General features: G+C 42.7%; 43 protein-coding genes. 11 read left to right on the top strand and 32 right to left on the bottom strand.

Annotated elements, in window-relative coordinates:
* Positions 1-148: 148 nt before the first annotated feature.
* The gene (locus WA325_RS20060; RefSeq protein WP_024121266.1) at positions 149-415 is read right to left on the bottom strand and encodes a UPF0223 family protein; all 267 of its coding nucleotides are present in this window, start codon (positions 413-415) and stop codon (positions 149-151) included.
* Between the two features lie 185 nt (positions 416-600).
* Here WA325_RS20060 and speA point away from each other — a divergent pair, with 185 nt between their 5' ends.
* The gene (speA, locus tag WA325_RS20055; RefSeq protein WP_202852489.1) at positions 601-2,073 is read left to right on the top strand and encodes an arginine decarboxylase; all 1,473 of its coding nucleotides are present in this window, start codon (positions 601-603) and stop codon (positions 2,071-2,073) included.
* A gap of 36 nt (positions 2,074-2,109) precedes the next feature.
* On the opposite strand, the gene WA325_RS20050 is transcribed toward speA, so the two are convergent.
* A complete protein-coding gene (locus WA325_RS20050) occupies positions 2,110-2,229 on the bottom strand; it encodes a GapA-binding peptide SR1P (protein WP_010334106.1) in 120 nt (39 codons plus the stop codon).
* Between the two features lie 432 nt (positions 2,230-2,661).
* On the opposite strand from WA325_RS20050, the gene slp reads away from it, so the two are divergent.
* On the top strand, positions 2,662-3,036 hold the full coding sequence (gene slp, locus WA325_RS20045; RefSeq protein WP_024121264.1) for a peptidoglycan-associated lipoprotein Slp: 375 nt from the start codon (positions 2,662-2,664) through the stop codon (positions 3,034-3,036).
* A gap of 44 nt (positions 3,037-3,080) precedes the next feature.
* Here the strand turns inward: slp and lpdA are convergent, their stop codons facing one another.
* From lpdA to WA325_RS20020, 5 genes are all read right to left on the bottom strand, one after another.
* On the bottom strand, positions 3,081-4,493 hold the full coding sequence (gene lpdA / locus WA325_RS20040) for a dihydrolipoyl dehydrogenase (RefSeq protein WP_105954163.1): 1,413 nt from the start codon (positions 4,491-4,493) through the stop codon (positions 3,081-3,083).
* A 4-nt stretch (positions 4,494-4,497) separates the two neighbouring features.
* Positions 4,498-5,826, bottom strand: a complete 1,329-nt coding sequence (gene pdhC, locus WA325_RS20035) for a pyruvate dehydrogenase complex dihydrolipoyllysine-residue acetyltransferase (protein ID WP_024121262.1) — start codon at positions 5,824-5,826, stop codon at positions 4,498-4,500.
* Positions 5,827-5,940: 114 nt separating this feature from the next.
* Complete coding sequence (gene pdhB / locus WA325_RS20030; RefSeq protein ID WP_014113660.1) at positions 5,941-6,918, bottom strand: pyruvate dehydrogenase complex E1 component subunit beta; 978 nt, start codon at positions 6,916-6,918, stop codon at positions 5,941-5,943.
* A gap of 3 nt (positions 6,919-6,921) precedes the next feature.
* Positions 6,922-8,037, bottom strand: a complete 1,116-nt coding sequence (gene pdhA / locus WA325_RS20025; RefSeq protein WP_024121261.1) for a pyruvate dehydrogenase (acetyl-transferring) E1 component subunit alpha — start codon at positions 8,035-8,037, stop codon at positions 6,922-6,924.
* 408 nt (positions 8,038-8,445) lie between these two features.
* Entirely contained in the window at positions 8,446-9,117 is a 672-nt protein-coding gene (locus WA325_RS20020; RefSeq protein ID WP_202852487.1) for a YkyA family protein, read from the bottom strand.
* A 217-nt stretch (positions 9,118-9,334) separates the two neighbouring features.
* Here WA325_RS20020 and WA325_RS20015 point away from each other — a divergent pair, with 217 nt between their 5' ends.
* Positions 9,335-9,490, top strand: a complete 156-nt coding sequence (locus tag WA325_RS20015; RefSeq protein WP_024121259.1) for a YjcZ family sporulation protein — start codon at positions 9,335-9,337, stop codon at positions 9,488-9,490.
* Positions 9,491-9,598: 108 nt separating this feature from the next.
* Positions 9,599-10,153, top strand: a complete 555-nt coding sequence (def, locus tag WA325_RS20010) for a peptide deformylase (protein ID WP_044156028.1) — start codon at positions 9,599-9,601, stop codon at positions 10,151-10,153.
* Positions 10,154-10,194: 41 nt separating this feature from the next.
* Here def and WA325_RS20005 read toward each other — a convergent pair whose 3' ends face one another.
* On the bottom strand, positions 10,195-10,968 hold the full coding sequence (locus tag WA325_RS20005; RefSeq protein WP_099042909.1) for a Cof-type HAD-IIB family hydrolase: 774 nt from the start codon (positions 10,966-10,968) through the stop codon (positions 10,195-10,197).
* A 381-nt stretch (positions 10,969-11,349) separates the two neighbouring features.
* Between WA325_RS20005 and rnpZA the strand changes: the two genes are divergently transcribed.
* Positions 11,350-11,559: an RNA polymerase subunit omega 1 gene (gene rnpZA / locus WA325_RS20000; protein WP_010334097.1), complete on the top strand. Its 210-nt coding sequence runs from the start codon at positions 11,350-11,352 to the stop codon at positions 11,557-11,559.
* A gap of 5 nt (positions 11,560-11,564) precedes the next feature.
* Positions 11,565-13,232, top strand: a complete 1,668-nt coding sequence (gene rnjA, locus WA325_RS19995; RefSeq protein ID WP_010334096.1) for a ribonuclease J1 — start codon at positions 11,565-11,567, stop codon at positions 13,230-13,232.
* 33 nt (positions 13,233-13,265) lie between these two features.
* Here the strand turns inward: rnjA and ade are convergent, their stop codons facing one another.
* The 5 genes from ade to abhA form a co-directional block, all read right to left on the bottom strand.
* Positions 13,266-14,999, bottom strand: a complete 1,734-nt coding sequence (gene ade / locus WA325_RS19990) for an adenine deaminase (RefSeq protein WP_336184113.1) — start codon at positions 14,997-14,999, stop codon at positions 13,266-13,268.
* Between the two features lie 156 nt (positions 15,000-15,155).
* Positions 15,156-15,821 carry a Ktr system potassium transporter KtrC gene (gene ktrC / locus WA325_RS19985; protein WP_010334094.1) on the bottom strand — a complete coding sequence of 222 codons (666 nt, stop codon included), beginning with the start codon at positions 15,819-15,821 and terminating at the stop codon, positions 15,156-15,158.
* Between the two features lie 71 nt (positions 15,822-15,892).
* The gene (locus WA325_RS19980) at positions 15,893-16,720 is read right to left on the bottom strand and encodes a gamma-glutamylcyclotransferase (RefSeq protein ID WP_336184112.1); all 828 of its coding nucleotides are present in this window, start codon (positions 16,718-16,720) and stop codon (positions 15,893-15,895) included.
* A 15-nt stretch (positions 16,721-16,735) separates the two neighbouring features.
* On the bottom strand, positions 16,736-18,022 hold the full coding sequence (kinC, locus tag WA325_RS19975) for a two-component sensor histidine kinase KinC (RefSeq protein WP_185847999.1): 1,287 nt from the start codon (positions 18,020-18,022) through the stop codon (positions 16,736-16,738).
* A gap of 190 nt (positions 18,023-18,212) precedes the next feature.
* On the bottom strand, positions 18,213-18,491 hold the full coding sequence (abhA, locus tag WA325_RS19970; RefSeq protein WP_024121253.1) for a transcriptional regulator AbhA: 279 nt from the start codon (positions 18,489-18,491) through the stop codon (positions 18,213-18,215).
* 281 nt (positions 18,492-18,772) lie between these two features.
* Here abhA and mreBH point away from each other — a divergent pair, with 281 nt between their 5' ends.
* From mreBH to WA325_RS19955, 3 genes are all read left to right on the top strand, one after another.
* Positions 18,773-19,780 (top strand): cell shape-determining protein MreBH, encoded by a 1,008-nt coding sequence (mreBH, locus tag WA325_RS19965; RefSeq protein WP_024121252.1) that lies wholly within the window; start codon positions 18,773-18,775, stop codon positions 19,778-19,780.
* A gap of 102 nt (positions 19,781-19,882) precedes the next feature.
* A complete protein-coding gene (locus WA325_RS19960; protein WP_105954157.1) occupies positions 19,883-20,014 on the top strand; it encodes a protein YkpC in 132 nt (43 codons plus the stop codon).
* A gap of 113 nt (positions 20,015-20,127) precedes the next feature.
* Complete coding sequence (locus tag WA325_RS19955; RefSeq protein WP_044156760.1) at positions 20,128-21,360, top strand: aminopeptidase; 1,233 nt, start codon at positions 20,128-20,130, stop codon at positions 21,358-21,360.
* 27 nt (positions 21,361-21,387) lie between these two features.
* Here WA325_RS19955 and WA325_RS19950 read toward each other — a convergent pair whose 3' ends face one another.
* Positions 21,388-22,299 (bottom strand): ketopantoate reductase family protein, encoded by a 912-nt coding sequence (locus tag WA325_RS19950; protein WP_101865186.1) that lies wholly within the window; start codon positions 22,297-22,299, stop codon positions 21,388-21,390.
* Between the two features lie 60 nt (positions 22,300-22,359).
* Positions 22,360-23,979 (bottom strand): ABC-F family ATP-binding cassette domain-containing protein, encoded by a 1,620-nt coding sequence (locus tag WA325_RS19945; protein WP_024121248.1) that lies wholly within the window; start codon positions 23,977-23,979, stop codon positions 22,360-22,362.
* A gap of 184 nt (positions 23,980-24,163) precedes the next feature.
* Between WA325_RS19945 and WA325_RS19940 the strand changes: the two genes are divergently transcribed.
* A complete protein-coding gene (locus tag WA325_RS19940) occupies positions 24,164-24,433 on the top strand; it encodes a hypothetical protein (protein WP_010334087.1) in 270 nt (89 codons plus the stop codon).
* Between the two features lie 35 nt (positions 24,434-24,468).
* Here WA325_RS19940 and sipT read toward each other — a convergent pair whose 3' ends face one another.
* The 16 genes from sipT to WA325_RS19860 form a co-directional block, all read right to left on the bottom strand.
* Positions 24,469-25,050, bottom strand: coding sequence for a signal peptidase I sipT (gene sipT, locus WA325_RS19935; protein WP_044156035.1), 582 nt, complete (start codon positions 25,048-25,050; stop codon positions 24,469-24,471).
* Between the two features lie 142 nt (positions 25,051-25,192).
* Positions 25,193-27,094, bottom strand: a complete 1,902-nt coding sequence (locus WA325_RS19930; RefSeq protein WP_336184111.1) for a PTS fructose transporter subunit IIABC — start codon at positions 27,092-27,094, stop codon at positions 25,193-25,195.
* Between the two features lie 14 nt (positions 27,095-27,108).
* Positions 27,109-28,020: a 1-phosphofructokinase gene (gene pfkB / locus WA325_RS19925; RefSeq protein WP_227598126.1), complete on the bottom strand. Its 912-nt coding sequence runs from the start codon at positions 28,018-28,020 to the stop codon at positions 27,109-27,111.
* Positions 28,017-28,772 (bottom strand): DeoR/GlpR family DNA-binding transcription regulator, encoded by a 756-nt coding sequence (locus WA325_RS19920; protein WP_044156039.1) that lies wholly within the window; start codon positions 28,770-28,772, stop codon positions 28,017-28,019. Before WA325_RS19920 ends, pfkB begins: the two co-directional genes overlap by 4 nt.
* Before the next feature lie 278 nt (positions 28,773-29,050).
* The gene (locus tag WA325_RS19915) at positions 29,051-30,244 is read right to left on the bottom strand and encodes an ABC transporter permease (protein WP_336184110.1); all 1,194 of its coding nucleotides are present in this window, start codon (positions 30,242-30,244) and stop codon (positions 29,051-29,053) included.
* Positions 30,241-30,933 carry an ABC transporter ATP-binding protein YknY gene (yknY, locus tag WA325_RS19910; RefSeq protein WP_101860675.1) on the bottom strand — a complete coding sequence of 231 codons (693 nt, stop codon included), beginning with the start codon at positions 30,931-30,933 and terminating at the stop codon, positions 30,241-30,243. The genes WA325_RS19915 and yknY overlap by 4 nt, the downstream gene beginning before the upstream one ends.
* A complete protein-coding gene (locus WA325_RS19905) occupies positions 30,934-32,070 on the bottom strand; it encodes an efflux RND transporter periplasmic adaptor subunit (RefSeq protein WP_202852482.1) in 1,137 nt (378 codons plus the stop codon).
* A gap of 4 nt (positions 32,071-32,074) precedes the next feature.
* Positions 32,075-32,770, bottom strand: a complete 696-nt coding sequence (gene yknW, locus WA325_RS19900; protein WP_336184109.1) for a toxin SDP protection protein YknW — start codon at positions 32,768-32,770, stop codon at positions 32,075-32,077.
* A gap of 121 nt (positions 32,771-32,891) precedes the next feature.
* Positions 32,892-34,706: an ABC transporter ATP-binding protein gene (locus WA325_RS19895; protein ID WP_305934000.1), complete on the bottom strand. Its 1,815-nt coding sequence runs from the start codon at positions 34,704-34,706 to the stop codon at positions 32,892-32,894.
* A 10-nt stretch (positions 34,707-34,716) separates the two neighbouring features.
* The gene (locus WA325_RS19890; protein WP_336184108.1) at positions 34,717-36,474 is read right to left on the bottom strand and encodes an ABC transporter ATP-binding protein; all 1,758 of its coding nucleotides are present in this window, start codon (positions 36,472-36,474) and stop codon (positions 34,717-34,719) included.
* A gap of 238 nt (positions 36,475-36,712) precedes the next feature.
* Positions 36,713-36,946 carry a molybdopterin converting factor subunit 1 gene (gene moaD / locus WA325_RS19885; RefSeq protein ID WP_105990735.1) on the bottom strand — a complete coding sequence of 78 codons (234 nt, stop codon included), beginning with the start codon at positions 36,944-36,946 and terminating at the stop codon, positions 36,713-36,715.
* Positions 36,939-37,412: a molybdenum cofactor biosynthesis protein MoaE gene (locus WA325_RS19880; RefSeq protein ID WP_105954146.1), complete on the bottom strand. Its 474-nt coding sequence runs from the start codon at positions 37,410-37,412 to the stop codon at positions 36,939-36,941. The genes moaD and WA325_RS19880 overlap by 8 nt, the downstream gene beginning before the upstream one ends.
* Entirely contained in the window at positions 37,412-37,930 is a 519-nt protein-coding gene (gene mobB, locus WA325_RS19875; RefSeq protein WP_227598133.1) for a molybdopterin-guanine dinucleotide biosynthesis protein B, read from the bottom strand. Before mobB ends, WA325_RS19880 begins: the two co-directional genes overlap by 1 nt.
* A complete protein-coding gene (locus tag WA325_RS19870) occupies positions 37,894-39,183 on the bottom strand; it encodes a molybdopterin molybdotransferase MoeA (RefSeq protein WP_227598134.1) in 1,290 nt (429 codons plus the stop codon). The genes mobB and WA325_RS19870 overlap by 37 nt, the downstream gene beginning before the upstream one ends.
* 17 nt (positions 39,184-39,200) lie before the next feature.
* Complete coding sequence (locus WA325_RS19865; protein WP_024121233.1) at positions 39,201-40,220, bottom strand: MoeB/ThiF family adenylyltransferase; 1,020 nt, start codon at positions 40,218-40,220, stop codon at positions 39,201-39,203.
* A 51-nt stretch (positions 40,221-40,271) separates the two neighbouring features.
* Entirely contained in the window at positions 40,272-40,871 is a 600-nt protein-coding gene (locus WA325_RS19860) for a molybdenum cofactor guanylyltransferase (RefSeq protein ID WP_105990730.1), read from the bottom strand.
* A gap of 132 nt (positions 40,872-41,003) precedes the next feature.
* On the opposite strand from WA325_RS19860, the gene WA325_RS19855 reads away from it, so the two are divergent.
* The gene (locus tag WA325_RS19855; RefSeq protein WP_227598135.1) at positions 41,004-41,969 is read left to right on the top strand and encodes a sporulation protein; all 966 of its coding nucleotides are present in this window, start codon (positions 41,004-41,006) and stop codon (positions 41,967-41,969) included.
* A gap of 41 nt (positions 41,970-42,010) precedes the next feature.
* On the opposite strand, the gene rok is transcribed toward WA325_RS19855, so the two are convergent.
* Positions 42,011-42,586, bottom strand: coding sequence for a transcriptional regulator Rok (gene rok / locus WA325_RS19850; protein WP_105954142.1), 576 nt, complete (start codon positions 42,584-42,586; stop codon positions 42,011-42,013).
* Between the last annotated feature and the right edge of the window lie 558 nt (positions 42,587-43,144).

Below are 43,144 nucleotides of genomic sequence, written 5' to 3'. Positions count from 1 at the left end.
CTTCAACCGGATAACTCACTCTTGTCCCCATAGAAAAAACACCTCCAAGTCTAATTTCGGCTAACAATCATCCGTTTTCAAACTTGAAGGTGTTTTTTATTTGTCTCATCTTATGGGGTCAGTCCCCTTTCATCCGGCTCTTTTCCTTTTACATCTTAATCTTTGCCTGGTCAGATTCCTTCGCCTGCTTGACCGTACGATAAGGAGAGTATGTACTTTGTTCCTCAAACTCGCCGCACAGCTTTTTTTCTTCAGCTTTTCCCGGCACAATTTCTTTGAATCGCCGATACGTCTTTAGCAGCTCTTCACGGTCGGCTCCCTTTTCATAAGCCAGCTCAACCTGCTGGAAAAATGCAATCACATCCACTGCTTCTTCGGTTGTCCAATCTTCATTCATCGGATATTGGTATTCCATTTTCTTCACTCCTTATAGATTCGCTTTCCTTTTACAAAAAGCATCTTCATTTGATCATAAATTGTTCTTTACATTCTTTCAAGTTCATAATATAATTCATTTGTTTTACGTCTAAAAAACGGTTGAGAAACTGATTTTAATACACACTAATATGCATAGGTATTACTACAAAGGTGGGAAAACAATTGTCGCAACATGAAACACCCTTATACACAGGCCTGAAAAAGCACGCAAGCAGACAGCCTGTTCAATTCCACATTCCCGGCCATAAAAAAGGGGCAGGAATGGATCCAGAGTTCAGACAATTTATCGGTGAAAACGCGTTAAGTATAGATTTGATTAATATTGAACCATTAGATGACCTGCATGCGCCTAAAGGCATTATTAAAGAAGCGCAGGATTTGGCGGCCGAAGCTTTCGGCGCGGATCATACCTTTTTTTCTGTTCAGGGAACAAGCGGCGCAATCATGACAATGGTGATGGCTGTCTGCGGACCTGGAGATAAAATCATCATTCCAAGAAATGTGCACAAATCCATTATGTCAGCTATTGTATTTTCCGGAGCTGTCCCAATCTTTATTCATCCTGAAATTGACAATGAACTAGGCATCTCTCACGGCATTACACTTGAATCCGCTAAACGGGCGCTGCATGAACATCCTGATGCCAAAGGGCTTCTTGTGATCAACCCGACATATTTCGGAGTAGCTGCTGATTTAAAAAGCATAGTAGAACTAGCCCACTCCTTTGATGTGCCGGTTCTGGTCGATGAAGCACACGGCGTTCATATTCATTTTCACGACCAATTTCCGCTTTCAGCGATGCAGGCAGGTGCAGACATGGCTGCGACAAGTGTGCATAAGCTAGGCGGATCACTGACACAAAGCTCTATTCTAAACATGAAAGAAGGCCTTGTTTCTAAAGACAGAGTGCAATCGATACTCAGCATGCTGACAACCACGTCTACTTCTTATTTGCTTCTAGCCTCTTTGGACGTCGCCAGAAAACGGCTTGCGACAGAAGGCTATCAGCTTGCTGAAGAAACGTTGAAGCTTGCTAATCAGACGAGAGAACGTCTGAACCAAATTGACGGCATTTACTGTGTCGGTTCTGAAATTCTCGGTTCTAAAGCGGCTTACAATTATGATCCGACAAAATTAATTATTTCAGTTAAAAACCTCGGGCTCACAGGACATGATGTCGAGAAGTGGCTGCGGGAATCCTTTAATATCGAAGTAGAGCTTTCAGATCTGTACAACATTTTGTGTATCTTCACACCTGGTGACAGCCAGAACGATGCAGATCGCCTTGTGGAAGCTCTACAAGAGATAGCGCGTCAAATGTCAGCAAATGATGTTACGCATAAACAGACAAAGGTACTGCTTCCAGAAATCCCGTTACTGGCGATGACGCCGCGTGACGCATTCTATGCAAATACAGAAATTGTTCCATTAAAAGAAGCAGCAGGACGGATTATCGCTGAATTTGTGATGGTGTATCCTCCTGGAATTCCTATCTTTATCCCGGGCGAGATTATTACAGAAGAAAACATCAGCTACATCTTCAAAAACATTGATGCCGGACTTCCAGTTCAAGGACCGGAGGATTCTACTTTGAGCATGATTCGAGTCATAAAAGAGCAAAAAGCTATTCAATAAATACAAAAAGCATGCGGCTAAGCCGCATGCTTTTTCTTACTCTTCATCAAGAGGACACTGACATTGTCCGCAGCATGTTCCGTATAACGTTGTAACCTTCTCATCCTCGAAGTAATGAATGGCTTCGTTACAATCTTGGCAAACAATCGTACCCATCTCTCATTCCCCATTTCTTTTAATTTTGAAAACGCTTAATTTCTTTTGTTGGTATTATATTAATATGTCACATTTAAAATGTCAACAACAAACTGTATAACACATTTATTTCAAAAACTTTTAATGTAACATGTTTTTTGTTTTCGGTTACATGAATTATCATCTTCTTAACAAACGCTTTCATTCGATACTTATGCTGAAAAGACATTGTGATTTCATGTTTTCGCGAACTTTTTTTGAATAGTGTAACGAAATTGCAAATGATTCGCGATGAATAATGTGTGCGTTCAAAGTATTGGGTTTTAAAGAGATGTTATCTCTCTTTAAAAACGGTTTCAATTATATAACAATTAGGTAACAAGAAGCAGATGACGCGGTTACTCGTGATAAACTAAAACTAGTTTACTATGGTTTATACAGAGGAGAAGATAGATGCGATATCGCGCGGTATTTCCCATACTGATGATAGTATTTGCTTTATCGGGCTGCACCCTTTCCACAATCAATCCAATAAAAAAAAGCCGAATTGACAGCATTCATCATACTCAAATCCTATTTTTTTCTGATGAAAATCAAATTGATCAAGAGGCGTCATATTATGATGCTCTGCTTGATTTAGAAAAGGATTATCCTGATCAAATAGATAAAATGAAGGTATACGATAACAGAAAAGGCTGGGAAGATGAAATCGAAACCGTCCCTACTCTCATGGTAGTTGATCAGCGGCATGTCGTTGTGAAAATAGAGGGATGTGTGAAAAAGAAAGAAGACATCATTAAACCATTACAGCATGTACTGTCTAAATAAAACAGCCCTCGCTTACAGCGGGGCTGTTTTTTATGTCATCTCTATTATTTTACGATGTGAATCGGGCTTCCGATTGCCACTTCAGCAGCTTCCATTGTGATTTCACCCAATGTTGGATGCGCATGAATTGTCATAGCGATATCTTCAGCAGTCATTCCGCCTTCGATAGCTAAACTTAATTCAGAAATCATGTCAGAAGCGCTTGCGCCGGCGATTTGCGCACCGATTACAAGGCCGTCCTCTTTACGAGTGATCAGCTTCATGAAGCCGTCTGTTTCGTTAAGTGAAAGCGCGCGGCCGTTTGCTGCAAATGGGAATTTAGCAGCAACAATGTCAAGGCCTTCTTCTTTCGCTTGTGCTTCAGTGTAACCGACTGATGCAAGCTCAGGCTCAGAGAAGACAACCGCAGGAATACCAAGGTAATCGATTTCTGCAGGCTCTCCAGCGATCGCTTCTGCAGCAATCTTACCTTCGTAAGATGCTTTGTGAGCAAGCGGCGGTCCTTCAATGATATCACCGATTGCATAGATGTTAGATACGTTCGTGCGGCACTGTTTGTCAGTTTTGATAACACCGCGGTCAGTCATTTCAATACCGACTTGCTCAAGACCAAGTTCATCAGTATTTGGACGGCGTCCGACAGTAATCAGTACGTAATCAGCATCAACGGTTTTTTCTTCACCTTTTACTTCGAAAGTGACTGTTACGCCGTCAGCTTTTTCTTCAACGCCTTTAGCCATCGCGTTTGTATGGATTTCAACGTTGCCTTTTTTCTTCAGTCTGCGAGTTACAAGGGAACTCATTTGTTTTTCGAAGCCTGGAAGAATTTCATCTCCGCCTTCAAGAATAACAAGCTCAGTGCCGAAGTTTGCATACGCAGTTCCAAGCTCAGTTCCGATGTATCCGCCGCCGATAACAACAAGCTTTTTAGGAATTTCTTTAAGAGCCAAAGCACCTGTTGAATTTAGGACACGCTCAGTATATTTGAAGTTTGGCAATTCGATAGGACGAGAACCAGTCGCAATGATTGCGTTTTTGAACGTGTATGTTTGAGCAGAATTCTCATCCATTACACGAACTGAATTGCTGTCTACAAAGTAAGCTTCGCCTTTTACTACATCTACTTTGTTGCCTTTAAGAAGACCTGCTACACCGCCAGTAAGCTTGTTAACAACAGAAGTTTTCCACTCTTGAACTTTTGTGAAATCAACTGTTACGTTCTCAGCAGTGATTCCCATGTCATCAGAATGCTTAGCATTCTCATAACGGTGGCCAGCATTGATCAGCGCTTTTGAAGGGATACATCCAACGTTTAGACAAACGCCTCCAAGAGTTGCTTTTTCAACGACTGTTACTTTTTGTCCAAGCTGTGCAGCGCGGATGGCAGCTACATAGCCGCCAGGTCCCGCACCAATTACAAGAGTATCTGTTTCAATAGGGAAATCTCCTACTACCATAACATTACGCCTCCATTAAAATTAATTGTGGATCGTTCAGTAAACGCTTGATGTGATTTAGTGCATTTTGCGCAGTCGCTCCGTCGATCATACGGTGGTCAAAGCTGAGAGAAAGAGCTAAGACTGGAGCTGCTACGATTTCGCCATCACGAACAATCGCTTTTTCTGCAATGCGTCCGATACCAAGAATCGCAACTTCTGGATGGTTGATAACCGGAGTGAACCATTGTCCGCCGGCTGAACCGATGTTTGTAATTGTGCAAGATGCGCCTTTCATTTCAGCCGGAGCAAGCTTGCCTTCACGAGCTTTTGTTGCAAGGCTGTTGATCTCATCAGAAATTTCAAAGATCGCTTTACGGTCTGCATTTTTTACAACTGGCACAAGCAAGCCTTTTTCAGTGTCAGCAGCAATACCGATGTTGAAGTAATGTTTTTGGATTACTTCATCTGTTTTATCGTCAATTGACGTGTTTAAAACAGGGAATTTTTTCAGTGCAGATGTAAGAGCTTTTACAACGTAAGGCAAGTATGTCAGCTTGATGCCTTGATCAGCAGCAACCTGTTTGAACTGTTTACGATGTGCAACAAGGTTTGTTACGTCCACTTCGTCCATTAGTGTTACGTGAGGAGCAGTATGTTTAGAGTTAACCATCGCTTTTGCAATTGCTTTACGGATACCGCTCATTTTTTCGCGAGTTTCTGGGAATTCACCCTCTGGAGCCGGTGCAGCAGCCGGTTTAGCAGCTGTTTCTTGAGGTGCAGCCGTTTCTTGCGGCGCAGCTTCTTGCGCTCCTCCGTTTACAAAGCTGTCGATATCTTCTTTCACAACACGTCCGTTGTTGCCTGAACCTGTTACTTTACGGATATCTACGCCTTTTTCACGAGCGTATTTACGTACAGAAGGCATAGCGATCACGCGTTTGTTCGGGTCAACTTCAGCTTGATCCTGCTGTCCTGCGCCAGTTTCTTTAGCAGGCTCTTCAGCACGCTCTTCTTTCGCAACATCTTGTCCAGCTTCACCAGTAGACTGAACTTGTGCTTCAGTTTTTGCGTCGCCAGACTCATCGCTGCCTTTAAATTGAAGGTCTTCGTAACCAGGTGCATCAAACGTAATGATCGTTTGTCCAACAGTTGCAACCGTTCCCTCTTCAACTTTTAATTCTAATACTTTTCCTTTAACAGGTGAAGGAATTTCTACTACTGCTTTATCATTTTGGACTTCCGCCAGTACATCATCTTCGTCAACCTCATCGTTAGGCTTGACAAACCATTTTACGATTTCGCCTTCGTGGATACCTTCCCCGATATCTGGAAGTTTAAATTCAAATGCCACAGTTCTCGACCTCCTAGTTTGATTAAGCAATTTTAAAGTTTACATCGTAAGCATTGAAAACAGATATATAATAGAGGGAAAACGTTCATCTTCCCTCTCGATTATGCAGTTTGATTAAAATTCAAGTACTTTTCTTGCTGTTTCAAGAACATCTTTATGGTTTGGAAGCCATACACTCTCCGCTTGAGAGAAAGGAAATACTGTATCAGGCGCAGCCACGCGAAGTACAGGTGCTTCCAAGCTCAAGATCGCACGGTCATTAATTTCTGCTACTACGTTTGCAGCAATACCGGCTTGTTTTTGTGCCTCTTGAACAACAATCGCGCGTCCTGTTTTTTCTACAGATGCGATGATTGTATCAATGTCAAGCGGGCTTACAGTGCGAAGGTCGACAACTTCAGCAGAAATGCCGTCTTTTTCAAGCTCCTCGGCAGCTTTTAATGATTCATGAACCATTGCGCCGTAAGTGATGATTGAAAGGTCAGTACCTTCACGTTTTACGTCAGCTTTGCCAAGCTCAATTGTGTATTCTTCTTCAGGAACTTCCTGACGGAAAGAACGGTAAAGCTTCATGTGCTCTAAGAAAACAACAGGATCGTTGTCTCTGATCGCAGAAATCAAAAGTCCTTTGGCATCGTAAGGAGTTGATGGAATAACAACTTTGATACCAGGCTGTTGTGCAACAAGACCTTCTAAGCTGTCAGCGTGAAGCTCAGGAGTATGAACACCGCCGCCGAACGGAGAACGAATGGTTACAGGTGAAGTCCAGCGTCCGCCAGAACGGTAACGCATACGAGCCATTTGGCCAGAAACTGAATCCATTACTTCGTAAACAAATCCAAAGAATTGGATTTCCATTACCGGACGGAAGCCGTTTAAGCCTAAACCAAGGGCAAGACCGCCGATACCAGATTCAGCAAGTGGCGTGTCAAACACACGGTCTTCACCGAATTCTTTTTGCAATCCTTCTGTCGCACGGAATACGCCGCCGTTAACACCAACGTCTTCTCCGAAAACTAAGACATTTTCGTCATTTTTCAGTTCTGTGCGTAACGCATCCGTGATTGCTTGAATCATTGTCATTTGCGCCATGGCTTACTTCGACTCCTTCTGTGTATAAATTTCAAATTGCTCCTCAAGGTTATGAGGCATTTTTTCGAACATGATTTTCATTAAATCAGTTACTTTTTGCTTAGGCTCAGCATCCGCTTTTTTGATCGCCTGCTTAATTTCTTCTTTTGCATCCTCGATTACTTTTGTTTCTTCTTCTTCAGACCATAGGCCTTTGTTTTCAAGGAACGCACGGAAGCGTACAAGCGGATCTTTTTGCTCCCACTCGTTTTCGATTTCTTTTGTGCGATATTTAGTCGGATCGTCACCAGCCATTGTGTGCGGGCCATAACGGAATGTCAGTGTTTCAATCAGTGTCGGGCCTTCACCGTTAATCGCCCGTTCGCGTGCTTCAGCAGTTGCAGCGTATACAGCAAGCGGATCCATTCCGTCTACTTGCACACCCACAATACCGGCAGCTACTGCTTTTTGTGCAATTGTGCCTGCTGCAGATTGTTTTTCAACTGGAGTTGAAATCGCGTAACGGTTATTTTGTACAACGAAGATCGCAGGTGCTTTATAAGCGCCGGCAAAGTTAATTCCTTCGTAGAAGTCCCCTTGTGAAGCTCCGCCGTCACCAGTATAAGTGATTGCGACAGCTTTCTTACCGCGTTTTTTAAGACCTAGCGCAACACCGGCCGTTTGAATGTATTGAGCACCGATAATGATTTGTGGAGAAAGGGCATTCACATCATCAGGCATTTGGTTTCCTCGGAAATGTCCGCGAGAGAACAGGAACGCTTGATATAATGGAAGGCCGTGCCAGATTAACTGAGGCACATCACGGTATCCGGGAAGAACGAAGTCTTCTTTTTCAAGCGCGAAATGTGTAGCAATCTGAGAAGCTTCTTGGCCCGCAGTAGGAGCGTAGAATCCGAGACGTCCTTGACGGTTTAATGAGATAGAGCGCTGATCAAGCACACGCGTAAATACCATGCGGCGCATAAGCTCTTTCAATTGATCATCAGTTAAATCAGGCATCGCCGCTTCATTCACGACTTCTCCCTTTTCATTTAAAATTTGGAACGTTTCGAACTGCTTTTTAATGGCATCAAATTGCTTCTTACTATCAACGATTACTTTTTTCGTTTTTGCAGCCATACTAAAGTCACCTCTTCCTTTCTTTTAAACAGTCATTAGACGTGCATTCCTTTTATACATACAAACTTAGGGTACCCTAAAGTATCAGCAGTAAGTCGTATATATTTTAGCCGATCCCCAGTTTGCCGAAACCATTTATGTAGGATAGTTACACTCTGCTTTGAACTGTATTATTTCGAAGTTGTAAAAAACTAATACAACACCGCTTAACATGGATTAGTTTACACCATATAAAGAAGAACCGTCAATCGTTTTCATCGCTGATTTTCAATAAATGTATTCGCTTTACATTTTCTATAAAAAAACAGATGCAGCCTGCACCTCAAACTGTACTAGTATAACCTATCACACTGTACTACAATAGAAATTTAAATTTTGAATAGAATTTTAAAAAAGAGCTGATCATAGTCAGCTCTTTTTTATATGATAGCCTGCGGCGTCATATAAATCTTCGCGGGCTTTATTATATTTCTCCGTTTGCACATCAAATTCGCCGCTTTGCTTAAGGATTTTTTTATAAGATGCATTCGCTTTTTCAATCTGCTGATCAAGCTTATCCAGCGTCAAGTCTTTGTCTTTCAGCAGCTTATACAGTTTTTGATCAAGTTTAATGGCTTTTTCATATTCTTCAGACATAGAGCTGTATGCAGCATATCTTTTTTTCATATGATCTGCCGCAGTCTCGGCCTTTGCCTTGATGTGTTTATCCTTAATATTTTCTGCGGATTTTTTGGCTTCCTCAAATTCTGATTCGGATTTTTCGATGCTCTCATTTTCAAGCTTCAGATGTTCTTCGCGTTTATTTACATTCTCTAGCGCTTCCTCTGATAATGAAACGATTTTTTTATAATCATCCATATTGAGCTTGATGACATCATTGTAGAGAGCATGTTCTTTTTTCTCTAATTCCTCGAGCGTTTTCTGTTCTTCTTGAAACGGTTTTTCTAGATCAGCGACTTTTTCTAATGAGTCATGAAGTGAATCCAGCGGATCCTGTCCCACGCACCCTGTTAATAGTAAAGTCACAGCGCAAAAGGCTCCGATTTTCACACCGTGGCGCCGTTTTATTCCGTCTTTCACGTTAAATCCCCCAATCTTGACAATTTCTACTATAGAATCCATAGAGATATTTGACAATAGCCAGATGGTTATCGCATGGCTTTCTGAGTAAAAAATAAGATCTAATCGTGAAAAATCAGGACAGATGACCATACAACTTTTTTGTTTTTACATAGGTTATTGTAGACGCTATGCCTACTACAAGGCTCTGGCGTAATTAAAAGAGGAGGTTATGTTCATGTACGGTTATGGATATGGTTACGGCGGAGGCTGCTGCAGTTATGGTTACGGATATGGCGGAGCAGGATATGGCCGCACATTTGCGTTAATCGTTGTTTTATTCATTCTGTTAATCATTGTTGGAGCTGCTTATTTAGGCGGAGGCTGTTGCTAATTACACAGTAAAACACTGACCAGCCTTTACGGCTGGTCATTCGTTTCGTTGCACCTTTACGAAGAAATCCGATATAATTTACATATTAAGCTTTAGGAGTGAAGTTTCTTGATTACTATGGAAAACATCGTGCGCGACGGCCACCCTGCCTTAAGAGAGACAGCAGAGCCTGTCGGGCTGCCTGCCACAGAAGAAGAAAAACAGCAGCTGGCAGATATGATTGAATTCGTAAAAAACAGCCAAAATCCGGAATTAGCTGAAAAATACAATCTGCGCCCCGGCGTAGGACTTGCGGCACCTCAAATTAATATTAATAAACGGATGATTGCAGTCCATGCAGAAGATGCTTCCGGGAAGTTATACAGCTATGCATTGTTTAACCCGAAGATCGTCAGCCATTCCGTTGAACGAAGCTATTTAACAAGCGGTGAAGGCTGCCTGTCAGTTGATGAGGCAATTCCCGGCTATGTTCCGCGCTACGCTCGTATCAGAGTGAAAGGAACAACACTGGAGGGAGAACAAATAGACATTCGTTTAAAAGGATTTCCGGCGATTGTATTTCAGCATGAAATCGACCATTTAAATGGCGTTATGTTTTATGATCATATCGATAAAGAAAATCCATTTAAAGAACCTGAAAACGCGATGGCGATTGACCGCTAAAAGAAAATATGCGGCTGACACTATAAGTGCCAGCCGCTTTTTTATTTTAGCAGGCCTAATTCTTTGACAGCATAAGCAATTCCATCCTCGTCTACAGGCTTTGTTACAAAATCCGCAACTTCTTTTAATTCAGTAACGGCATTCCCCATGGCAACGCCTGTTCCGACAAACTGAATCATTTGCAGATCATTTAATCCGTCACCGAAGGCATATGTATCGCTGATATCAAACGGAAGGCGCTCGATTACTTTTTTAATCCCTTCCGCCTTCGATCCGCCGCGCGGCAGAACATCAGTCGAAAGCTCATGCCAGCGCACAAGATCGAATTCTGGAAAAGCCCCATAAACTTTTTCTTCTTCATCCTGGCAAAACAACAGAAGCTGAAAAATTTCTTTTCCTTCATAGAAGAGGTCATCGGTTTCAGGATAGTCGGTTTTCAGGCTTCCGATTCCCTCTAAGACATGAGGATGGTCAGCAACAGTCGCTTTCATTGTATCTTCAGCCATAAACACAACCGGGTGGCTCCCTTCTCCCGCCTGTTTTAACAATCTTCTGATTGCCTCTTCAGGCAGCGGATTCTTATAAATCACTTCATTTTCAAAGACGACATACTGACCGTTGTATGAAATAAATGAGTGAATGCCTAACTCCTCTAAAATCGGCTTCACAAGAAACGGGGACCGCCCGCTTGCGATAAACACATGGTGTCCCTGCCTCTGAAGCTCCGCTACCGTTTTTCTTGTGCTTTCCGGTATCTTTTTGTCGTGATCATATATCGTGCCGTCAATATCGAAAAAAATTAATTTTGAGTCCATCGTTATTCCCCTTTATCGTCTAAATCTGCAATTCCCACACTCATCATACAAAAAGATTTCGGTTCAGCAAACTATTTCCCTCAAAAACAAAATAAAATTCCATTAATATCCACGAAAAGTCCGTGCTAAACTCCGCATACTATTTGTATAAAACAGCCTTGGACAAGTATCAATCGAAGGAGGGACCGCATTATGCTTCGGAAATTAAAAAAGAAACTCAGAAGACAATGGAACGGAATGCTCCGCAGGAGAGCCATTGCCTGATAAGGAATCTGTCACTTTTTGAAAGGTCCTTATTTTGCTCAAGACTTTCCTTATATTCCGTTTTCGAATATAATAGAATAAGCGAGTCTAACATACGGCATTTAAGGAGAGATTTGGATGATTTATAAGGTATTTTATCAAAAAAAAGCTGAGGAAGTACCTGTTCGGGAAAAAACAGATTCACTTTATATTGAAGGCGTATCAGAGCGTGACGTCAGAACGAAACTGAAAGACAAGAAATTTAATATTGAATTTATCACACCTGTTGACGGTGCTTTTTTAGAATATGAGCAACAGAGTGAAAATTTTAAAGTATTGGAGTTATGAGCGGTATGAAATTTGTAAAAAACGATCAGACTGCTGTTTTCGCCCTCGGAGGACTGGGTGAAATCGGTAAAAATACGTATGCGGTGCAGTTTCAGGATGAAATTGTGCTGATTGATGCGGGGATCAAGTTTCCCGAGGACGAACTGCTCGGTATTGATTACGTCATTCCCGATTACACGTATTTAGTTAAAAACGAAGATAAAATTAAAGGGCTTTTTATCACTCACGGGCACGAAGACCATATCGGCGGCATCCCGTACCTGCTTAGACAAGTCAATATTCCCGTTTACGGCGGTAAACTCGCGATCGGCTTACTTCGGAATAAACTTGAAGAGCACGGATTATTAAGACAGACTAAGCTTAACATCATCGGTGAGGATGATATCGTAAAATTTCGCAAAACGGCTGTGTCATTCTTTAGAACAACACACAGTATTCCGGATTCCTACGGTATTGTTGTAAAAACGCCGCCCGGAAACATCGTACATACTGGAGATTTCAAATTCGACTTTACTCCAGTCGGCGAGCCGGCAAACTTAACGAAAATGGCCGAAATCGGCAAAGAAGGCGTTCTGTGCCTCCTTTCAGACAGCACAAACAGTGAAAACCCGGAGTTCACTATGTCTGAACGCCGTGTCGGAGAAAGCATTCATGACATTTTCCGCAAGGTGGACGGCCGAGTTATCTTCGCTACATTTGCGTCGAATATTCACCGCTTGCAGCAGGTAATTGAGGCTGCTGTATTAAATGGAAGAAAAGTTGCCGTATTTGGACGCAGTATGGAATCGGCTATCGAAATCGGACAAACTCTCGGCTATATTAACTGTCCTAAAAATACGTTTATTGAACATAACGAAATCAATCGCATTCCTGCCAATAAAGTAACAATCCTGTGTACAGGAAGCCAAGGGGAACCAATGGCAGCTTTATCCAGAATTGCAAACGGCACACACCGGCAGATTTCAATCAATCCTGGAGATACAGTCGTATTTTCTTCATCCCCTATCCCGGGCAACACAATCAGCGTGAGCCGCACAATTAACCAGCTGTATCGCGCGGGGGCCGAAGTTATTCACGGACCTCTTAATGATATCCATACATCCGGTCACGGCGGACAGGAAGAACAAAAGCTGATGCTTCGTTTAATCAAGCCTAAATTCTTCATGCCGATTCACGGTGAGTACAGAATGCAAAAGATGCATGTCAAGCTTGCGACAGATTGCGGCATCCCTGAAGAAAACTGCTTTATCATGGATAACGGTGAAGTATTGGCGCTTAAAGGCGATGAAGCTTCAGTTGCCGGTAAAATCCCATCCGGTTCAGTATACATCGACGGTAGCGGTATCGGTGATATTGGAAATATCGTGCTTCGCGACCGCAGAATTCTTTCTGAAGAAGGTCTTGTGATCGTCGTTGTCAGCATAGATATGGATGACTTTAAGATTTCAGCGGGCCCTGACTTGATTTCCAGAGGGTTTGTTTACATGAGAGAATCAGGTGATTTGATCAATGACGCCCAGGAGCTCATTTCAAACCACTTGCAAAAAGTCATGGAACGAAAAACCACTCAATGGTCAGAAATCAAAAATGAGATCACGGACACGCTTGCTCCGTTCTTATATGAAAAAACGAAACGCCGCCCAATGATCCTTCCGATCATTATGGAGGTTTAAAAAAAGATGCACTCACTTAGGAGTGCATCTTTTTTATTGCAGTGCTATATGCTGAAATGACTTTACATCAAACAACCCTGTTGTCGTCATTTTGATGTCAGGAATGACAGGCAAAGCCAAAAATGAAAGCGTCAAAAATGGGTTAAACCGGTCTTTGAAACCGATGAATGAGAGCTTTTCATGAAGCGTCATTAAGCTTTGATTCACTAATTCTGCAGATTGGTCGGATAATAACCCCGCAATCGGCAGAGGAACCGAGTGAAGTTCTTCCCCATCTTTTATAACTGTTAATCCGCCGCCAATTTCCTGCAGCTTATTAACTGCGGCTGCGATATCGGTGTCATTTGTCCCCACGGCAATGATATTATGCGAATCATGTGAAATCGTTGTGGCAATCGCCCCGCTTTTCAAACCAAATCCTTTCACAATACCAAGTCCCGTTTCTTTTAATCCCTTATGCCGTTCCACGACTGCAATCTTTAACAAGTCAAGATCGATATCAGGCTGAAAAATGGGTGCTTCCGGAGCCGGAACACTCATCAGGCGTGTTTCAAGCTGATTTGGTATGATTTGAATGACATTCATCTGCTGCTGGGGATCAATTGGCATATGAAAATCCTGTTCGGAAAGAGGAGCAGCAAGGTTAACGGAATGAAGCAGCGCCGGGTCTGGTGTTAGCGTATGAGCTTGCGCCTGACAGACTGCTTTATTATCTTCAGCAACAGTTTGTCCTTTTACCAACGTCTTTGTGACAGTGACATTTTCCACATCTGAAATAAAGAGCAAATCGGCGTCAAATCCCGGAGCAATCGCTCCCTTTGTATCTAGTCCGTAGCATTCCGCTGCATTCAGGCTTCCCAATTGGTATGCCAAAAACGGATCAAGACCTGCTTGAATAGCCATTTTCACCTGATGATTCACACTTCCCTCTGACAATAAATCATCTACGTGTTTATCATCAGTACAGAAAAAGAAACGGCGCGCATTCTTTTCATTAACAGCCGGCAGCACTTTCATTGTATTTTTGGCGACTGACCCTTCTCGCATCATGACGTACATTCCTCTTCTGATACGATCCAGCGCTTCTTCCTTCGTCGTTACCTCATGATCGGTCAAGACAAAAGCGGTTCTGTAAATATTGATGAGATCAGTTGACAAGCCTGCTAAATGTCCGTCAATCCGTTTCCCCGCGCTCCGGGCATCAAACAGCTTATTAACCATGTCTGCTTCACCCTGCTCAACCGATACATAATCCATCACTTCAGCCAGACCCAATACCTCTTTCTCTTCGTAAAATGGCTTCAAATCGGCCGCCCGAAGTACCGCACCGGATCGCTCAAAGCTGGCGGCAGGCACACTGGAGGGAAGCATAAAATGGATATTCAGCGGTGTTTGGCGAGCCTGTTCAATCATAAATTTGATCCCTTCCTGACCGGATACGTTCGCTATTTCATGCGGATCGGTAATGATGGTCGTCACGCCATTCGGCAATATGGCTTTTGCAAACTCGATCGGTGTCACCATTGATGACTCAATATGTACATGACCATCAATAAATCCCGGCACAATGACTTGCCCCTCTGCATCAATGGTTTCTTCACCTTCATACTGGCCGAGGCCTACAATAACTCCGTCTGTTATCGCAATATCTTCATAAATCCACTCATGATTATATACGTCCATGATTTTCCCGTTCTTAATGACGATGTCAGCTTTTTGTCTGCGGGCTGAAGCATTCAGCCTTTTGACCAGCGCTTCTTTATTCAAATGGCCCCCTCCTCTTTTTTATTTATATGGTACAATATGCTATCGGAACGCTTATCCGTAGTCAATAAAATTTTAGTAAATTGGCGCTCAGTTCATTAAAGTTGTTATATTCTGATAATATTAAAAAACCGCCCCTAAGGACGGCTTATATTTCTTCTATTTCGTATGAAGAACTCTTTTCTCAAAACGTGAAATATCCGTAACCGATCCAATGACGATGAGAATATCTTCTTGATGTATCACTTCAGTCGCAAGCGGCGACACGATGACTTCCTTGCCCCTTTTAATCGCTACAATATTAATCCCGTATTTCGCCCGTATATCTAAATCGAGAAGAGTATTTCCGGCAAGACGGCTGTTGGCCACGATCTCGACAAGACTATGCTCTTCTGACAGCTCCAAATAATCAAGTACATTGTTGGAAACGATATTATGCGCAATTCTTTTTGCCATATCACGTTCCGGGTGGACAATGTGATCCGCGCCGATTTTGGACAGCACTTTTTCATGGTAATCGTTCTGAGCCTTAACTGTAATCGTATTGACACCCAGTTCTTTGAGAATCAGAGTTGTTAATATACTCGCCTGAATATTTTCACCGATCGCAACAATGACGTGGTCAAAATTCCTCAAACCTAAATTTTTCAGAACAGATTCATCGGTCGAGTCTCCGATGACGGCATGTGATGCAATCTTGGCATACTCGTTGACTTTATCTTCATCAATATCCATCGCCATGACCTCGACGCCCTCTTCGCTCAATGCTTTGCATATACTTCCACCAAAACGGCCGAGTCCAATTACGGCAAATTCTTTTTTCATAGTGGTGCTCCTTTACCTAACATCATATTGATCAAATTTTAACATATTCTTTTGAGGCAGTGTTAATTTCATCAACCTTTTGGCAGCGAATTCATATGCTGCTTAAGCCGTTCAGTAAAGCCCGGGGTCAAATAAAGCTCCGCTCCCCGTTCAATCTCGATTTGATAATGCTGAGGAGGTGCTGTTTCTGCTTCTTTTCGGAGGACGAGAAAGGTTAAACAATCGGTATAGAGCTTTCCCCCTGCTTCAACGTCTACAAATGCCGGCCGATAGGTAAGAGATTCAACCCCTTCCCTTTTATACAAATAGGCGACAGCTGAAAAAGGAAGACGATATAACACCCCTTCTGTCGTGCCTCCGTCTTCAGTGATATCCGCTCTTGAGCCGTCTGGTCTTTTTAACGTAAAGCGGGTTGTATACCCTTTTAATACTCCTCCCACTGGATCTTGAAAATAATGATCAACCCCTGCTTTTTGAAAACGGGCATTGTCCATACAAGATCCGTAGGCAAAATAGTACACGGGATCTTTAGATTTGCTGATCATCTGATGTTCTTTCCAGTCACCGCTGCCTATTTTCACAAAGTCAGCATTATCATCTTTTTTCATATAATATACAAGTGCTTCCTTGATTCCAGCATCAGTTTCGACATGTACAGATTTCTTGTGGTAGCCTTGATACAAAAGATCAAGCTTATGTATACACGATGCATCTGCTTCATATATCTCACCGCAAATATAGCCATCAGCCCCAAACACGGCCGCAGGTTCCTCGGCTGCCGTATTAAAAAGACTTCCCTTTGTCCGCGCCTGCTCACTGATACAAGCCGACTGTGATAACAAATGATGATTTTTTTCATGCTTCCTTAAGGTCCCATATACAAACAGAAGCGAGTTCATCTTGTTTTTCCCCTCTCAGCTGTCAGATTTCAAAGGCAAAACAACTTGAAAGATGCTGCCTTTTCCAGCTTCACTTTCAATCTTCAATTCCCCGTTATGTTCCTTTAATATTCTCAAACAAATGGCGAGCCCCAGCCCTGTGCCTTTCTCCTTTGTTGAATAAAAAGGTTTTCCGATTTGCTCAAGCTTTTCCTGTGACATGCCGTTCCCTTCATCTTTTACGCTTATTACGGCGTGTGAAGCTGTTTTAGCAGTGGAAATCGTTACGACACCGCCCTTTGGCATTGCTTCGATTCCATTTTTAATAATATTGATAAAAACCTGCTTCAGCTGGTTTTCGTCCCCTTTAATCATACAGGCTTCCGTCTCACCAAAATTCTTTTCAATAGCAATATTGGACAATATGGCATTCGTATCAAGCAATGTCGTGACTTGTTTCAAAATTTCATTGATTGGTTGCGTTTTAAATGTAATTTCCTGCGGCTTCGCAAGCAGCAGCAGCTCGCCGAGCACCAGATCAATTCTTTTAATCTCTGAAAAGATGATATCAAAATAATCTTTTCTATCCGGATATGATGTTTTCATAATTTGAAGGAATCCGCTGACGGACGTTAAAGGATTTCTGACTTCATGTGCAATGCCGGCAGCCAGTTCACTCGTGATTGACAGTTTCTGCGACTCCCTCGCAAGCCGTTCATTAATTTCCAGAAGCTCATCTTCAGCCTCTTTTCGCTCAGTGATGTCTGACATTGTACCCAGGCTTCCGGTAAATTGCTCATCTCGGTCATAGTAAAGTTTATAGTGAACCTCGCCCCAAAAAATCGTCCCGTTCTTTGTCACATATTTTGCCGTAAACATCCCCGAGGACGCTTTGTTTTTGATTTGAGTGTTAATGTGATCAGCTACATGCTTTTCTTTTATGAAGTAATCATTATACATTGTCCCCATACATTCACTGATCGAAAAACCTGTGATGGCTGCCCACGCTTGATTTAAGTATGTAATTTCGCCTTTTGCATTGGTTTGAAAAACGATCTCCTGTAAATTATCCATGATGCGGTTCTTCTCATCAGAAAGCTGTTTATACTTCCATTCATTATCTTTCATTTTCTTGACCAGCTGTTTTTTCTCATCGACATAATACGCCAGCATCCAGACACTGAAAATCGTTACTGCTGTATACACAATGTCAACAGGCCAATTAATCGGGTTTTTGCCTATAAAATAAAATAAATAATCCCAAAACATAATAAAAATCATCGCCAAAATAATGGAAATGATACGTGCTTGATATTTTCTCATATGACCACCTGCCGCTTGTGTTTCTCTGTTTATTGTACCATTCTTCGACAAATAATTGAGTAAAATATGTAAAGTATCCCAAATCATTCATTACCTTTTGTTCATGATGTCATATCTTAGGCGGCGGTAATCAGAAATCGGCACGCAAAAAAAGGCGGAGATTACACCATTCCGCCTTTTTCAACATATATTATTCTTTTAAAGCGGCTTGAATTTCTTCGAGAAGCAGCTGTGCGCCTTCAGGGCTTAACGTAATTTTACCGTTGCCGTATTCTTTATTTTCTGAAGTGATTTCCCCAGTCATTAAACAAATGCCATGAGGTTTGTACTTTTTCAAAATAATTTTATCGCCCTCGACAAAAAACTCAATGCTGTCTTTGATAGCAATATCCAGTGCCCGTCTTAACTCTATCGGCATAACAATACGGCCTAATTCATCTACTTTTCTTACAACACCTATTGATTTCATAAAAACCCTTCTTCCTTAAATGTTTCTTTTTTCATGTAATATTCAAGGTTGTCCCTCAATATATCGTAGACGTACGAAACTTAGAAAAAGTTTCCCGCTTTCTTGAAGAATCGCAAGATATTTTTTCCATAAAACCGAAAAATGTATTACTTCTGTTACACCCTTCCGCAGTTTTTTACAAAAACATTTCTTTCCCGACGCACACCCCCAAAAATCGCTTCTTTTCTTAGAAACTTTAAATGTAGAATCATATAAAATCAGGATAAAGATTGGGTGAAAACATGTTTCAATCAACTGAAATTGGAATTGACTTAGGAACAGCTAATATACTTGTTTACAGCAAAAATAAAGGAATCATCTTAAATGAACCTTCTGTTGTCGCAGTAGATACAACGACTAAAGCAGTGCTTGCGATCGGGACTGACGCGAAAAATATGATCGGTAAAACACCGGGGAAAATTGTCGCTGTCAGACCGATGAAAGACGGCGTTATCGCTGACTACGACATGACAACTGATTTGTTAAAGCACATCATGAAAAAAGCCGGAAAGAGCATCGGCATGTCGTTCAGAAAGCCGAATGTCGTTGTGTGCACACCATCGGGCTCAACTGCAGTAGAACGCCGTGCCATCAGTGACGCGGTGAAAAATTGCGGAGCGAAAAACGTCCATTTAATTGAAGAACCGGTGGCAGCTGCAATCGGAGCGGATTTGCCGGTTGACGAGCCGGTTGCTAACGTGGTGGTAGATATCGGCGGCGGGACGACGGAAGTCGCGATTATTTCCTTTGGAGGCGTTGTCTCCTGCCATTCAATCAGAATCGGCGGAGACCAGCTTGATGAGGATATCGTTGCTTTTGTGCGGAAAAAGTACAATTTGCTGATCGGTGAACGCACAGCTGAGCAGGTTAAAATGGAAATTGGCCATGCATTGATTGAGCATGTGCCGGATGCAATGGAAATTCGCGGACGTGACCTTGTAACTGGGCTACCGAAAACCATTATGCTTCAATCAAATGAAATTCAAAACGCGATGCGTGAATCTCTCCTTCATATTCTTGAAGCGATTAGAGCCACACTTGAGGACTGTCCTCCTGAATTAAGCGGAGACATTGTCGATCGCGGCGTAATTTTAACAGGCGGCGGGGCGCTTCTTAACGGGATCAAAGAATGGCTGTCAGAAGAAATCGTAGTACCTGTACACGTGGCGCCAAACCCTCTTGAATCCGTGGCAATCGGCACCGGCCGTTCTTTAGAGGTGATTGATAAGCTCCAAAAAGCGGTTAAATAATCCTTTTCTCGCAAAATCTCATAAAGTAATTGAAATTCCTGCTTCTTTTTTCCTCTCTCGCTTCATATTGTGGGAAATGGAGAAACGATAAGGAGGAAACAGATGCTTAGAGATTTAGGAAGACGGGTAGCGATTGCAGCCATTTTGAGCGGAATCATTCTTGGGGGCATGAGCATTTCACTGGCAAACATGCCTCATGCGCCTGAAGGCACTGTAAAAATAAATCATCCATAAGTGTTGAAAAGCCCAAGACCATTTTGTTTTGGGTTTTTCTCTTTGCACTCCTTTCTTTTCTTTATAGGAGATTATTTGATATGATGAGAAAAAAGCACGAGGAGGAAAGATTGATGGATACATTTTCAGAGAAACTAAATACATATGCCCAGCTGGCGGTTGAGGTCGGCGTTAATGTCCAAAAAGGCCAGTATGTGGTGGTAAATGCTTCGACGGAGGTGCGCGATTTCGTCCGTCTGATTGTAAAACATGCATATGAAAAAGGCGCAAAAAATGTAACAGTGAATTGGCAGGATGACGAAGTGGCCAAATTAAAATATGAACTGGCGCCGTTTGAAGCCTTTGAAGAGTATCCTGAATGGGAAGCGAAAGGCAGAGAAGAGCTTGCCAAAAAAGGAGCTGCTTTCATTTCAGTCGTATCCTCAAACCCAGATTTACTGCAAGGTGTAGATTCCAAACGGATTGCCGCCTTCCAAAAAGCTGCAGGCAAAGCGTTACATACATACAGACAATACATTCAATCAGATAAAGTGAGCTGGACTGTCGTCGGTGCTGCATCAGCAGGTTGGGCTCAGAAAGTATTCCCTGGCAAATCAGAAGAGGAAGCGACACAGCTTCTGTGGGAAGAAATTTTTAAAGCCACACGCGTAAACGAAGAGAATCCGGTTCAAGCGTGGATCAATCATGATCAAAACCTTCATGAAAAAGTTGATCATTTGAACCAAAAACATTATGCCGCTTTACATTACCAAGCAGAAGGAACTGATTTAACAATCAAGCTGCCGAAAAAACACGTTTGGGCAGGTGCCGGAAGCGTAAATGAAAGCGGCCATGAATTTATGGCCAATATGCCGACAGAAGAAGTATTCACACTGCCGCAAAAAGACGGGGTAGACGGGTTTGTATCGAGCACAAAACCGCTCAGCTACGGCGGGAACATTATCGAAAACTTCACGCTCACATTCAAAAACGGCCGTATTGTTGACATTAAAGCCGAAAAAGGAGAAGACATTTTAAAAGAATTGGTCGAAACAGATGAAGGCTCTCACTATCTTGGTGAGGTAGCTCTTGTTCCGTACGATTCGGCTATTTCACAGTCAAATATTCTTTTTTACAACACTTTATTTGATGAAAATGCGTCAAATCACCTGGCGATCGGCAGTGCCTATGCTTTTAACATTGAGGGCGGGAAACAGATGTCTCGCGAAGAGCTTGTCAAAGAAGGCTTAAATGAAAGCATTACCCACGTAGACTTTATGGTTGGTTCTAAGGATATGAACATTGATGGAATTACTGAAGACGGAAAAAGAGAGCCTATCTTTAGAAATGGAAATTGGGCTTTTTAAATAAAGAAGGAGGCTTTCGCCTCCTTCTTATTTTTTTGCTTCATACATTTGCAGATTGGCATAAACTGTTTCTAATATTGGTGTTGAAAGAGACAAACGCTTTGCTTTATCAAGCAAAAAGCCGTGCAGATGATCTCCTTCAGTCGTTTGGCCATTTTCCATATCACGGAGCATGGAGGATTTCATATGATAAGACATGCTTGTCATTGTGCGGAAGCTGTCTTCTTCAAGCTCTGGATCAGCGGGAACTCCTTCCTTGCGCAAGATCATGCCGATTTCCCCAATGAGTGTTCGCGCAGTATGCCGCCCGCTCTCTGTTTCAAGGATTGGTCCAAGCGGCCTTTGAAATAAGGTTGTCATTCCTGCTTGTGCTGCAATAAACAGATATTTTTTCCAGATGTCCTTCTCTATATGCCCGCTAATGATGACCTCTGCCTTCACTCCTGCAAATGCTTCCTCAAGCTCTTTTATCCGTTCCGTGCGCTCACCGTTCCATTCACCGAACACAAAGCGATGCGACGCACTTGTATGGTTGATTTCTCCCAGATTGTTTAAAGCACTTTCTATGAAACACAGCCCGCCCAGCACCTGATCTTTCGAAAATGCCGTAAATAGCTGCTCGTAGTGACGATAACCGTTTAAGAAAGGAATAATGACTGATTCACTGTGGACAAAAGGTTTGACATCGCTGATCACCTGACCGAGTGAATATGCTTTAGAAGCGATGATGATCACATCAAACTGTTCTTTTTCTCCTGCAGTGATTACTGCGGGCTGAAAGGACACATCACCCTTTTCACTATGAATAACTAGTCCCGTTTGTTTTAACTGTTCAGCTCTTTTTTGGCGGACAAGAAACGTCACCGCATTCCCTTTCTCTGCAAGCCGTCCGCCAATATAACCGCCTACTCCACCTGCTCCGACAATTAAAAATTTCAAGTTAATGTCCCCTTTCTTTTCTATGTACAAAAAAAGCAGAGAATTCTCTGCTTTTTTTTATTACGCGTATAGTTCAGCCAGTTTTTTCTGCACATCAGCATTTTCAAGGAACTCGTCATAGCTCATTTGCTTGTCAACAATGCCATTAGGTGTAATCTCTATGATTCTGTTGGCAATCGTCTGTACAAACTGGTGGTCATGTGATGTAAACAGCATAGCGCCTTTAAAGCTGATTAAGCCATTATTGAGCGCTGTAATAGATTCTAGGTCTAAGTGGTTGGTCGGTTCATCCAAAATTAAAATATTGGCGCCAGAAAGCATTGCTTTCGAAAGCATGCAGCGAACCTTTTCTCCCCCGGATAAAACATTTGCTTTTTTGTGTACTTCTTCACCGGAAAACAGCATGCGTCCTAAGAAGCCGCGTAAAAAGCTCTCACTTTGGTCATGAGGAGAATATTGGCGAAGCCAGTCTACAAGATTTAAATCACTGCCTTCAAAATATTCGCTGTTGTCTTTAGGGAAGTACGCTTGAGATGTCGTCACACCCCATTTAAACGTTCCGCTGTCAGCTTCCATTTCCCCGGAAATGATTTTGAACAAAGTAGTAACAGCCAGTTCATTACGTCCTGTAAAAGCAATTTTATCTTCTCTATTCATAATAAAGCTGACATTGTCGAGAACTTTTACACCGTCAATTGTTTTCGTTAATCCTTCTACCCGGAGAACATCATTACCGATTTCTCGTTCCGGTGTGAAGTTGACGTAAGGATAACGGCGTGAAGACGGTTTAATATCATCAAGAGAAATTTTATCAAGAAGTTTCTTTCTTGAAGTCGCCTGTTTTGATTTAGACGCATTTGCGCTGAATCTGGCCACAAACTCTTGAAGCTGTTTAATTTGCTCTTCTTTTTTCTTGTTCGCTTCTTGAGAAAGCTTCAAAGCAAGCTGGCTTGATTCATACCAGAAATCATAGTTTCCGACGTAGATTTGGATTTTGTTAAAATCAAGGTCAGCAATATGTGTACACACTTTATTTAAAAAGTGACGGTCATGGGATACAACAATCACAGTGTTTTCAAAGTTAATCAGAAACTCTTCCAGCCACTGAATTGCCTGAAGGTCCAAGTGGTTCGTCGGCTCATCGAGAAGCAGGACATCGGGCTTGCCGAATAATGCCTGAGCCAAGAGAACCTTCACTTTTTCGGAACCGCCAAGGTCTTCCATCTTCTTCGTGTGAAGATCTTCTGAGATGCCGAGACCTTTTAGAAGGATCGCAGCTTCACTTTCTGCTTCCCATCCGTTCAGCTCTGCAAATTCACCTTCGAGCTCTGCCGCACGAATTCCGTCTTCATCCGAGAAATCAGGCTTCATGTAAATTGCGTCTTTCTCCTGCATGACCTCGTATAAACGCTTATGTCCCATAATCACAACTTTTAGCACTTCATACTCTTCGTACTCAAAGTGGTTCTGTTTCAGGATGGCAAGACGCTCGCCAGGACTCATATGAACATCGCCTGTCTGAGGCTCAATTTCTCCTGATAACACTTTCAGAAACGTTGATTTACCAGCACCATTGGCACCAATTAACCCGTAGCAGTTGCCTGGGGTAAATTTAATATTTACATCTTCAAATAACTTGCGATCCGCAAAGCGCAAGCTCACATTATTTACAGCAATCATTTAATATCCTCCATCATGTCTATCATCATTAAAAGTATACCATGAATGGAAGACAAGAGAAATGCTTCCCTGATAAAAGCAGGCAGAAACACTTCTACACTAAAAGGGAGAAGCTGTGGTACAATTGAAGGCAAAGAGGATGCATCCAGATGGAAAAACATACATTCTTACTCGGAGGAACACATTGAGGCTTTTAACACTGACTGAATATTGCTTATTGATCTTTTTTACAGGCTTTTACCTTGCCGTAACTGGCTTTACCGCCAAAGATATCGGCTTATATATCGGGATCGCCCTGATTTATATCTTCTCACATATCTTCTCTAAACGGTTATTAGAAAAACGCGGCAAAGAGAACAAGCAAGTGCATCTTTTCTTCAGTGTGCTGGCCATTATCGGTTCAGTATTTGTCACTGTATTATGCATTGCATTGGTCGCTTCTTTTTCCAATTAAAAAACGCCTGCTGTCCAAAGGCCAGCAAGGCGTTTTTATTTGGTTTGGCGCATCTCATTAAACGGGAAAAATACAAACTTCGACGTACCCACAATCCGATCTTCCGCAATCAGTCCGAGGCCATTTCTGCTGTCCATGGAGTTTAGCCGGTTATCCCCCATGACGAAATATTTGCCTTTCGGTACTTTCACCGGGCCAAAGTCGCCTGTAAGACTGACACCAAGCTTTTCTGCCTCTTTTTTGTTTTTAGACAAATAAGGCTCGGCAACTTTTTTTCCGTTTATATAAAGCGTGTCATCCTTCATTTCCACGGTTTCTCCAGGCTTACCGATCAATCGTTTGACGTAATGGATTTTTGAAGTCTCACCATTGATAATGACGATATCTCCCCGCTCCAGGTCACCGATATAGTGTACCGTTTTATTGACAAACAGTCTTTCGCCGTCATGTAAAGTGGGGTACATAGATGAACCTTCGACTAAATACGGTTCAAATAGGAAGTGGCGGATAATGAGTGCCAGCAGGACAGCAATGACAATTGCTTTTCCCCATTCCCAATACGTATTGGTTTTTTTCTTCCCCGCTTTTTCAGTTTTTGTTTGATTTTCTTCGGTCAAAGTGTTTCCTCCTAGACGATTGCTATGTCAGTTGTTTCCCTTCTTTTACTTTATCATAATTTATTATAAAATACATAACTTAACCGCGCTGCCGCGAGAAGATAGAGAAAAAGCGTCCTTTAGTAACAGGACGCTTTTTTCCTTATTTTTCAGTTACAGGTTTTTTCACGATACCTAGGATCATCGCCATAACCACAGCACCAATTACAATACTTAATAAGTAAAGGAGCGGATGGTTTGTAATAAAGGCTACGAATATGCCTCCGTGAGGTGCAGGAAGGGTTACACGGAAGAATTCAGTTAATCCGCCGGCAACCGCTGCACCGACCACAGCAGCTGGAATTACGCGGAGCGGATCAGCCGCAGCAAACGGGATTGCGCCTTCTGTTACGAAAGCCGCACCCATGAAGTAGCATGTAATACCTGCTTCACGGTCACGCTGAGAGAACTTGTTTCTGAAAATTGTTGTTGCAAGTGCGATACCTAATGGAGGAACCATACCGCCGGCCATGATCGCTGCATGAGGCGCATAGTTGCCTGCATCAATCATCGCGATACCGAACGTGAAGGCTGCTTTATTAAGCGGACCGCCCATGTCGATCGCCATCATACCGCCTAAAATAATACCCATTAACACTAAGTTTCCAGTACCAAGGCTTTGAAGCCAGTCTGTTAAGAAATTCATGAATGCTGCTACAGGTGTATTGATTACAAATTGCATTAATACACCAGTGATAAAAATACCAAACAGCGGATAAATCAACACAGGCTTCAATCCATCAAGTGACTGAGGGATAAACACAAATACTTTTTTCAATAAAATCACGACATAACCAGCAAGGAATCCGGCAATCAAACCGCCTAAGAATCCAGCATTCGCTTGAGTGGCCATAAACCCGCCGACCATACCAGGAGCAAATCCCGGACGATCTGCAATACTCATCGCGATAAAGCCGGCCAGAACTGCAACAATCAGTTTTAATGCGTTGTCGCCGCCGATAAAGTTCAATGCTGCAGCAAACGTATTGTAGCTAGGATCATTCGGATCTGAAGAATGGATACCCCAGAAGAATGAAATTGCAACGAGTATACCGCCGCCCACTACGAATGGAAGCATGTTGCTGACACCGCTCATAAGGTGCTTATAAAACGCGTTTCCAATGCCGCCAGATTTGGCTTTTGGTTCATTTTCATCACTTTGTGCAGAAGAACCGCCGCCGCTGCCTTGATAAATCGGTGCGTCTTGGTTCACCGCTTTTTCGATAAGCTCTTGCGGACGTCTGATACCTGCCGTTACTGGAACCTGAAGCACGCGTTTGCCTTTAAAGCGCTCCATTTCAACCTGCTTGTCCGCTGCGACAATGATTGCAGGTGCATCTTCAATTTCTTGAGCAGTTAACTTGTGCTTAATACCGCTTGAACCATTTGTTTCAACCTTAATCTCAACACCAAGCTCTTTCGCTTTTTCTTTAAGGGCATCCGCTGCCATGAAAGTATGGGCGATACCTGTCGGACAAGCTGTAACCGCTAGGATTTTACCTTTTCCGGCTGGTGCTGGTGCCGTTTCTTCTTCTTCCTCTTCGTCATCATCTTTATCATACTGATTGATAATGTCAATAATCGCGTCTTCTGATTCGGCTTCAAGCAGCTGTTTGCGAATTTCTTCACGCATTAACAGCGTAGACAGTCTTGACAGTGCTTCAAGGTGAGTGTTGTTTGCACCTTCAGTCGCTGCAATCATGAAGACCAAGTGTGCCGGCTGGCCGTCTAGTGATTCATAATCGACACCGTCTTTTGAACGCCCAAACGCAATCGCTGGGTTGATAACGCTTGCCGTTTTCGCATGCGGAATAGCAATTCCTTCACCGATACCCGTTGAACTTTGGCTTTCACGATTTAAAATGGCTTCTTTGTAGGCTTGTCTGTCATTTAATTTTCCAGCCTTATCAAGAACTGTGACCATTTCGTCAATAACGTTTTCTTTTTCTTTGCTTTCAATATTAAGCTTTATCGTATGCTTCGTTAAAAGCTCAGTTATTTTCACTTTTGTTTCCTCCTCTATAGACGTGTGACCTTAACTTCAGGAAGAAGCTGCTGGACAAATTCTTCTGTACCAAGTTCCTCAGAAAACGCGGTAGCGCTGCCTGATGTAACTCCTAAGCGGAAAGCCTCTTCAAGCGGCAGCTGCTTGGAAACACCGGCAAGAAAACCTGCAACGACAGAATCTCCTGCTCCTACTGAGTTTACCAATTTCCCCTTTGGTACGTTTGCAAAGTAAACGGCATCCTTCGTAAACAGAAGCGCTCCGTCACCGGCCATGGATACGATTACATGCTCAGCGCCTTGTTCTACAAGCTTTTTCCCATAAGGAACAGCTTCTTCAACAGATGAAATCGTCGTTCCGAACATTTCACCAAGCTCGTGATGGTTTGGCTTCATCAAAAACGGTTTCATTTCTGTTGCTTTCATAAGCGCTTCGCCAGAGATATCTAACACAACACGCGCGTTCTGCTGTTTGCAAGCCTCTGCGATTTTTTCATAGGTATCTTGAGGCAGTGAAGATGGAATGCTTCCAGCAAGAACGACAATATCCCCCTCTTGCAAAGATGTAAACTGTTCTAAAAAGGCATTGAAATCTTCGTCTGAAATCGTTGGTCCCTGACCGTTAATTTCCGTTTCATCACCAGTTTTCAATTTCACATTGATGCGGGTATCTTCTTTTACTTCAGAAAAAGCCGTTTCCAGGTTTTCTTCGCGCAAAAATGTTTTGATATATTCTCCGGTAAATCCGCCGACAAATCCGAGTGCTTTTGACTGAACATGATGTCTTTTCAGCAGTCTCGATACGTTGATGCCTTTTCCCCCTGGATACTTTGTATCGTATGCGGAACGGTTCAGGCCTCCTACAGTAAAATCTTCAACGTGAACAATATAATCGACAGATGGATTAAGTGTTACAGTATAAATCATGGTTTCACTACCTTTACGACAGTTTTTTCTTGGTAATTATCGAATGTAAGCTCTTCAGCGTCAGTCGTAATGATTGTTGCGTCGCCTATGCCGGCAAATGCCGAAAATGAAATTTCTCCAAATTTCGAAGGGTCCGCTAAGACGTAAGCGTGTTTTGCCTGTTTGACAGCCTTCGTTTTCAATAGGGCTTCATCAGGGTCAGGCGTTGTGAAGCCAGCCTCTGTATGCACACCGTTTGCCCCCAGAAAACTCTTATCGAATCTGTACTGATCCATGGCAATCAGTGAAGCGCCTCCGATAACCGCACCCGTTCTGTGCTTTACATATCCTCCAAGCAGATAAAAAGATATTTCTTTCCTTATCAATGCATCGATGTGCATAACCCCGTTCGTGACCACAACGATATCTTTGCTTTTATCCATAAAATCAATCATGTGCAAAGTCGTCGTGCCCGCATCGAGATAAATGCAATCCCCTTCCTCCAAAAGTGAAGCGGCTTTTTCAGCAATCTTCAATTTATCTTGAAGGTTTTTGGATGATTTTTCAAGCATATCAGGTTCAAGTCTGATATCGGAAAGCTTGGCAGCTCCCCCGTGAACACGCTTTAAAAAACCGCGTTCTTCAAGCGTCGATAAATCTCTTCTGATTGTAGATTCAGAAGCATTTGTAAGATTTATGAGCTCTTGAATCTTTACCACATCATGCTTTTCTATTTGATCAATAATCAACTGATATCTTTCAGGAGTTAGCATGCTTCACCTCCTAATGAAAACGTATTCATTTTGAATACAATTTCATTGTAAACGCTTTTTTTACAATAGGCAACTAAAATCATTCAAATTCATTCAATAACTATCAAAATCTTTCACGTTTCTCCATATTAACGTATGTATATAGGGTTTGTAAACTGTAAATTCGACAAAAATAAGGACAATTGTATGACTTTTTCTTCTTATCTTAATGTAAAAAGTTTTTTATATTCATAGTAAAAAGCACCAAACATAAAAAAACCTCATGCATATGCATGAGGTTACTCGTAACGCAGCGCTTCAATCGGATCGAGCTTGGCAGCTTTATTTGCAGGAAGCATTCCAAAGACAACGCCAATAAGCATACTGAACAGCACGCCTCCGCATACGACCTGCCAGGATACTAATGACGGCCAGCCGGCAATGGCAGAAACCAGCGCGGCCCCTCCGTATCCGATCCCGATCCCAATCAGTCCGCCGATAAGCGTTAATACGACTGATTCGATTAAAAACTGGGTCAGAATCTGTCCTCTCGTCGCTCCGAGAGACTTTCGAATCCCAATTTCCCGCGTTCGTTCTGTCACTGACACGAGCATAATATTCATGACACCGATTCCGCCGACTACAAGCGAAATGCCTGCAATTGAGCCGATAATCGTGGTCATGATTGTTGTGATCTTTCCAATTCCTGCTGCAATCTCTTCCATGTTCATGACTTGATATGAATCCTCAGTGCCATGATGGTCATTCACCAGCTGTGCCGCTTCTTTTCCGATAGATTTGATATCATCAGCCGATTCGACCTGCAATGACACATTACTGAAGTCACTTGTACCGAAAGACGATTTCATCATATTAAACGGCACATACATTTCACTTAGTCCGAAAGACAGCAAACCTGTTTCTTTCTTCAGCACACCGATAATTTCCACAGGCTGTCCGTTTACCCAGACAACTTCACCGAGAGGAGAGGATTTATCAAACAGCTCTTCGGCCATTTTTTGTGATATAATGCCCGCCCTTTTTCCCGCAAGAAAGTCATTATCAGTAAAGGTTCTCCCGCTTTCTATTTCTAAGGAATTCACATTCATATATCCGTCGTTGATTCCGTTAATGGTTACATCAATTTCTTCCTCATGATAACGCGCCTTCATGCTTTCAGAAGTCGATGCAACCACTTGTTTTATCCCTTCTATATCTTTTAATCCGCTAATATCGTTTTCTGTAAAAGTTGACTCCGTTACGGCGTTCGGATTGCTTGCAAGCTCTTCGTCACTCGGCATGTAGTATAGTTCCACCGTATTCCCCGGACCGCTGATGGACTGCTTAAGCATCTGCTCGCCGCCCTGTCCTACAGCAACGACAACAATAACAGAGCCAACACCGATTATGATTCCGAGCATCGTTAAAATGGAACGCATTTTATGTGCAAGAACAGAGCTCAAAGCCATTCTGACGTTTTCTAACAGACTCATTCCCCCACGCTCCTTTGTCCGGAGCCTGGAGGAACAATTTCTCCGTCTCGCACCATAATGACCCGGTTCGTGCAATCTGCAACTTCCGGCTCGTGGGTGACAAGTACAATCGTTGTTCCCTCGTCGTTTAACGCTGTAAATTGGTCCATAATCGCTGCACTTGTTTTCGTATCCAACGCGCCAGTCGGTTCATCCGCCAAAATTAATTTTGGTTCATTGACGATTGCCCTCGCAATGGCCACACGCTGCTTCTGACCGCCGGATAACTCATTCGGCATATGAAGCATTCGATCGGCTAATCCGACCTTTTCTAAAGCTCTTTCGGCTCTCTCTTGGCGTTCTTTTTTTCCAATGCCGGAATAAATCATCGGCAGCTCGACATTTTTTTTAGCGTTCAGCCGCGGGAGAAGCTGGAATTGCTGAAAGACAAAACCGATGGATTTGTTGCGGACTGCGGCCAGTTCTTTGTCTTTATAAGATGAGATGTCTTCACCGTCCAGCTTATATATACCGGAAGTCGGACGGTCTAGACAGCCGATAATATTCATAATCGTTGATTTTCCCGATCCTGACGGCCCCATGATCGAAACGTATTCCCCTTGATTGATGTTCAAATCAATCGAATGAAGAACATCAAACGTTTCTCTGCCGATCTGGTAGCTTTTTCGCACATTTGAAAGCTGAATCATTTATGCTTTCACTTCCGTTCCGTCAGCCAAATCATCAGCAGGATTTAAAATGACTTGATCATCCTTAGAAATTCCTTCTTTTATTTCCGTTACATCATCTGTTACTTCACCGATTTTGACGTCGACTCGCTTTGCTTTACCGTCCTTTACTGTATACACATAATATTGATCATCTTCTTTTTTAACTGCCTTAGAAGGAAGCGTATTGGTTTTCCGCTTATCCGTTTCGATATTCATAATGAATTTAAAACCTGGCTTTCCTTCAGGAAGATCACCTTTTATTTTGACTTGAAGCGGGTATTGAACCGCCTGATCTGTGCCAGCTGCTGCCGCGGCGTTATCCTGCTGATCCGGCACTAGTCCGACAGCTGAAACTGTACCTTTCCATGTTTTATCCTGAATGACATCTGAAGTGAGTGTGACCTTTTGGCCTTTTTTGACTTTAAGTGTATCGTATTCAGACAATTTCCCTGAAACGACAAGGTCTTTAGGATTGCCGATATGTATGACGGGCTCTTGAATATCTGACTTTTTTGATGCCGCTTCCTGGTTGACAGAAATCACAGTGCCTTCGATCTCGCTTTTCACTTGAAGATCTGACACTTGATTGGCAAGCGACTGCCGCTGAAGCTCTGTTTGCTTTAATTCTATCTGAGCCGTTTTTTCCTGCATTTCAAGCTCTGTGCGCTCAGAGTCAACTTGTTTTTCTGCTTCTTTCTTTCCAAGCTGTTTTGTCAGTTCTTTTTCTTTACTGTCCAACGCTTGTAGCTTTTCTTGAATCTGATCGATTTGCAGCCGGTTCGATTCAGCGGTCAATTGATTCTGTTCTTTTTCCAGACTAAGCTGCTCATTCGTATAAGTGACTAACGGCGTACCCTTTTTAACTTTGTCGCCTTCCTTCACTTTAATGTCGTTCAAAGTTCCTTTATCGGCTTCATAAAACACATATTGTTCATTTGAAAATTTAAGTGTGCCTGGAACCATAACCGTTGACGATATCTTTTTTTCTTCTAGACTGCCCGTCTCCACCTTCTGGCCGGCGCTGCCGCTTGTCGGAGCGGCAGACCGGTAAATATTAATTCCTATAAAAAGAGCGACTAATGCTGCAATTCCAATTCCGATCCAGACTTTTTTCATCTATTTATGCACCTGCCACAGAGTTTATCGCCCCTGAAACAAACGAAAATGCGACCAAAAGGACGAAAAGAATTATAACGGATATCCACCCTGCTTTTTTGGAGATGCCTCCCGTTTTGTGAAGACCGATCGCTAATAATACATAACTCCAAATGCTGAAGATTTCAAATGTATTTAATACATTGGCTAAAGGCATGTCTGAAGGAATAATTCCCGCAAGTGACGTCATGCTGTAAAGTGAACTTGTGTCAGTTGTAAAAGCAACAATTCCATTGATCAATAATCCTAAACTGCTGATTAAGGAGACAAACAGACCGAGAGAAAGCATTTTCTTATACGTCGTTACGCCTCCTGATATTTTCACACAGAGCCAATAAATGAGAGGTGCAATAAATAAAGCTGCAATTCCGCCGAGAATCGAACCTATCATTCCAGTGTATTTGGTTATCGTTCCTAGAGTTTCAACCTGTTCAGCTGTTAATCCATTCGTATTTGTATTTTTCAGAAGCTCGCTATAATCCGTTCCGAGACCCTGCAATACAGCACCAACTATGATGATTGCCGCAACAATCAAGAGCGGGCCCCATACAACCGGCCTTTCTCTTATTCTCTCAAATTGAGTTCCAGGACTTGTGATCACTCCCAAAAGGGATGGCTTTTCAGTTGACACTCCGCCGTTTTTTTCTACATTTGCTTCCATATATAAAACCTCCTTGAACATATCTAGCTGATAATACGAAAGGATCTAAAAAAAGTTTCATATTTTTTTAAAAAATATCCAAATCATTCAACAGGCCTTCAGATTTTCAAGCTGAAGGCTTTTATTCGGCAGCTATGCTGTATTGCGCTTTCACCAGTCCTGCATAAATACCTCCTTTCGCAAGCAGCTGTTCGTGGCTGCCCTCTTCCATTTTCCTGCCGTGATCAAGAACGATGATATGGTCGGCGTCGCGGATCGTGGACAGTCTATGGGCAATCATGACGGCTGTACGGCCTTTCAGCAAAGTTTTTAAAGCCTGCTGGATTTTGACTTCTGTCTCTGTATCAATGCTTGCCGTGGCTTCGTCAAGAATGATAATAGCAGGATCTGCGAGCAGCGCTCTTGCGAAGGAAATGAGCTGGCGCTGACCGGCGGATAATACGCTGCCCCTTTCTTCCACTTCTGTTTCGTATCCTTCTGCTAAACCAGAAATAAACTCATCCGCTCCGACTGCTTGAGCAGCTTTTATCACTTCTTCGTCTGACGCATCCGGCCTTCCGAAACGAATATTTTCCATAATCGTTCCGGAGAAAATAAACGTATCTTGAAGCACAATGCTGATTTGAGAGCGTAAACTGGCAATGGACAGGTCTTTTACCGGAGTGCCGTCTATTTTAATGGTTCCTCCTGTTGCATCATAAAATCGGCTGATTAAATTGGCAATCGTTGTTTTTCCGCTCCCCGTGTGTCCGACAAGTGCAAGTGTCGAGCCTGCAGGAATAGAAAAGGAAACGGCATGAAGTGCCTTTCGTTTTTCATCATAAGAAAATTCAACCTCTTCAAAGCTGATATGGCCTTTAATATTTTTCTTGTGAATGGCATCCCGCTTTTCCTTGACGTTCGGCTGTTCGTCTAAAAACTCGAAAATCCGCTCTGACGAGGCCATCCCCATTAACAATTGGTTATAAACCTGGCCTAATCTTGAAATAGGCTCCCAGAACATGCCTAAATAGAAGGCGAAAGATACGAAGACACCTATTGTAATGGTTTGGTTCATGATGAGTGTGGCGCCATACCAAATTAATACAGCCGTTCCTATCGCATTTGTCATTTCTACCAGAGGACGGAACACAGCATTTTTTCTTGTTGCTTCCCGCCATGATTGATAGTTCTCCTGATTGACTCCGTCAAAATACGCCATGTTTTCTTGTTCCTGCGTGAAAGCCTGCGTTACGCGGATACCTTGTATGCTTTCGTTTAAATGAGAGTTCAGCTTTGATTGCTTCAGACGCACCGTTTGCCATGAACGGCGGATTTTTTTTCTGAGACTTGTTGAAATAAAAAACATAATCGGCAGAGTCACCATGATGGCTATGGTCAGTTCAGGACTCAGCGTGAATAAAATGATGACGACTCCCGCCAAAAGCAATAAATCTGTTAATAAGTTAATCACGCCGCTTGTGAAAAGCTCCTGAAGGGAGTTAATGTCATTCATAATTCTGACGAGAATAGACCCTGCCGATCTCTGATCAAAAAATCGGTGGGACAAGCGCTGCACATGGGTAAATAAATGCTGGCGCAAATCGTAAATGACATGCTGGCCAAGCTGGTTCATCCATCTGATCCTTAGCATATTGGCTGCATAATTAACAGCGTATAAAACGCTGATCAAAATAATCAGCTGCATCAGCAATTCCGAATTCTTTGCTGTAATGGCTTGATCGAGAACATAAACACCGATCAGAATGGGAATGACAAGCTTCACAGCAGTCCCAATCAAAACGGTGAGAAAAGAAAGCGGCAGAATTGTTTTTCGGTACGGTTTGACATAGCTTAACAGCCGCCACATTTGAGCCCAGTTAAACGGTTTTTCAATGATTTCATCTGAAGAATAATAGAAACGCTCCAAAATCCCCTGTTTTTTTGCTTGTTTCATATGTTCCTCCCTATCCGACCTGATGCGGCTCATTTAACATATTGACATCCCGGTATTGCAAATCGTATATCTTTTTGTAATAGCCGTTCTTGGCAAGAAGCTCGTGATGATTGCCTCTTTCACGAATGCTACCTTTATCGAAGACAAGAATTTCATCTGCGTGTTTCAGTGAAGAAATGCGGTGAGCGATGATAAAGGTTGTGCGGTTTTTCATGACTTCTTTTAACGCAAGCTGTATGCTGTGCTCAGTTTGCATATCTACTGCACTTGTGGCGTCATCTAATATTAAAATGCTCGGGTTTAAACAGATGGCTCTGGCAATAGCAATACGCTGCTTCTGGCCGCCTGAAAGCCCCAGCCCCCTTTCTCCAAGCATGGTGTCATATCCGTCAGGCAGTTCCATAATAAAATCGTGGGCCTGAGCTCTTTTTGCCGCATTTATAATGTCGCCCATCGAAGCATCCGGCTTCCCGTATGAAATATTTGATCGAATAGTAGATGAAAATAGGAATGATTCTTGAAGTACAACTCCAATATTTGAGCGAAGGGTTTTTAATGAATAATCTGTGATAGGTTTATGATCAATCGTGATGATTCCGCCTGCAGGACTGTAAAATCTAGTGAGGAGCTGTGTGACTGAGCTTTTTCCAGATCCCGTAGGGCCCAAAAGTCCGATCATCTTTCCGCTTTTTGCTTCAAAGCTTACATCGGAAAGCGCGTTCGTTTGTTCATTTCTGTATGTGAGAGTTACATCTTTGAATGAGACATCTCCGGTTAGCTTTGGCTGATGTAAAGCATGAACGTGGTCTTTAATGTCTTCCTCTTCATCAAGAATGTCTAACAGACGCTCTCCTGAGGCTTTTGCCTGAGAAAACATATTAATCACAAAACCTAAGTTCATGATTGGCCACATCATATAATTGACCAGACTGAAGAAAGCGACAAGCTCACCCGGATTCAGCTGATTTTGCATGACCAAATAGCCGCCGTATGAAAGAAGAGCCACAATACAAATATTGCCGATAAACTCCATCAGCGGAAAATACGCAGACCAGATGGATGACGTTTGTAAATATTTTGTTCTGTAGGCCGCATTTGCCTTATTAAAGGCGCTGATTTGAAAATCTTCTCTTGATAGTGACTTAACTGTGTTGATGCCGCTGATATTTTCCTGCACCTTTGTATTGAGTTTCGCAAACGATTTTCTGATGCCTCGGAAGGCGGGGTGTACTCTTTTGTCAAACTGATATACTGCGACCGCCAGAAAAGGCAAAGCAGTGATTGTTACCAGCGTAAGCGGAACCGAATAGTAAAACATGACCGATAAACTGATCGCAACCAGCAAGCCGAATCGAATAAACTCAGCAAGCCCGTAGGATAAAAAAAACCTGAGCCCTTCAACATCGGCTGTCAGCCTGGACATCAAATCACCTGTTTTTGCGTTGTCATAGTAAGAAAAAGAAAGCCTCTGCAGTTTTGCATACAGGCCATTTCTCAGCCGATAAACAGATTTGATGCCAAACATATCACCTAAATACTGATGAAAAAAAGTAGCGGTTCCTTTTACAGCCATAACCGCAATAAATCCCAGACTGATCCATGCTGCAAGCTGATACTGCCTCCCGAGTACGATCTCATCGATTGTAATTTGCAGAATGATCGGATAAACGACCGTAATGACTGTCATCAAAAGCATCGCCAGAAGCGACCACATAAACACCTTTCTGTACGGCCAATAAAATGCTTTTAATCTTTTAAATGTCTCCATACCCAGCACCCTTCCAGTTTTTTCACCCTTACTATATCGATTCCCGAAATAAATTTCTATTATTTTTCGAAAATTCAATCTAATGGCGGAGATGGTCTCTTACTTTATATGGCGGGACTTATGTAAAATAAATGCCTACAGAAAATCATTGTATGCAGGATGATGAGCAGGATATGCAAAAAACGGAGAGATATGGCTTTTAACGCAAAAACCGGACGGCTTTATCGCCGTCCGGTTTTCATCCCCCGCTGACAGGTGGAATAACAGCCACCTTGTCACCGGAAGATACTGAGGTATTTTCTTTGACGTAGTTTTCATTTACAGCAATCATAGCCGTATCAATTGATTCAAGTCCGTATTGTTCCTTTAATACCGCTTTTATATCATCGGTTGTTGCTTGTTCCATATCAATTTCAAGCGTTGACGTGCCGGCCTTTTCAGCAAGTCCCGCAAACAAAAGAATGTTAATCACGCTGCTCCCCCTCACTTACATCTGGTTTTCCATTCGGATAAGCTGTTGTCTCAAGCTGGTCACCGATCCATTGCTCTCCGTCTTCCCAAATTTCTTTTTTCCAAATAGGCACAATCTGTTTAATGCGTTCGATTGCATACTCATTGGCTTCATAAGCGGCTTTTCGATGGGGAGAAGACACAGCGATGACAACTGCCGCTTCGCCGATATCCAGTACACCGATCCGATGTGTGATAGCAGCCGAAGCCCCTTTCCATTTCTCTTCTATTTCAGCCCCGATTTGGGCCAGCATCTGCACAGCCATCGGTTCATAAGCCTCATATTCCAGCCGGATTGTTTTTTTTTCGTTTGTCCACTCCCGAACTGTCCCGATAAACGTGGTAATAGCTCCGGCTTCCCGTTTCTCTACTTTTTTTATGATATCTTCAGTAACGATGGGTGTTTTCGTAATCTCAAACCGTCCCATTACACAGATTCCCCTTTCAGCTGTAAAAGCACAAAATCAACTGCTGCAGGATCATCCGCGTGAAAAACGGGTAATCCTTGGTGTGCAGCCGTTTGTTCTTTTTCTCTGTATATAATTGCGATTATATTTACTGCCTGCAGTTCAGCCAGATCATCCTTATCTCGTACTATTACTACTTTAGGATAAGGAGCTTTTTTAAAGCCTTCTATGAGCAGGCAATCCATATCGAGAAAGCGATATAACTCGATCAGCTGCGGGAGATCCCATTTACGGCGGGCCGTAAGCTGTAAAACACCCGCTCCTTCTACTGCTGTTACATCAGCTCCCGCAGCTTGGTAACGGTCAGTGTCTTTTCCTTCAGTGAATGCTTCCGGTTCGCCGCCATGACCGTGATGCTTCAGGCAGCCTGCATGCAGTCCCTGTAGTGCGGCTTTTTTAAGAATACGCTCTATCAACGTTGTTTTTCCGCTGTTTTGGAATCCTACAACTTGGACGATCGGGAAACGGACCAAGGCCACTCACTTCCATTCTCTTCTCTGATCAGCAGCACGTGGACCGTTCTGCCTGATTCGTAACCTCTCGTACCGCCCGGCAGGATGATAAACGCATTCGCCTCTGCAAGTGAAGTGACAGAGCTTGACTTATCTAATCCAACGGGAGCCGCTAACAGCTTTCCTTCCTGATGGTGTACATAAGCACGTACAAATCGGGTAAAAGGATTCGGCTTCGGAAAGTCCTTAGTCAAAACAGCTTCTGCGCAAATTGGATGCGGTTTATCATGAAGCAGCCATGACCGGATCATCGGTTTTACAAACAGTTCAAAACCGACATAGCATGCCGACGGGTTTCCTGACAGCCCAAACAGCAGCATATCGTTTGCATGAGCCACAGTCGTTACACTTCCCGGGCGCATAGCAACTTTATTAAAGAGCACATCAGCTCCGAGCCTTTCATAGATTGCAGGCAAAAAGTCAAAGTCACCCACTGACACGCCGCCTGTTGTGATTAGAAAATCAACCTTTTCCATTGCTTCCTCGACCGCAGCAAAGCTTTGATCAAGATCATCGGAGATTTTCCCTAAGTAAAGAGGTGAAGCGCCCGCTTCGATAACTTGTGCATATACCATACTGGCGTTACTGTTACGGATTTTCCCCGGCTCCAGCGGGTCACTGACATTCAGCAATTCAGTGCCGGTAGCGATAATCCCGACAACAGGCTTTCTCACGACAGGCACAGAAGCGTATCCAAAGGTTGCCAGAAGAGCTGTTACCCCCGGGGTAATTCGCGTGCCCTTTCTGACTAAAACGCTCCCTTTTTGAGCATCTTCACCTGTTTTTGAAATATTGTCCCCTGGCTGGAAGCGGCGTTTTAAAGACATAAACGGCTGACCATTCTCTTCAAAGGTTTGAGTCAGCTCAATCATGACCACGGCATCCGCGCCTTTTGGAATTTGCGCACCTGTCATGATCCGCACTGCCTGAAACGCAGCAAGTTCTTTCTCAGATACAGCTCCTGCCCCGATATGGTCAATGACCTCAAAGCGGACAGGGTGCTCGCGTGAAGCTTCAGCCGTATCACATGCTCTGACAGCAAAACCGTCATATGGCGAACGGTCAAATGCAGGCACATGGTGATCTGCCGTTACATCTTCAGCTAAAAATCGGTGAAGGCTGTTTTCAAGCGCCACCCATTCTGTTTCCCCTCGTTTTTGAAATCGGCTGACACGCCGAACAGCTTCATCTACCGGTATCGGTGTTCTTTTCTCCAGCATTCTGAACCCTCCTGTTGTTACAATCCGATTACTCTTGCCAACACAGAATTAGCTTCTTTCACATCACTTGTTCCGTGTATCAGAGCCCGTCCGTCATTAAAAATGACGATTCTGAAATTTTCATAATAGATATGAAGCAAAAATGCATTGGCCTCTACCTTGCCGATTGTTTTCAGCCGACTGGCGAGCTCCTGCTTCGGTATTCTTTTTAATGACTCTGATCTGACTTGAACCGTATCACGGCCGCACAGCACAGCAGCTTTTGGCGTGTTCCAGTCTTGAAGATAAGGATAAACTGCGTGTGCGCCGCATGACGGACAATCTTCGACTCGTACATTGCTAACGTTGATTTTCATATGTGAATTGTTCCAGACATCAAACGTGACAAAGCCGCGCTGTATCGCTTCTGTGTTTCCCGTTAACAGTTTCAGCGCCTCCGCCTGCTGATAGGCTGAAACCATATGGACCGCAGGCGGAATAATCCCCGCTGTATCGCACGTCGCTCCGCCGACAGGAATTTGCTCAAACAAACAAGACAAACAAGGTGTCTCCCCCGGAATAATTGTCATGAACATCCCTTGGCTGCTTACACAAGCGCCATAAATCCATGGTGTCTTTGTTTTCTGAGCTAGATCGTTGATAAGCATGCGTGTTTCAAAATTATCTGTTGCATCGATAACAACATCCGCTTTTTCGATCAGCGGTTCAAGCGTTTCAGCCGTCCCCTCTGTAACGTATGCCTCAATATGTATGCCGCTGTTAATAGCGGATAAATGTTCTTTGGCAGCCATAGCTTTTGGCATGCGGAGTTCCGCATCGCTTTCTGTATAAAGCTGCTGCCTTTGCAGATTGCTCCATTCTACATAATCACGGTCAATGATGGTGACGGTTCCAACTCCCGCTCTCGACAGCCCTTCAGCTCCGGCTGTTCCGAGCGCTCCTGCTCCTACGATCAGCACGCGGCTGTCTGCCAGTCTTTGCTGGCCCTCTTCTCCAATTTGCTTAAATCTGATTTGCCGTGAATAACGCTCTTCCATCAAACCTGATCTCCTTATCTTTTATGTCAATCATACCATGATTTCCGCCCGTCAGTCCCAGCAGGAGAATGTCTTGAGTTCTTCCAAACGCCTATAGTCATGTCGTGTATTAATATTCATAAACTCTTCCGGCACTGCCGCGATTTCCTCTGCCTGTACGTAACGAACTGAAATACGGTCTAAGAAATCTGATAGTTTTAATTTTTTCTCAGATAGCTGTTCATATAGAATAGGCATGATCCTTTTATGATACAGTGCTATCAATGGCTGCACTCGTCCGCCTGATATCGGGATGACTGCGTCCGTATCGGCAGTTACCATGCGCCTGAGCTCCGCCATCGTCCTTTTTCGTATCAGCGGTGTGTCACAGGATAGAATCGTATAAAGGTCACCGTCTGTCTTTTCAAAAGCAGTATAGATACCAGCCAATGGGCCCATTCCTTGGAACGGCTCCGCGTCTTGATACACTTCGGTTTCGCCATTCTCTTGAAATCTATCGATAAACTCGGGACGGCTGATGATGACCGCTTGCTCACCCAGCGACTTTTTAGCCCATTCGTAAAACATGCGGCCTCTCCATTTTACAAACGCCTTGGGCTCCCCAAACCGGCGTGAGGCTCCTCCTGCTAAAAGTACATTTATATGTTTCATGCTCTCACCTCTAGTTACCAAAAGCATAGCAAAAGCAAGGCCCCAACGCCAATGCTTGTCTGTTTATTAAAGAGGAATAGCTGTTCAGTATTTGCATATTGTAATGTTAACATCATGAGGGAGATGGTTCGATTGAAAAGAACAGGTCCTTTTTTCCATGACGTGTCACAGGAGAACCTTTATTTAAAATCAGAGCTGTCAAGGTGCCGTAAACTAATTTCCGAGCTTGAGGCCAGCTACTTCCATCAGAAAAATAACAAACTGCTTAAAGAAAATACCAATATGAAAGAAAAACTTCAGCAGCTGTCCGCTGAGCTAAAGCAAATGTCAATGAAAGAACAACACGCCTCCTATACGAGCCATACACTGCATCAAATGAGAGCCGAACTGCTCGATAAAATCGTCACCTTGCAGGAGCTTCTTTCCGCAGAAACCTACAAACGCAAAACCGAAATCGAAGAAAAACATAAGCTTCATATCGAAAAAATCAAAATTGAGGAAGAAAATAAAAATTTGCATAAACAAATTATTCATCTTAATACCTCTATCCAGCGGGAACAGAACGAATTGTTTCAAGCCAAGCAGCAAGCTGAAACGATAAAAGCCGAAAACGGACGCTTGAAAGAGCAAATGATAGAAAAAGAATACCAGCTAAAACATATCAAAATAGAAATAGATCATATGAAAGACCGAATCATAGAAACGAAAGAAAGGCTGCTTGAAATAGAAAAAACGAAAGAAAAACTATTTCAAGAAACTATTATTTCGTACAAACGGCAGCTTGATGAAAGTGATGCCTGGATTGCTTCTCATTTTGCCGATATTGATGGCGGTGCGAAACAGAAAGAAAAAACGGCAGAAGAAGCTCAAACCGTTTACGCACCGTCAAGTCATGTAGAGACCATCCTTGAAGATGTCACAAAACAAGTAAATGAGCTTCAAAAACAGCTGACCAGAGCCCAATCAGCTGACCAGCTTATCAACCATAAAATTGAAGAGCTGAAGAGCCGTGCCGCCGAAGAAAAACCTTATCAAAAATGGGTGTATAAGCTTAATCTTGAAAAAGAAAACAAACCTTCACCGAAAAAAACCCAATAATAAAAAAACTGCTTGAGCTCCCAAGCAGTTTTTCTGTGTGCTTATTCTGTTGCTGATTCAGCTGATTCGATGTCACCCTCTAAAATGTACTGGCCGCGATACGGTTTTTTCACTTCCGGATACATTTTAATTAAACTTTGCATAAACGTTGTCATATTAGGGATTTCAAGACCGCTTTCCTTTTCAATCTCTTTTTGAAGTTCGGAGCTCTTAATTGCCGCGTTGTGGCGTTTTAATGTTTTAATAGCTGCTTCACGCAGTTTAGCTGCTTTAGATCCCGGTCTTGCCGTTCCTCTTCTTCTTCTAGTCGCTCCATCTGGTATACCGGCAGGAAGAGAGGAAATAGATTGAAGCTGAGGCTGGGCGGACTGCTGCTGTGATGGCGGCTGATAGCTTCTGATTTCCTGAGCTGCAAGCTCGGCGAGAACTGGCAGAGAGTCAGTTTTTCTTTCAGAACGGAACTCCTTTTTCGTTTCGGAAGGGCTTCCATTTCTGTCCAGCTCTCTTAATTTTGCGTATATTTTATCGCGTTCAATTTGATATTCACGAATGACTTTCACTTCAGCTTCATTTAATTGTTCTAATCGCAAGCGCAAAGCTTCTCTTTCATTAAACATTCCTCAATGTACCCCCTATCAGAATTAACATCTTTAATTAAGATATTAGATTACAAAAGTAATTTTATCAACTATTATTTTAGCATTTTACTATTATATTTACTCTATGAAAAATTCCTTATTTTCTGAAAATGTTTTATTTTTTAACAGAACTCTTTATTCACAAGGGTTCGAGAGCTTATGTCAGTCATTTGGAATAAAGTTGAAAATATATCTTTTAATTACTTCTTTAATGAAATTTAGTGTAATATCTACAATTTTCGCGTTCAGAGATATGAAAAATATCTAAATATGCAGAAAAACATAAGAAATTAGCTCTTGTTTTAGAAGATAAATCATTAAAAAACGTTTTTCTTATTCCCAAATATGGAAAAATAAGCTTCTTACTCTTTTCCTTTTTTGCGCAAATAAAAAAACCTGATTACATCAGGTTCAGCTTGTAGAGAAAACGATGTTTTTTCTACAAGCTTTTTTGTTTCTTTAGATGCTTATTGTATTTTAGATACAGAAAAAGGCTCCCACATATCTATCCCTGCTTGGATAGGTATGTGGCAATCT

Origin of the sequence: Bacillus sp. 205(2023), from assembly GCF_037027485.1 — a bacterium.
In the GTDB taxonomy this organism is placed as follows: Bacteria; Bacillota; Bacilli; order Bacillales; family Bacillaceae; genus Bacillus; species Bacillus halotolerans.
This window is presented reverse-complemented; position numbering and strand designations above follow the sequence as displayed.

Excerpts from the sequence above, each read along its gene's own strand:
- WA325_RS20060 (WP_024121266.1), bottom strand. The coding sequence starts at position 415 with ATGGAATACCAATATCCGATGAATGAAGATTGGACAACCGAAGAAGCA.
- WA325_RS20050 (WP_010334106.1), bottom strand. The coding sequence starts at position 2,229 with ATGGGTACGATTGTTTGCCAAGATTGTAACGAAGCCATTCATTACTTC.
- slp (WP_024121264.1), top strand. The coding sequence starts at position 2,662 with ATGCGATATCGCGCGGTATTTCCCATACTGATGATAGTATTTGCTTTA.
- lpdA (WP_105954163.1), bottom strand. The coding sequence starts at position 4,493 with ATGGTAGTAGGAGATTTCCCTATTGAAACAGATACTCTTGTAATTGGT.
- pdhB (WP_014113660.1), bottom strand. The coding sequence starts at position 6,918 with ATGGCGCAAATGACAATGATTCAAGCAATCACGGATGCGTTACGCACA.
- pdhA (WP_024121261.1), bottom strand. The coding sequence starts at position 8,037 with ATGGCTGCAAAAACGAAAAAAGTAATCGTTGATAGTAAGAAGCAATTT.
- WA325_RS20015 (WP_024121259.1), top strand. The coding sequence starts at position 9,335 with ATGTACGGTTATGGATATGGTTACGGCGGAGGCTGCTGCAGTTATGGT.
- WA325_RS20005 (WP_099042909.1), bottom strand. The coding sequence starts at position 10,968 with ATGGACTCAAAATTAATTTTTTTCGATATTGACGGCACGATATATGAT.
- rnpZA (WP_010334097.1), top strand. The coding sequence starts at position 11,350 with ATGATTTATAAGGTATTTTATCAAAAAAAAGCTGAGGAAGTACCTGTT.
- rnjA (WP_010334096.1), top strand. The coding sequence starts at position 11,565 with ATGAAATTTGTAAAAAACGATCAGACTGCTGTTTTCGCCCTCGGAGGA.
- ktrC (WP_010334094.1), bottom strand. The coding sequence starts at position 15,821 with ATGAAAAAAGAATTTGCCGTAATTGGACTCGGCCGTTTTGGTGGAAGT.
- WA325_RS19980 (WP_336184112.1), bottom strand. The coding sequence starts at position 16,720 with ATGAACTCGCTTCTGTTTGTATATGGGACCTTAAGGAAGCATGAAAAA.
- kinC (WP_185847999.1), bottom strand. The coding sequence starts at position 18,022 with ATGAGAAAATATCAAGCACGTATCATTTCCATTATTTTGGCGATGATT.
- abhA (WP_024121253.1), bottom strand. The coding sequence starts at position 18,491 with ATGAAATCAATAGGTGTTGTAAGAAAAGTAGATGAATTAGGCCGTATT.
- mreBH (WP_024121252.1), top strand. The coding sequence starts at position 18,773 with ATGTTTCAATCAACTGAAATTGGAATTGACTTAGGAACAGCTAATATA.
- WA325_RS19960 (WP_105954157.1), top strand. The coding sequence starts at position 19,883 with ATGCTTAGAGATTTAGGAAGACGGGTAGCGATTGCAGCCATTTTGAGC.
- WA325_RS19955 (WP_044156760.1), top strand. The coding sequence starts at position 20,128 with ATGGATACATTTTCAGAGAAACTAAATACATATGCCCAGCTGGCGGTT.
- WA325_RS19945 (WP_024121248.1), bottom strand. The coding sequence starts at position 23,979 with ATGATTGCTGTAAATAATGTGAGCTTGCGCTTTGCGGATCGCAAGTTA.
- pfkB (WP_227598126.1), bottom strand. The coding sequence starts at position 28,020 with ATGATTTATACTGTAACACTTAATCCATCTGTCGATTATATTGTTCAC.
- WA325_RS19920 (WP_044156039.1), bottom strand. The coding sequence starts at position 28,772 with ATGCTAACTCCTGAAAGATATCAGTTGATTATTGATCAAATAGAAAAG.
- WA325_RS19915 (WP_336184110.1), bottom strand. The coding sequence starts at position 30,244 with ATGAGTCTGTTAGAAAACGTCAGAATGGCTTTGAGCTCTGTTCTTGCA.
- yknY (WP_101860675.1), bottom strand. The coding sequence starts at position 30,933 with ATGATTCAGCTTTCAAATGTGCGAAAAAGCTACCAGATCGGCAGAGAA.
- WA325_RS19905 (WP_202852482.1), bottom strand. The coding sequence starts at position 32,070 with ATGAAAAAAGTCTGGATCGGAATTGGAATTGCAGCATTAGTCGCTCTT.
- yknW (WP_336184109.1), bottom strand. The coding sequence starts at position 32,770 with ATGGAAGCAAATGTAGAAAAAAACGGCGGAGTGTCAACTGAAAAGCCA.
- WA325_RS19895 (WP_305934000.1), bottom strand. The coding sequence starts at position 34,706 with ATGAAACAAGCAAAAAAACAGGGGATTTTGGAGCGTTTCTATTATTCT.
- WA325_RS19890 (WP_336184108.1), bottom strand. The coding sequence starts at position 36,474 with ATGGAGACATTTAAAAGATTAAAAGCATTTTATTGGCCGTACAGAAAG.
- WA325_RS19880 (WP_105954146.1), bottom strand. The coding sequence starts at position 37,412 with ATGGGACGGTTTGAGATTACGAAAACACCCATCGTTACTGAAGATATC.
- WA325_RS19870 (WP_227598134.1), bottom strand. The coding sequence starts at position 39,183 with ATGCTGGAGAAAAGAACACCGATACCGGTAGATGAAGCTGTTCGGCGT.
- WA325_RS19865 (WP_024121233.1), bottom strand. The coding sequence starts at position 40,220 with ATGGAAGAGCGTTATTCACGGCAAATCAGATTTAAGCAAATTGGAGAA.
- WA325_RS19860 (WP_105990730.1), bottom strand. The coding sequence starts at position 40,871 with ATGAAACATATAAATGTACTTTTAGCAGGAGGAGCCTCACGCCGGTTT.
- rok (WP_105954142.1), bottom strand. The coding sequence starts at position 42,586 with ATGTTTAATGAAAGAGAAGCTTTGCGCTTGCGATTAGAACAATTAAAT.